The sequence below is a fragment of the Pedococcus sp. 2YAF34 genome (genome assembly GCF_052114585.1).
Lineage (GTDB): Bacteria > Actinomycetota > Actinomycetes > Actinomycetales > Dermatophilaceae > Pedococcus.
This window is the reverse complement of sequence record NZ_JBFRFA010000004.1, coordinates 1-56045: the sequence shown is the minus strand read 5'-3', so window position 1 is coordinate 56045 and position 56045 is coordinate 1. Positions and strand designations below refer to the sequence as shown.

Here is a 56045-nt window from a genome sequence, read left to right as displayed (position 1 = left end):
GCAGGCCGCCACCGCGTCGGGGCAGCTCGTCTCGACCCTCACCTCGGCCCAGGGCGACCTGGCGACCCGCCTGCGCGCGGCAGGGTTCACCGACGCCCAGGTGCAGCAGGTGCTCGACGCCGCCACCCAGCTGAGCGGCCCTCTCACCGACGCCAACACCCGGGTGCAGGCCGCCTCCGGGCAGCTCGACCAGCTGGCGACCGGCTCGCAGCAGGTGGCCGCCGGGGCGGACCGCCTGGCCGCCGCCGCGGGACCGCTGCACACCGGGATCCACCAGGCCGCGACCGGCAGCCAGGACCTCGCCTCCGGTGCGCACGACCTGGCCGACGGCAACCGGGCGCTGGCCGATGGTGCGAGCAGGCTGGCGGCCGGCCAGCAGGACGCCCTGGACGGCGCGAACCGCCTGCGCTCCGGCGCAGGTGACCTCGCCGACGGGCTCGACCGGCTCTCCGCCGGCGCCACCAAGCTGCACGACGGGCTCGCCAAGGGTCTCTCCTCCATCCCCGATCCCAGTGCGGCGCAGCGCAAGGCGGTGGCGCAGACGCTCGGCAACCCGGTCGGGGTGCAGGGCAGCTCACTCGCCTCGGCAGCGACGTACGGCGCCGGCCTCGCCCCGTTCTTCCTCAGCCTGTCGCTGTGGATCGGTGCCTACGTGCTCTTCCTGCTGGTCAAGCCGCTCTCGTCGAGGGCACTCGCCACCGGTCAGCCCAGCTGGCGCAGCGCGCTCGGCGGCTGGCTCGCCCCGGCTCTGCTCGGACTGGTCCAGGCCGTGCTGGTCTACGCCGTCGTCATGCGCGGTGTCGGCATCTCGGCAGCCCACCCCGTCGCGCTGGTGGCGTTCATGATGGCGGTGTCGGCCACGTTCGTCATGGTGCTGCACGCGCTCGCGGCCAGGCTCGGGGCGCCGGGCAAGTTCCTCGGCCTGGTCCTCATGGTCGTGCAGCTGGTCAGCGCCGGCGGCACCTTCCCGTGGCAGACCCTGCCGACGCCGCTGCACCCGCTCCACCACGTGCTGCCCATGTCCTACGCCGTCGACGGCATCCGCAGGCTCATGTACGGCGGGTCGCTCGGGCCGTTGGCGCTCGACCTCGCGGTCCTGGCGGCATACCTCGTCGGCGCGTTCCTTGTGTCCACGTGGGCGGCGCGCAATGCCGGCCGGTGGTCCGCGCTGCGCATCAAGCCCGAGCTCGCCCTGTAGCCCGTGACGACGGTCGGCCGGTCGGGCCCCGCGCCCTGCCGGCCTCACGCTCGAGGGTTCTCGCGCAGGTCCTGACTGGCTGTCGGGGCCCGGGAGGGCCATGCTCGACTCATGACCCGCGCCGGCGATGACAAGGTCCTCATCCTGGTCCGGCACGCCAAGGCGGAGCAGAACCTCGGCACCCCGGACCACGAGCGGCAGCTCACGATGAGGGGCCGCCGCGACGCACGTGCCATCGGGGCGTGGCTGCACGAGCACGAGCTGGGCCCCGAGCTCGTGCTCTGCTCCACGTCGACCCGGACCCGGCAGACCTGGGTCGAGGCCGAGATGGGCGGTGCGTGCGGGGAGAGCGTCGCCTACGAGGGGTCGCTGTACTCCGGCGGCGTCGAGACGGTGCTGCGTACGGTGCGGGAGAGCGCGGGGGAGGCCCAGGTGGTGCTCGTGGTGGGGCACAACCCGACCATGGCCGCGCTGGCGAGCGGCCTGGCCGACGGCAACGGCTCGACCGCAGCCCACGACTGCCTCGCCGCCGGCTTCCCCACGAGCACCGTCGCCGTACTCCGCTACGCCGGCTCGTGGGACGACCTCGCCCTCGGCGCGGCCGCCCTCGAGCGCTGCCACGTCGCGCGCGGCTGACGGCTCGCCACGTGAGACCGGCGTCCCACGTGCTGGACCGCGGTCCTAGGATGCAGCCATGACGACCACCGAGCCCCCCACCACCGGCGTCGACATCAAGCCGCGCAGCCGCGACGTCACCGACGGCCTCGAGAAGACCGCCGCCCGCGGCATGCTCCGCGCGGTTGGCATGGGTGATGACGACTGGGTCAAGCCCCAGGTCGGGGTGGCCAGCTCGTGGAACGAGATCACGCCGTGCAACCTGTCGCTCGACCGGCTCGCCAAGGCCGTCAAGGACGGGGTGCATGCCGCAGGCGGCTACCCGCTGGAGTTCGGCACCATCTCGGTCAGCGACGGCATCTCCATGGGCCACGAGGGGATGCACTTTTCCCTGGTCAGCCGCGAGGTCATCGCCGACTCGGTGGAGACCGTGATGAACGCCGAGCGGCTCGACGGCTCGGTCCTGCTCGCGGGCTGCGACAAGTCGCTGCCCGGCATGCTCATGGCAGCCGCGCGCCTGGACCTCAGCTCGGTCTTCCTCTACGCCGGCTCGATCCTGCCCGGCATCGCGAAGCTGTCGGACGGCAGCGAGAAGACCGTGACGATCATCGACGCGTTCGAGGCCGTCGGTGCCTGCGCCGCGGGCCTCATGTCCCGCGCCGACGTCGACGCCATCGAGCGCGCCATCTGCCCGGGCGAGGGCGCCTGTGGCGGCATGTACACCGCCAACACGATGGCCTCGGTCGCCGAGGCCATCGGCATGTCGCTGCCCGGCTCGGCCGCGCCGCCGGCCACCGACCGTCGGCGCGACGGCTTCGCCCGCAAGTCCGGCGAGGCGGTCGTCGAGCTGCTGCGCCGTGGCATCACGGCCCGGGACATCATGACCAAGGAGGCGTTCGAGAACGCCATCGCCGTCGTCATGGCGTTCGGCGGATCGACCAACGCCGTCCTGCACCTGCTCGCGATCGCCCACGAGGCCGAGGTGGACCTGACCCTCGACGACTTCGCGCGCATCGGCTCGAAGGTCCCGCACCTGGCCGACGTGAAGCCGTTCGGCCAGTTCGTGATGACCGACATCGACCGTGTCGGGGGAGTGCCTGTCGTCATGCGCGCCCTGCTCGACGCCGGCCTGCTGCACGGCGACTGCCTCACGGTGACGGGCAGGACGATGGCCGAGAACCTCGCCCACATCGCGCCCCCGGACGTCGACGGCAAGGTCGTGCGCGCCATGCAGGAACCGATCCACAAGACCGGCGGCATCACCATCCTCAAGGGCTCGCTCGCCCCCGAGGGCGCCGTCGTGAAGTCGGCCGGGTTCGACTCCGACGTCTTCGAGGGCACGGCTCGTGTCTTCGACGGCGAGCGTGCCGCCATGGACGCCGTCGCAGAGGGCTCGCTCAAGGCCGGCGACGTGGTCGTCATCCGCTACGAGGGCCCCAAGGGCGGACCGGGTATGCGGGAGATGCTCGCCGTCACCGGTGCCATCAAGGGCGCGGGGCTGGGCAAGGACGTCCTGCTGCTCACCGACGGGCGGTTCTCCGGTGGCACCACCGGCCTGTGCGTCGGCCACGTGGCGCCCGAGGCCGTCGACGGCGGCCCCATCGCGTTCGTCCGCGACGGGGACCGGATCACCCTCGACGTCGCCAACGGGCTGCTCGACGTCCACGTCGACGAGGCCGAGCTGGCGCGCCGCGCCGAGGGGTTCGAGCCGCCCGCGGCGCGGTACCCCCGGGGTGTGCTCGCGAAATACCGCAAGCTCGTGGGCAGTGCCAGCGGCGGCGCCGTCTGCGGCTGACCCCTGCGGTTGACCGGCTCGGCGGTCCTGACCTGTGACTGAGACGACAGGTCCGGATCGCGAGACCGGTCGTCTCGCGCGTTGACACTGCGAAGGGGCGGGTGGAGAGTGCTCGTGTGGCACGAATTCTCGTACTTCCCTAGCGCGCAGGCCCTGGCAGACAGGGCCAGCGCGCTGCCCTCCGTTGTCCCGTGCCGGGACTGGAGGGCTTTTTTGTGAGCGAAACCGGTGTGAGCGAAACCAGTGTGAGCGAAACCAGCAGGACCAGCACGCAGAGCCAGACCGAACCGAAAGCGGTGCAGACGTGAGCGACACGAGGACGACGGCCCCCAGCCCGTCCCAGGTGGCCCAGAAGGCCCAGCAGGCGAAGCAGCAGGCGCGGGCGAACGAGCCGGTCGAGGTGACCGGCGCGCAGAGCCTGGTCCTCGCGCTCGAGGCCATGGAGGTCGACACGGTCTTCGGCATCCCGGGTGGCGCGATCCTCCCCGCCTACGACCCGCTGCTCGACTCGGTCAAGGTGCGCCACATCCTCGTGCGCCACGAGCAGGGCGCCGGCCACGCGGCCGAGGGTTACGCCAGCGCGACGGGCAAGGTGGGCGTCTGCATGGCGACCTCCGGCCCGGGGGCGACCAACCTCGTCACGGCCATCGCCGACGCCTACATGGACTCGGTCCCGGTCGTCGCGATCACCGGCCAGGTGAGCTCGGCGGCCATCGGCACCGACGCCTTCCAGGAGGCCGACATCCGCGGCATCACGATGCCGATCACCAAGCACAACTACCTCGTCACCGACGCGTCGCAGATCCCCCGCGTCGTGGCCGAGGCGTTCCACATCGCCTCGACGGGCCGCCCCGGACCGGTGCTCGTCGACATCTCCAAGGACGCACTCCAGGCCCGCACCACCTTCAGCTGGCCCCCGAAGTTCGACCTGCCGGGCTACCGCCCGGTGGCGCGTCCGCACACCAAGCAGATCCGTGAGGCGGCCCGTCTCATCGCCGCAGCCGAGCGGCCGGTGCTCTACGTCGGGGGTGGCGTGATCCGCAGCGGCGCCTCCGACGCGTTGCGCGAGTTCGTCGAGCTGACGCAGATCCCGGTCGTCACCACGCTGATGGCTCGGGGCGCGGTCCCGGACAGCCACCCGCTGCACCTCGGGATGCCGGGCATGCACGGGTCCGTCGCCGCCGTGACGGCCCTGCAGAAGTCCGACCTGCTCATCACCCTGGGGGCGCGGTTCGACGACCGGGTCACCGGGCAGCTGTCGACGTTCGCCCCGCACGCCAAGGTGATCCACGCCGACATCGACCCGGCCGAGATCTCCAAGAACCGTGTCGCGGACGTGCCGATCGTCGGCGACGTCCTCGAGGTGGTCAAGGACCTCACCCAGATGGTGTCCGCCGACCATGCGGCCGGAACGATGGGCGACTACACCGCCTGGCGTGAGCAGACGGCGGCGTGGAAGGCCGACTTCCCGCTCGGCTACTCCACCCCCGAAGGTGGGGAAACCGTTGCGCCGCAACACGTCATCGAGCGCATCGGTGCGATCAGCGGCCCCGAGTCGATCTACGTCGCCGGCGTGGGGCAGCACCAGATGTGGGCGGCGCAGTTCGTGCAGTACGAGCGCCCCAACTCCTGGCTCAACTCCGGCGGCCTCGGCACGATGGGGTATGCCGTGCCGGCCGCCATGGGCGCCAAGGTCGCCCAGCCGGACCGCACCGTGTGGGCCATCGACGGGGACGGCTGCTTCCAGATGACCAACCAGGAGCTCGCGACCTGTGTCATCAACAACATCCCGATCAAGGTGGCGGTGATCAACAACAGCAGCCTGGGCATGGTGCGCCAGTGGCAGTCGCTGTTCTACAACGAGCGCTACTCCAACACCGACCTGCACACTTCCGTCGGCAGCCGCATCCCCGACTTCGTCAAGCTCGCAGACGCGTATGGCTGCGCGGGACTTCGTTGCGAGCGTCCCGAGGACGTCGACGCGACGATCAGGGCCGCCATGGAGATCAACGACCGACCGGTCGTCATCGACTTCGTGGTCCACCGCGACGCGATGGTCTGGCCGATGGTGCCGGCGGGCGTGAGCAACGACGCGATCCAGGTCGCCAAGGACACGGCCCCGCAGTGGGATCGCGAGGAGGACGAGGCCACCGCGCAGCCCGAGGGCAACGACGGCACCGAGCGCAGGGACGGGAAGTGACCACGATGAGCAAGCACACCCTCTCGGTCCTGGTGGAGAACAAGCCCGGAGTCCTGGCGCGGATCGCCGCCCTGTTCTCCCGACGTGGCTTCAACATCGACTCGCTCGCGGTCGGTCCCACCGAGCACCCCGAGATCTCGCGGATGACGGTGGTGGTCGACGTCGAGGCCCTCCCGCTCGAGCAGGTCACCAAGCAGCTCAACAAGCTCGTCGAGGTGCTCAAGGTCGTCGAGCTCGAGCCGACCGCGTCGGTCCAGCGCGAGATCCTCCTGGTCAAGGTGCGCACCGACCTGCACAGCCGCAGCCACGTCCTGGAGACCGTCCAGCTCTTCCGGGCCAAGGTCGTCGACGTCGCCAGCGACACCCTGACGATCGAGGTCACTGGCAACCGCGACAAGCTCGCGGCCTTCCTCGAGGTCCTCGAGCCCTTCGGGGTCAAGGAGCTCGTGCAGTCGGGCATGGTGGCCATCGGGCGCGGCTCGCGCTCGATCACCGACCGGGCCCTGCGCAGCGCCTGACCCCGCGCCGTGGGAGCACGCGGCATACCGTGAACCGACCGATCCCCAAGAACCACAACGAAACCCGCAACCGAAGGAGTTGGCCACCGTGGCCGAGATGTTCTACGACGACGACGCTGACCTGAGTGTGATCCAGGGCAAGAAGGTGGCCGTCATCGGCTACGGGAGCCAGGGGCACGCCCACGCGCTCAACCTGCGCGACTCGGGGGTCGACGTCCGCGTCGGCCTGGCCGAGGGCAGCAGGAGCCGGGCGAAGGCCGAGGCCGAGGGCCTGACGGTCAAGACCGTCGGCGAGGCGGTCAAGGAGGCCGACCTCGTCGTGATCCTGACCCCCGACCAGGTGCAGCGCACGGTCTACGCCAACGAGATCGAGCCCAACCTCAAGGAGGGCGCGGCTCTGCTCTTCGGGCACGGCTTCAACATCCGCTTCGACTACATCAAGCCGCGCGCCACCTCCGACGTGCTCATGGTCGCCCCCAAGGGGCCCGGCCACCTCGTGCGCCGCGAGTACGTCGACGGCCGCGGCGTGCCGGTGCTCCTGGCCGTCGAGCAGGACCCGTCCGGCACCGCGTGGGACCTCGCGAAGTCCTACGCCAAGGCGATCGGCGGCCTGCGTGCCGGCGGCATCAGGACGACCTTCACCGAGGAGACCGAGACGGACCTCTTCGGCGAGCAGGCGGTCCTCTGCGGTGGTGCGAGCCAGCTGGTCCAGTACGGCTTCGAGACCCTCACCGAGGCGGGTTACCAGCCGGAGATCGCCTACTTCGAGGTGCTCCACGAGCTCAAGCTCATCGTCGACCTCATGGTCGAGGGCGGCATCGCCAAGCAGCGCTGGTCGGTCTCCGACACGGCCGAGTACGGCGACTACGTCTCCGGCCCGCGCGTCATCGACCCGCGGGTGAAGGAGAACATGCAGGCGGTGCTCGCCGACATCAAGAACGGCGCGTTCGCCAAGCGCTTCATCGAGGACCAGGACGCCGGCGCCCCGGAGTTCACGTCCCTGCGCGAGAAGGGTGCCCAGCACCCGATCGAGGCCACGGGCAAGGACCTGCGCAAGCTCATGTCGTGGATCAAGGACACCGACAACGACTACGTCGAGGGCTCCGCGGCCCGCTGACCGGACGGTGTTCCACGGCGCCCTAGGGTGGGCGCCGTGGACCACCTCGTCGACGGCTGGCCGTATGCGGCCGTGTTCGCCCTGTTCTTCGCCAGCGGCGTGGCACGGTCCCACCTGACCTACTGGGCCGGTCGCGGGCTGCGCCACGGAGGTGGGCGCAGCCGCCTCGCGGGTCACCTCGACCGTCCCGTCGTGGCCCGGGCAGAGGGCGTGGTCCGCAGGCTGGGTGCGCCGGTCGTGACGCTGTCGTTCCTCACGGTCGGCCTGCAGACCGCCGTCAACGCCGCGGCCGGGTCGCTGCGGATGCCGATGTCGCGCTACCTGCCGGCGACGGTGGTGGGTTCGCTCGCCTGGGCCGCCCTCTACACGACCGTGGGGTTCGCGGTGGCCCGGGCGTGGGTGGACGGCCTCGCCTGGCCCTGGGCGGTCGGCGGTCTGGCCGCCGTGGCGCTGCTCGTCGCGACCTCTCTGGCTGTGGGTTCCCGGCTGCGCCGCAGGCCTGCCGCGGTGTGACGTGCGTTCCAGATGTCGAGCCACTGCATCCACATGGTGAGAGCGCGCCTATGCTGGCGACGGCACAGCGCGGTGCCGGAACACCTTCTGACCACGCCCTTCCCACCCCAGAGGACTGACCTGTGAGCAAGCCGATCGTCCTGATCGCCGAGGAACTCTCGCCCGCCACCATCGACGCCCTCGGGCCCGACTTCGAGGTGCGCAACGTCGACGGCGCGTCCCGCGAGGCCCTGCTGCCGGCGCTGGCCGACGTCGACGCCGTGCTGATCCGCTCCGCCACGAAGATGGACGCCGAGGCCATCGCCGCGGCGAAGAACCTCAAGGTCATCGCCCGCGCCGGCGTGGGCCTGGACAACGTCGACGTCCCGGCCGCGACGCAGGCCGGTGTGATGGTCGTCAACGCCCCGACCTCCAACATCACCTCCGCCGCAGAGCTCGCGGTCGGCCTCCTGCTCTCCACGGCCCGCAACATCGCCCCCGCCAACCAGGCGCTCAAGGGTGGCGCGTGGAAGCGCAGCAGGTACGGCGGCGTCGAGCTGCTCGACAAGAAGGTCGGCGTCGTCGGCTTCGGCCGGATCGGCCAGCTCGTCGCCGAGCGGCTCAAGGGCTTCGGCGTCGAGATCCTCGCCTACGACCCGTACGTCTCGGCGCAGCGCGCGGGGCAGCTCGGCGCCCAGCTCGTCACGCTCGACGAGCTCCTCGAGCAGAGCGACTTCATCACCGTCCACCTGCCCAAGAGTCCCGAGACCCTCGGCCTCATCGGCAAGGAGGCGCTCACCAAGGTCAAGCCCACCGTGCGCATCATCAACGCCGCCCGCGGCGGCATCGTCGACGAGGAGGCCCTGGCCGAGGCACTGCGCGAGGGCCGCGTCGCGGGCGCGGGCATCGACGTCTTCGCCAAGGAGCCCACGACGGAGAGCCCGCTCTTCGAATTCGAGTCCGTCGTCGTGACCCCGCACCTCGGTGCCTCCACCGACGAGGCGCAGGAAAAGGCCGGCGTGGCCGTGGCGAAGTCGGTGCGGCTCGCCCTCGGTGGCGACCTGGTGCCGGACGCCGTCAACGTGTCAGGTGGCGCCGTGCCCGAGGAGGTCCGCCCGGGCATCGCGCTCGTGGAGAAGCTCGGCCGCATCTTCACCTCGCTCGCGGGGTCGGTGCCGGTGCAGCTCGACGTCGACGTCAAGGGTGAGATCACCGCGCACGACGTCTCGATCTGGAAGCTGGCTGCCCTCAAGGGCCTGTTCACCGACGTGACCGAGGACCCGGTGACCTACGTCAACGCGCCGCTGCTCGCGGAGCAGCGCGGCTGCGAGGTGCGGCTGCTGACCGACCCGTCGACGCAGGACTTCCGCAACGTCACCACCCTGCACGGCACCCTGGCCGACGGCTCGTCGGTCAGCGTCTCGGGCACCCTCACCGGCCCGCGGCTGATCGAGAAGATCGTGGGCGTCAACGGGTTCGACATCGAGGTGCCGCTCACCGACCACCTCGCGTTCTTCACCTACGTCGACCGCCCCGGCGTCATCGGCACGGTGGGTCGCCTGCTCGGTGACGCGCAGGTCAACATCGCCGGAATGCAGGTCGCCCGCAACGAGAAGGGCGGCCAGGCGCTCGTCGCCCTGACCGTCGACAGCGCGATCCCGGCCGACGTCCTGCAGGCCATCGTCTCCGAGGTGGGGGCCGAGGTCAGCGTGGTCGACCTCGCCGGCTGACCTCTGACACACCCGGTGCCGTGAGGCATCCCGGTACGCCGCCCGCTCACCCGAGCGGGCGGCGTACCCGTGTGCGGGTCGCAGGCGGGACCCGGCTGGGTCAGCCGCGCGGGGGACCGTCGTGGAGGACGCGGTTGAACAGCAGGCTGTCGCGCCAGTCGCCGTCGAGGTAGAGGAACGCCGGGATCCGGCCCACCTCCTCGAAGCCGCACCGGCGCAGGACGCCCTGGGAGGCGACGTTGGCCACCATGGTGCTGCCACCGAGGCGGTGCAGCCCCAGGTCGTGGCCGCGCTGCACCAGGTGCTGCAGCAGGGCGACGGCCAGGCCGCGGCGCAGGTGGCCGTGGTCGACCCAGTAGCCCACGTCGGCGCCGCGCATCGCCCCCATGACGATGTTCTGGAGGTTGGCGGACCCGACGACGTCGTCCCCGTGCCACAGCAGCCAGCAGTCGAAGAGCCCGAGCTCGACCTGGCGCAGGCGCCCCGCGACCACCTCACGCTGGCCCGCCTCGGTGAAGAAGGACTCTGGGCGCGAGGGCTCCCAGGGGCGCAGGTGCTCGCGGTTGCGGGCTGCGGCGGCGGCCAGGGCGGGGGAGTCGTCCGCCGACAGGGGGCGCAGGACGTAGCCATCGGCGAGCACCGGCCCACCCTAGGACGCCGCGGCGGACGGGGAAGCCCCAGGACCGCCCTCCCGTCCAGAGGCGTCTCACTGCGTGGGAACCGGGTACCGAATAGTTGGACGTCCACCTAATCTCGAAGACATGGCGCAGCGGTTCGTAATTCTTATCCGCCGCGGCGAGCTCCGGTAGTCAGCCACCTCGCCGCGGAGATCCCGCGTGCACGGCTGACCGTGGCACCCCGTCATCCGGGAGTGGCCCCCGCAGAGCTCCACCCCATCCCCAGACATCCAATCCCTGTGTCGCACAGGGAGATCCGCGAAGGACTGATCCGCATGAGCGAAGAGGCACAGAAGGCACGTCAGGCACTGCAGGAGTCGATGGACCTGCGCGAGCAGGGCCACTCCGACGACTGACGCAGCCCCATCACCGCGGGTGCGACAGTGCACCCCACGACGAACGGCCCCAGGCAGCGCGCCGGGGCCGTTCGTCATGTGAGACGTCGATATCAGACTGCAAGACCCCTCCTAGGCTGCCTCCATGGCTCCGCACCCCACCGCCCCTGACACCGTCAACCTCGCCGTCATCGGCGGGGACGGCATCGGGCCCGAGGTCGTCGCCGAGGGCCTCAAGGTGCTCGACGCCGTGACCGGTGGCTCCGGTCCCAAGGTGCACACCACCGACTACGACCTGGGGGCGCGTCGCTGGCACGCCACGGGCGAGACCCTGCCGGACTCGGTCCTGGACGAGCTGCGCGGCCACGACGCGATCCTGCTCGGGGCGATCGGCGACCCGACGGTCCCGAGTGGTGTCCTCGAGCGCGGGGTGCTGCTGCCGCTGCGGTTCGCGTTGCAGCACTACGTCAACCTGCGGCCGGCCAAGCTCTACCCCGGCGTCCAGAGCCCGCTGGCGGTCGAGCGGGTCGCCCCCGACGGCATCGACTTCGTCGTCGTGCGTGAGGGCACGGAGGGGCCCTACGTCGGGAACGGTGGCTCGCTGCGTACCGGCACGCCGCAGGAGATCGCCACCGAGGTGAGCATCAACACCCGTTTCGGGGTGGAGCGCGTCGTCCGCGACGCCTTCGCCCGCGCCGCGGCGCGGCCGCGCAAGCACCTCACGCTGGTGCACAAGCACAACGTCCTGACCCACGCAGGGCACCTGTGGCGCCGGACCGTCGAGGAGGTCGGCGCGGAGTTCCCCGACGTCGAGACCGCCTACCAGCACGTCGACGCCGCGACGATCTTCCTGGCGACCGACCCGGGCCGGTTCGACGTCATCGTCACCGACAACCTGTTCGGCGACATCATCACCGACATCGCGGCGGCCATCGCCGGCGGCATCGGCCTCGCGGCGAGCGGCAACATCAACCCCGAGCGCACCACCCCGAGCATGTTCGAGCCGGTGCACGGGTCGGCTCCCGACATCGCGGGCCAGGGCAAGGCCGACCCCACTGCGACGATCCTGTCGGTCTCCATGCTGCTGGAGCACCTGGGGCTGCCCGAGGCGTCCGCCGCGGTCGAGCGCGCGGTCGCCGCGGACCTCGCAGAGCGCGGCGACCGGGTACGCAGCACCACCGAGGTCGGCGACGCGATCGCCTCCCGCCTCTGAGTCGCGGCTGCGCTGAGTCTCCTGCCGGGGGTGCCAGCCAGGCAGGTAACCTCGGCAGGAGATCCGCAACGACGCAGGAGGACTCCATGAGCCAGACCACCGCCCCGCTGACCTTCGAGGTCACCCGCCGCACCGACCCGCGGCCGGAAGCGGAGCGCGAGGCGGTACTGGCCAACCCCGGGTTCGGAACCACGTTCACCGACCACATGGTCACGGCGACGTGGACCAAGGGGCAGGGGTGGCACGACGGCAAGGTGACGGCATACGGGCCCATCTCCCTCATGCCGTCGGCGGCGGTCCTGCACTACGCCCAGGAGATCTTCGAGGGCATGAAGGCCTACCGGCACGAGGACGGGTCGATCTGGACCTTCCGCCCCGAGGCCAACGCCCAGCGCATGATCCGCAGCGCCCGCCGGATGACCCTCCCCGAGCTGCCGGAAGAGGACTTCATCGCCTCGCTCAAGGCGCTCGTCGAGGTCGACCAGGCGTGGGTGCCGTCCGGCACGACGGGGGAGGCGAGCCTCTACCTGCGCCCGTTCATGTACGCGTCGGAGGCCTTCCTCGGGGTCCGCCCTGCCGCCGAGGTGACGTACTCGGTCATCGCCTCCCCGGCAGGCGCGTACTTCAGCGGCGGCATCAAGCCGGTGACGCTGTGGCTCACCACCGACTACGCCCGCGCGGGGGACGGCGGCACCGGCGCCGCCAAGTGCGGCGGCAACTACGCCTCCAGCCTGGCCGGCCAGCTCGAGGGCATCGAGCACGGCTGCGACCAGGCGGTGTTCCTCGACGCCTCGACGCACACCTACGTCGAGGAGCTCGGCGGCATGAACCTGTTCTTCGTGACGCGCGACAACCGGCTCATCACCCCCGAGCTCACCGGTTCCATCCTCGAGGGCGTCACCCGGTCGTCGGTGCTGGCCCTCGCCAAGGAGATGGGCCTCGAGCCCGAGGAGCGGCGCATCCCCATCCAGGAGTGGAAGGACGGCGCCGCCAGCGGCGAGATCACCGAGATCTTCGCGTGCGGCACGGCAGCCGTGATCACGCCGGTCGGCGAGCTGCGGTGGGAGGGCGGGAGCTGCGACCACCGGGGCGGCGTCGACTACGGGCCGGTCACCCGCGCCATCCGCGAGAAGCTGCTCGACATCCAGTACGGCCGCGCCGAGGACACCTACCACTGGCTCACCCGCCTGGCCTGACGCAAGCTGCGGCTGCGCGCCGGTCCATGACGGGCCGGCGCGCTGTCGTGTCCGGCCCGTGGCCGGGAGGCCTCACACCATCGCGAGGACGCTGCGCAGCGCCCACCAGCTCGCGGCGGCCAGCACGACGACGTACCCGGCGTTCCAGGTCCACGCCGGGAGGTGGGTGAGGCGGGCGAGCACCCCCGGGTCGGAGCCGGGGGAGGGTTGGGCCACGACGGCGCCGAGGTGCCGCCAGGCCCCGACCAGCAGGAAGATGCCCACACCCAGGACCACCGCACCCTGGAGCCTGGCACCGCCCTGCCACGACAGCGCGCCGGTCACCACGGTCAGCGCGACCATGACGACAGCCGTGTAGAGCGACCGCACCCGGACGAGGCAGGCGATCAGCACCAGTCCGGTCGCGGCCAGGGCGGGTGGCGCCCATCCCGCGCCCGCGGCATGGACCGCGAACGCGCCCACCAGGGCCGGAGCCGGGTACCCCGCCCAGGTCGACAGGACCCGGCCGATGCCTCGCGCCGGGCCGACGGTGACGGCGTGGCCCGACATGTCGCCGCGCAGAACCAGTCCGGTGAACCTTCGCCCGAACAGCATCCCCACGAGGCCGTGCCCGAGCTCGTGGACGACGGTCACCACGACCCGCGACCGCAGCCACAGGGCCGGCACGCCGATGACCACGACCACGGTCACCAGCACCGTCCAGAGCCCGCTCGTGGTCGGGGTCGACAGCGGCTCGGGCTGCAGCCGGGCGCTCACCTGGTTCCAGAGGTCGCTGCCGGTGGTCGACGGGGCCAGGGAGGTCGGGTGCACCGGGACATCCTCCCGGTCGAGGCTGTGCAGCCCCCACCGGGCTGGGTGCGGACGGGGCATCGGGCGGGGTAGCACCCGAGGCGGCGGCGCTCATACCCCGAAGTCCCAGACCTCGGGGCATGAGCGGGCTTTTGACCCGAAGTCCCAGACCTCGGGGCATGGGGGCCGGTGTTGGCCCGAGGTCCCAGACCTCGGGGCATGGGGGCCGGTGTCGGCCCGAAGTCCCAGACTTCGGTGCAAGGTGCAAGGCGCGGGGGCGGGTATGGGGCCGGGGTGTCGGTCCCGGGTTCGGGGGCGGGGTATGGCCGCCGAGGGCGGGGTATGGCGCGGGGTGACCACGATCCGGACCGGGGGTTCAACCTGCGGACGTCGCGTGTCACAGTGCTCTCGTGACCTCCTGGCACATGGCGACCGCCATGGTGATTATCGACTAGCGCGACGAGACCTCCTCGTCGCGCAGACCTCCCGCACCCGGGGGGTCTTTTGCTTTGTCAGGACCTCCGCCGGTCGCCACCCCCGGCCACGGAGGCGCGGCGGCGGAGAATGAACCACCAGGACCCACGGCCTGTGAAGCCACCCAGCACCACCCGACTCCGATGACCCGACGGGAACCACCACGATGAGCGACCTGCACGTCTACGACACCACCCTGCGCGACGGTGCGCAGCAGGAGGGACTCAACCTCTCCGTGTCGGACAAGCTCGCCATCGCGGCGCACCTCGACGAGCTGGGGGTCGGCTTCATCGAGGGTGGCTGGCCGGGCGCCAACCCGAAGGACACCGAGTTCTTCGCCCGCGCCCAGCAGGAGCTGCGGCTGCGCAACGCCACGCTCGCGGCGTTCGGGGCGACCCGGCGGGTCGGCGGTCGCGCGGCCGACGACCCGCAGGTCCGCGCCCTCCTTGACTCCGGCGCGTCCGTCGTCACCCTCGTCGCCAAGTCGCACGTCCGGCACGTCGAGACGGCCCTGCGCACGACGGTGCAGGAGAACCTCGAGATGGTGCGCGACACCGTCTCGTTCCTGACCGCGGAGGGCCGGCGCGTCTTCCTCGATGCAGAGCACTTCTTCGACGGGTATGCCGCGGACCGCGGCTACGCCCTCGAGGTGGTCCGCGCGGCGATGGAGTCGGGCGCCGAGGTGGTGGCGCTGTGCGACACCAACGGCGGCATGCTCCCCGACCAGGTGGCCGCGGTCGTCGCCGACACCGTCGGCACCACGTCGGCCCGCGTCGGCATCCACTGCCACAACGACACCGGCTGCGCCGTGGCCAACTCGATGGCCGCGGTCGAGGCGGGCGCGACGCACGTGCAGGGGACGGTCAACGGGTACGGCGAGCGCACCGGCAACGCCGACATCCTCACCGTCGTGAGCAACCTGCAGATCAAGCGCGGGCTGCCGTTGCTGGAGACCGGGCGTCTCCGGGAGGCGACGCGAATCGCCCATGCCATCAGCGAGATCACCAACGTCCCGCCCTACAGCCGCCAGCCCTACGTCGGCGCGAGCGCGTTCGCCCACAAGGCCGGTCTGCACGCCAGCGCCATCCGGATCGACCCCGACCTCTACCAGCACACCGACCCCGTCCACGTCGGCAACGACATGCGCATGCTCGTCTCCGACATGGCCGGCCGTGCGAGCATCGAGCTCAAGGGCCGAGAGATGGGCTACGACCTGGCCGGCAACGACGAGCTGCTCTCGCGGGTCCTCGCGACGGTCAAGGACCTCGAGCTGCGCGGCTACACCTTCGACGCCGCGGACGCGTCCTTCGAGCTGCTCCTGCGTCGCGAGGTCGAGGGCCACGGCTACGAGTTCTTCGACGTCGAGTCGTGGCGCGTGATCACCGACGCCCGAGGCAACGAGGACGCACTGTCCGAGGCCACCGTCAAGGTGCGCGCAGGGGGTGAGCGCGTCGTGGCCACCGGCGAGGGCAACGGACCGGTGAACGCCCTCGACCACGCGCTGCGGCAGGCGCTCATGCCGGCCTACCCGGAGCTGGCCAAGCTCGAGCTCATCGACTTCCGCGTGCGCATCCTCGACGCTGCGCACGGCACGGATGCGGTGACCCGCGTCCTCATCGAGACCTCGGACGGGCAGACCTCGTGGGAGACCATCGGGGTGGCCGGCAACATCCTCGAGGCGTCCTGGCGGGCGCTCGTCGAGGGGGTCACCTACGGACTGGTCCGGGCCGGGGTGCCCGTCCGGTAGGGCGTGAGGCCGGCGGTCGTCCATCGCCGTGTCCCGAAAAGGGGACGAGCACCGATCGGCCCCGGTTGCAGGGGGGTAGGGCCGAACGGTGCTCGTCACGCGAGCTCCGGTGCGCATGACGCGAGGGGGACCACCCGAGCTCTTGGCACCAGTCTGGCCGGTGTCGCAGGGGGGTGAACCGATGCCTGCGTCGCATCTCCACTAGTACATCGACACCAGGAACGGTGTCGGGAGGTCGAGCGCCGGCCGGCCCTCAGGGGACGCAGGCCGACCGGCGTACCACCACGATGCGCCAGCGTTCACCTGCCGTCACGGTGCCCCCGCCCCAGCCCCTCTAGTGCGCACGCACCCTACGGTGCCCCACCCCGCGTGTCCCGCGCCGTGTGGTGCCTCAGCCACGGGCGGCGGTGGAGGTCGACGCGTCCGGAATGCCTTGGGCGAAGCCGAGACTCGTGCTCCGGCTCGCCGCGAGGGTGAGGCCGAGACCCGCCCCGAGGCCCGGAGCCGCCGCTGGTGCTGCCGTCGGGCCGGGGAGCCAGAGCGACACGAGCGTGCCACCCAGCGGGCTGTCCCCGACCGTGCAGTGGCCGCCTGCGAGCGTGGCGCGGTCGCGCATGCCGGAGACACCCCGGTGTCCGGGGGCCGAGGCGCCGAGGGCATCCCCGGGGCCGACGCCGTCGTCGTGGACCTCGACCTGCAGGCCACCGTCGACCGCGGCGAGCGCCACCTGCACCTGAGTGGCCCGGGCGTGCTTGAGGACGTTGACGAGGGCCTCTTTGGTGATGCGGTAGGCGACTGCCCGGGTCGCCTCCGGCATCACCGGCTCGGAGCTGCCGTCCACACGGGCCCGCACGCCGGTGCCCTCGTAGATCTCCTCGGTGGCCCGCTGGAGCGCTCCGGCGAGCCCGCTGACCGAGAGCTCGGGGGGCTCGAGGTCGAACAGCAGTGACCGCAGCCGGTCGGTCGCCGCTCCCAGGGTCTCCTGCAGCCCGTCGAGCTCGGACATCAGCGAGGGGGCCTGTTCACGAAGTCGCTTGCGCAGCAGGCCCATGCGCAGGTCGACGGCCGCGACGGCCTGCACCGGGTCGTCGTGCACGTCGGCTGCGATCCGCGCGCGCTCGGCGTCCTGGGCGTCCACGAGCCGGGTGAGGAGCGCGGTCCGCTGCTCGAGGAGGTCGGCCATGGCCCGGTCGGCGGCGACCCGATCGCTGATGTCGCGCTGCACGGTGGCGAGGGCGAACGGGGCGCCGGTGGCCACGTCGAACATGAGGAAGCTGGCGACGGCCACCGGGATCGCGTGCCCGTCCTGGTGCTTGAGCGTCGTCTCGCCCTCGAAGTGGCCGTCGCGGACGACCGCGGGCTGCTCGACCTCCACGGACAGCTCGAGCCCTTCCGGCGTGAGGTAGTCGGAGATCGTCGTCGCGGACACGTCGGCGTCCAGGGCCATGCCGATGAGCTTGCGCCCACCGGGGTTGACGTACTCCACGGCGCCGTCGAGGTCGGCGATGGCGATGAAGTCGGGGGAGGCCTCGACGAGCGCCTTGAAGCGGCTCAGGTCAGCGGCCAGCTCGAGGGTGCGACGAGCCTGTGCGCGCGCCTGGGCCTCGGCGCGACGTTGCTCCGTCACGTCGGTCGCGATGCCCACGGCCCCGGTCAGCACCCCGGCCTCGTCGTGGATCGGCTCGAAGTACAGCGCCAGCCGGCGCCCGAGGTACTCGCGCTCGCCGTGGTATCGCTCGCCGGACAGTGCCGCGTCGAGCGCCTCCGTGCCGAGCGGGTCGTCGCGGTAGACCTCGCGCAGGTTCTGGCCGACCAGCTCGCCCGGGGCGAACCCGAGGGCCGCCAGGCCGGGGCCGACCGAGGTCGTGCACGTCCCGTTCGCGTCCATCCCGAAGACGACCTGCGGGCCGACCTCGATCCCGCCCTCGGCCGACAGCCACGTGTCCTGTGTCATCCCGCGGTCCCCTCACGTCGTCCTGCACGAGCCACGCGGCCACCCACCCCGGCCACTCGTGGCCCATCGTAGGCATGACGCGGTGCAGGCACCACGGTGCGACGCAGGGCGTCAGCGGTCCAGCAGCAGCCTCAGGGCGCCGGCACCGGACCCGGTGGCGAGGACGACCTCGCCCGCGGCGCAGCGCGCCAGCACCTCGGGCAGGGTCTCCCCGATCCTGCCCTTGGCCAGGTAGCCGACAGCGCCCGCCCGCACCATGGCAGCCACCGTGCCGGCGGACGTCTCGGCCGACACCGCCACCACGGCTGGCGGGGAGGGCAGGGCGTGCAGGGCCCGGACCGCGGCCGGGCCGCCCCCGGGCATGCGCACGTCGAGCAGGGCGACGTCGACGTCCATCTCCCCGGCGAGGCGGATGGCGTCGTCCCCGGTCGTCACGGTGCCGACGACGGTGAAGCGGTCGTCGGAGTCGACGACGTGGGCCAGGGCCCCGAGCATCTGGGGGTGGTCGTCGGCGATGAGCACACGAACCGCTGACACGTGCCTGCCTGTCTGTCCTGGAGGGGGGCGCGGGGACGGCTGGGTCGACGACACCTGGAAGGTCAATGGTCGCGCTCGCGGGCCCCGGCCGGGCAGTGCGCGCGCGCCGGGGGGCCTAGTGCATGGATACTAGGCGCGGAGGAGGGGCCCATCCATGAGTGAAGCCGACGGTGCGCACCGCATGCACCGGACCGACCAGCCGATCAGGGTGCTGATCGTCGACGACCACGAGGTGATGGCGGCGAGCCTTGCCCGTGTGCTGGAGGACGAGCCCGACATCGTCTCCGTCGGCGTGGCCGCAACCCTGGCCCAGGCCCGCGCGCGGGTGCAGTCCAGCGCGCCCGACGTGCTCGTCCTCGACCGGCGGCTGCCCGACGGCGACGGTGTCGACGCCATCGCCGACCTGAAGGCCCTGCGCCCCAGCATGAACGTCCTGGTGCTCACGGGGTCGAGCTCGGACGACGTGCTCGTGCGGGCGCTGCAGGCCGGCGCGGCCGGCTTCCTCTCCAAGACCCGCAGCCTCGCCGAGGTGACGTCGGCGGTGCGGGCGGCGTCGCAGGGTGAGGCCTCGGTCTCGGCCGAGATGCTCGCGCGGCTGCTCCCACGGCTGACGAGGGTCAACGCGCCCGCCCCCACGCTCACGCGTCGGGAGGAGGAGGTGCTGGCGATGCTCGCCCAGGGCCTGTCCAACGCGGCGATCGCGGAGGAGCTGACGGTGAGCGTCAACACGGTCCGCAACCACGTCGCCAACCTGTCGGCGAAGCTCGGCGCCCACAGCAAGCTGGAGGCGATGTCGATCGCGATCCAGCGCGGCCTGCTCTCGCCGCCGCAGTAGCCGTCAGTCGGTGCCGAACTCGATCGCCGCGCGGTCGAGCGCCTCGTCATCGCCCTCGGACTTCACGAACGGGTTGGACGAGATCGCCTTGGCACCACCGGGCTCGAGGTCGCCCACGAGCGCCTGGTGCCGCGCGACCAGCTGGCCCTGCGCGGCATACAGCTCGAGCTTGGCCCGCGAGTCGGCGATGTCGAGGTTGCGCATCGTGAGCTGGCCGATCCTGTCGACGGGACCGAACGCTGCGTCCTCGGTGCGCTCCATCGACAGCTTCTCGGGGTGGTAGCTGAACGCCGGGCCGGTCGTGTCGACGATGGAGTAGTCGTCGCCGCGACGCAGCCGCACGGTGACCTCACCGGTGACCGCGGAGGCGACCCAGCGCTGCAGCGACTCGCGCAGCATGAGTGACTGCGGGTCGAGCCAGCGGCCTTCGTAGAGCAGTCGTCCGAGGCGGCGGCCCTCTGCGTGGTAGTTCGCGATCGTGTCCTCGTTGTGGATCGCGTTGAGGAGGCGCTCGTAGGTGAGGTGCAGCAGGGCCAGGCCGGGCGCCTCGTAGATGCCGCGGCTCTTGGCCTCGATGATGCGGTTCTCGATCTGGTCGGACATGCCGAGCCCGTGCCTGCCGCCGACGGTGTTGGCCTCGTGGACGAGCGCGACGGCGTCCCCGCCGAAGTCGTTGCCGTTGATGGCGACCGGGCGACCCTGCTCGAACCGCACGGTGACGTCCTCGGGGGCGATCGCCACCGACTCGTCCCAGAACCGCACACCCATGATCGGCTCGACGACCTCCATCGACTCCGAGAGGAACTCGAGCGTCTTGGCCTCGTGCGTCGCACCCCAGATGTTGGCGTCCGTCGAGTACGCCTTCTCGGCGCTGGCGCGGTAGGGAAGGTCGCGCGCGGTGAGCCACTCGGACATCTCGTGGCGTCCGCCGAGCTCGTTGACGAAGTCGGCGTCGAGCCACGGCTTGTAGATGCGCAGCGAGGGGTTGGCCAGCAGTCCGTAGCGGTAGAAGCGCTCGATGTCGTTGCCCTTGAAGGTGGAGCCGTCGCCCCAGATGTCGACACCGTCCTCCTTCATGGCGCGCACGAGCAGCGTGCCGGTCACGGCGCGGCCGAGCGGCGTGGTGTTGAAGTAGGTGCGGCCACCGCTGCGGATGTGGAACGCGCCGCAGGCCACCGCGGACAGACCCTCCTCGACCAGCGCGCTGCGGCAGTCGACGAGGCGCGCGAGCTCGGCGCCGTACTGGCCGGCGCGGCTGGGCACCGTGTCGATCTCGGGCTCGTCGTACTGCCCGAGGTCGGCGGTGTAGGTGCAGGGGACCGCACCCTTCTCACGCATCCAGGCAACAGCGACCGAGGTGTCCAGACCGCCGGAGAAGGCGATCCCGACACGCTCACCAACGGGCAGGGACGTCAGAACTTTGGACACGGCGCCCAGACTAGGGCCCCGGCCGTCGCGGCCACGAAACGGACCACCCTGCGGGCGCCGGCTCACGCGGGCGCGAGGGCGCGCACGGCGTCGATCGCGGCGACGAGCCGGTCGCGCAGCAGCTGGCCGCGCTCGGCGAACCCGCGCTGCGCCGCGGCGTACTCCGCCCTCCCGGCCGGTGTCTCCACCCGGACGGGCGCGTAGCCGAGGGTGGAGAGGTCGTACGGCGAGGCGCGCATGTCGAGCTCGCGGATCGCCCGGGCGTGGTCGAAGCAGTCGAGGACGAGGTCGCCGGGGACCGCGGGCGCGAGCTTCATGGCCCACTTGTAGAGGTCCATCCCGGCATGGAGGCAGCCGGGCTGCTCGAGGGCGACCTGCGTCTCGCGCGTCGGCTGCAGCAGGTTGAGCGAGCGCGCCGGCGGCGTGTAGAAGCGGAACGCGTCGAAGTGGGTGCACCGGATCTGCAGGCCGTCGACCACGGCGTCGGTCCCGTCGGCACCGAGGCGCAGGGGCCAGTCGCGGTGCCGCACCTCGTCGACGTCCTGGCGGTAGACCATGGCCCACTCGTGCAGACCGAAGCAGCCGAGCTGGGCAGGCCGGGCGGCGGTCGCTGTGAGCAGCTCGCGGACGAACTCCGCGGTCCCACCGCGGGCGGCCAGGTATCCCGCGACGTCCAGCTCCACGTCGCGCCCCACCTCGCGGTAGTGCTTCCACCCGGCGCGGGGGAGCCCGGCGGCGTCCTCGAGGACCACGCCCGGGCCCGGGTGCCAGCGACGCAGGAGCGCGGGCCGGAACGGGTAGTAGGTGAAGAGGAAGTCCTCGACGGGGTGGGCGACCCGGTCGCTGCGGCGGCCGCGGTGCGCCTCGGTGGCCCCGTCGGCCCGCTGCTCGTGGGAGAGCTCCAGGGCACGCCACAGCTCACGCGTCAGCACCAGGGACTCCATCGCCGGCAAGGGTAACCCGCACGGCCGGGCTCCCAGCAAGGCGTGGCACCGTGGCCCCCATGAGCAGACGGACCCTCGCCGCGGTGGTGACGGTGCTCGTGCTGCTCGTCGGCGCGGGGACCGTCGTCGGCTTCGCGTCCGGCCGCTTCAGTGACACTCCCCAGGCCGGCGGGACGTCCGCGCCGCCGACGACGTCGGCCGACGTGCCTCGGGCCGGGGAGGCCGTCACCACCCCGGGCCCGGCTCCGTCAGGGACGGGTTACCACCTCGCCCTGGGGGACTCGCTCGCCGCCGGTTTCCAGAACGGCAGCGACCACCGCACGCAGGGCTACGTCGGCGCCGTGCGCAAGGCGGTCGAGGTCCGCGACGGCCCGACCGAGCTGGTCAACCTCGCCTGCTCCGGTGAGACGACGACCTCGATGCTGCGGGGTGGCGGGTGCACCTACGACCGGGGCACGCAGCTGGCCGAGGCGGAGCAGTTCCTGCGGGCCCATGCGGCCGACGTGCGCCTGGTGACCCTCGACATCGGCGGCAACGACGTCGCCCGGTGCGGCTTCGGCGGGCTCGAGCCGTCGTGCACGGGGCCGGCGCTCGCGACTCTGAGGACCAACCTGCCCCAGATCACGAGCCGGCTGCGCGCTGCGGCCCCGCACGTGCAGGTCGTCGTCCTCAACTACTACGACCCGTTCCTGGTGCTCGACCTGTTGGGGAACTCGGGTGGGACGGGTCCGGGGCAGCGGTCGGTGGCCGAGCTCGCCAAGGTCAACGCCAGCATCGCCGGCAGCGCGCGGGCCAGCGGTGCGCGGGTGGCCGACGTCGCGAGCGCCTTCGACACCACCGTCACGACCCCGACGGTCGTCAAGGACATCGGCACCCTGCCGACCAACCTCGCCCGCATCGTCACGTGGACGTGGATGGCCCCGCCGCGCTTCGACTTCCATGCCAATGACGCGGGCTACGCGGTGATGGCGCGAGCTGTGGTGCGCCAGCTGCGCTGAGCTCGGGGGGAGGTTCAGGCGCGGTGGGCCTCGACGTCGTGCAGCACGCGGTCGACGTCGTGGTCGAGGTCGATGAAGGCGATCGTGGAGTCTGCGCCGTGCGGTGCGCGGGGCAGCGACCACGTACGGCGGTGGTGCCGCTCGAGGGCGGCGACGACGGTGGTGACGAAGGCCAGGAGCAGGAGAATGGTCATGTCAGTAATCATGCGCTCGGCAAGATCCAGCCACGAGTGGCAGAACTGACGCACAAGGCACTATTTCTGCCATGTGACGTGGCACCATGGACGGTATGGCGCTCACGACGGTCGCAGCCCTGGCCTCCAACCCCATGGCCATGTTCGAGATGTCGGTGGCGTGCGAGGTCTTCGGCCTCGACCGCACCGACGACGGGGTGCCGCCCTTCACCTTCCTCACCTGCGGCGAGCGCGCGGGCGCACCGGTGGACACGACCAGCGGCGGCCAGTTCGTCCCCAGCCACACGTGGGCCGACGCCGTCGACGCCGACCTGGTGGTCATCCCCGCCGGGGGCGTCCGCGACGAGTACCCCGAGGCGCTGCTCGAGACGATCCGCGAGGCGCACCGCCGGGGCGCCACCATCCTGTCCATCTGCACGGGCGCGTTCGTGCTGGGGGAGACGGGCCTGCTGGACGGACGCAGCGCCGTGACGCACTGGCGCTACGCCGACGAGTTCGCCCGGCGCTTCCCCCGCACACGGGTCTCGATGGACGTCCTGTATCTCGACGAGGGGTCGATCATCACCGGCGCCGGGACCGCCGCCGGCATCGACGCCTGCCTGCACCTCGTACGCCGCGAGCTCGGCTCCGCGGTCGCGACCCGGATCGCGCGCCGGATGGTGGTACCGCCCCAGCGCGACGGCGGCCAGCGCCAGTACGTCGAGTCGCCGCTGCCCGAGACCAGCTGCGAGAGCATCCAGCCGGTGCTCAACCACATCACCGAGAACCTCGACGAGCCGCACACCGTGCCCGACCTCGCGCGGCTGGCGATGATGTCCGAGCGCACCTTCGCCCGGCGGTTCGTCGCCGAGACCGGGACGACGCCGCACCGCTGGATCGTGCAGCAGCGCGTGCTGCGTGCCCGCGAGCTGCTGGAGCAGACGGACCTCCCGGTCGACTCGGTGGCCACCCACAGCGGCTTCGGCTCGGCGGCACTGCTGCGCACGCACTTCCAGTCCGTGGTCGGCACCTCGCCCCAGCGCTACCGCCGGGAGTTCTCCGCGCGGTAGGCGGTTAGTCTCGGGTGCATGCGCATCGCGAGATTCACGACGGGTGAGGACCCGGTCTTCGGGCTGGTCGACGGGGCAGGGGAGAAGATCGCTGAGATCACCGGCGACCCGCTCTACACGAAGATCGAGCTGACCGGGGTGACACACCTCGTCGAGGACGTGCGGCTGCTCGCGCCGGTCATCCCGCGCAGCAAGGTCATCGGCATCGGCAAGAACTACGCCGACCACGCCAAGGAGATGGGTGGCGAGGCGCCGGCCGAGCCGCTGATGTTCCTCATCCCCAACACCGCGGTCGTGGGCCCCGGCGAGCCCGTGGTCATCCCCGACCTGACCACCGAGGTCCACTACGAGGGCGAGCTCGCGGTGGTGATCGGCCGGCTGTGCAAGGACATCGAGCCGCAGGAGGTCCCCAAGGTCGTCTTCGGCTACACCTGCGCCGACGACGTGACCGCGCGCGACCTGCAGCGTGGCGACGGCCAGTGGGCGCGCGCCAAGGGCATGGACACCTTCTGCCCGATCGGGCCCTGGATCGAGACCGACCTCGACCCTGCCGACCTGAGGCTGCGCACGCGCCGCGACGGCGAGGTCGTCCAGGACGGCACGACGGCTGACATGGTCCACGACGTCGCTGCCCTGGTCTCCCACGCCTCGAAGGCGTTCACCCTGCTGCCCGGTGACGTGATCCTCACCGGCACGCCGGCCGGGGTCGGCCCGGTCGAGGAGGGCCAGCGGGTCGAGGTCGAGATCGAGGGCATCGGCACCCTGTCCAACCCGTTCGTCCGCCGCTGAGGCGAGGTGTGGCGTGGGGCCGGCCCCGCGCCGTACCCCTCACCTGACCGGCTCACCCGTCGAGGGCGGGGGTGCGGCGCAACCACCACTCGGCGAACGCCACGTGCATGGTCAGCCCCAGCCAGAACGCCACACCGAAGGTGGCCCGCAGCGGCATCGTGCGGTCCTGCATACCCAACAGGCCGAGCTCGATCCCGGTGAACACCCCCACCCAGATGCGGATCGTGGCCACGCCCACCCCGACGGCGAACGCACGCACCATCCACCGGCGGTGCTGCGCCACGTGTCCGCCCCGGATGGCCAGGAAGGCCAGCACCAGGCACGCGACGAACCACGACCCGAACACCAGGGTTGCCGTCGTCTCGGCGCCGCCGCCCCAGGCGAAGACGATGCCGAGGACGACGGACAGCGCGCCCGACAGCAGGGCGCACCCGAGCAGCACCCGACCCAGCCGCCGGTGCAGGGTGTAGTGCCGGCTCCTGAAGCGGTGCGACAGCTGGAGCGGCGCCCCGAGCAGGTACACGACGCCCGGCACCATGTGCCCGTAGGCCAGCCACGGGTGCGCGACGTACTTCTCGGCGAGGTCGTCGTCCGGCACGGTGCCGTCGAGGACGTGGGGCGCGTCCGTGACGAGGCGTCGGACGAAGAACACCAGCACGATCGTCACCAGGACGCCGATCACGACCGCCACCGGCCGCGGCCGTCCCGTGCGCCCCTGCTGCGCCACCCCCGCCACGCTGGCAGTCTGGGCCGGTCCGCCCCGGAAAGCCACCCCCTGCGGTTCGCTCCCTAGAATCGGGTCCACCATGAGTGAGCAGACCCCCACCGCCCCCCGCCTGCGCGTCGCCCCGTCCCCGACCGGCGACCCCCACGTCGGCACCGCCTACATGTCCCTGTTCAACCTGGCGTTCGCGCGCCAGCAGGGTGGCAGGTTCGTGCTGCGCATCGAGGACACCGACCGCGCACGGTTCCGGGAGGACAGCGAGCGGCAGGTCTTCGACACGCTGCACTGGCTGGGGCTGCAGTGGGACGAGGGGCCGGACGTCGGTGGCGCCTACGCGCCGTACCGCCAGTCCGAGCGCCTCGACACCTACCGCCCGTACGTCGAGCGGCTCCTCGCCGAGGGCAAGGCGTACCACTGCTGGTGCTCCACCGAGCGGCTCGCCACGATGCGCGAGATCCAGCAGAAGTCCAAGCAGCCCACCGGGTACGACCGCCTCTGCCACGGCAAGACGCGCGAGGAGCGGGCGCAGCTGCCGGGGTTCTCCGAGACCCCCGTCGTGCGGATGCTCGTGCCCGAGGACGTACAGCTGCACTTCGAGGACCTCATCCGCGGCCGGGTCTCCGCGCCCCGCCCCGACGACCAGGTGATCCTCAAGGCCGACGGGTTCCCGACCTACCACCTTGCCGTCGTCGTCGACGACCACGAGATGGGCATCACCCACGTCGTGCGCGGCGAGGAGTGGATCTCCAGCACTCCCAAGCACATCCTGCTCTACCGCTGGCTCGGGCTGGAGCCGCCGAAGTGGGCGCACATGCCCCTGCTGCGCAACACCGACAAGTCCAAGATCTCCAAGCGCAAGAACCCCGCGGCACGGCTGACGTGGTTCCGCGAGGAGGGCTACCTCCCTGAGGCGCTGGTCAACTTCCTCGCTCTGCTGGCCTACCCGCCGAAGGAGGGGGAGAGCGGCGAGGACGTCGAGGTCTTCACCTTCGAGGAGTTCTCGGCCGACTTCGACTGGCGCAAGGTCAACCCCGTCGGACCGATCTTCGACCTCAAGAAGCTCGAGTGGCTCAACGGGGTGCACATCCGCCAGCTGCCCGTCGAGGAGCTCGCCTCGCGCCTGCTGCCCTACCTCGAGCGCGCGGGCGTCCTGCCGGCGGACCCCAGCCTCGGGCAGCTCGCGCGGCTGGCCAAGGTCACCGAGCTGATCCAGACCCGCATGGCCCTGCTGACCGAGGCCGCCGCCCTGGTCGGGCCCTTCTACGTCGGTGACGACGAGGTCGTCGTGGCCGACGACGCGCGGGCGCAGCTGAAGGACGACGCCGGCGCGGTGCTGACCGCGGCCGTCGAGGCCCTCACCGCCGTCGACGACTCGCGTGGCGGCGTCCTCGGCGACGAGAGTGCGTGGAACGCGGCGGCGATCGAGGCGGCCCTGCGATCGGCCATCGTCGAGGGCATGGGCATCAAGCCGAAGTTCGCGTTCGGCCCGTTGCGCACGGCGGTGTCGGGCCAGCGCATCAGCCCGCCGCTGTTCGAGTCGATGGAGATCCTGGGCAAGGCCTCGACCCTGGCGCGCCTGACCCGCCTGCGCGACGAGCTCGCGGCATGAGCCGGGTCGTCTCGTCGTCCATCGACGTCGACGCCCCGGCCGCGACCGTGTTCGCGATCCTGGCCGACCCGCGCCAGCACGCCCGCATCGACGGTTCCGGCTCGGTGCGCGACACCGTGTCAGGGCCGCAGCGGCTGGAGCGCGGGGCGACGTTCGGTGTCGACATGAAGCTGGCCGGGGTGCCCTACCGCATCAGCAACCAGGTCGTGGAGTTCGAGGAGGGCCGGCTCATCGCCTGGCGGCACTTCGGCGGCCACCGCTGGCGCTACGAGCTCGAGCCGACCGCCGAGGGCGGCACCCGCGTGACGGAGTCGTTCGACTACTCCATGTATGCCGCGCCGCAGCGACTGCTCATCGAGGCGCTCGGCTTCCCTGCGCGCAACCGTCGCGGCATCGAGCAGACGCTGGTCACGCTGAAGTCCGTCGCCGAGGCCGACGCCCGCACCGCTCGAGAAGGAGATCGCCGATGAGCCTGCGCAAGGGAAGCTCCGTCTCCTGGTCCTGGGGCCAGGGGACGGCCGAGGGGACCATCGCCGAGGTCCACCACGATAAGGTCACGAGGACCGTCAAGGGGTCCGAGATCACCCGCGACGGCAGTGATGACGACCCTGCCTACGTCATCGAGCAGGAGGACGGCACGACCGTCCTCAAGCTGCGCAGCGAGCTCCGCGAGTCCTGACCGCAGTGGCCGGCGGGAGCCGATTTGGGCAGGGTCCGGCCGACCGGTAGTATCGCTTCTCGGTTCACCCCCTGAAGGCCTTCGGGCGCGCGGGGCGTGATACCCCTTGGGGTATGGTGTAATTGGCAACACTACGGTTTCTGGTACCGTCATTCTAGGTTCGAGTCCTGGTACCCCAGCTCAGGCGCAAGTCCCTTGGGACACACGCCGATTCGGAGAAATCCCCAACCTTTCGGTAAGGTTCTCTCCGCTGCCCGGAGCCGCAAGGCGCCGGGCGACCAGCTAGGGCCCCGTTGTGTAGCGGCCTAGCACGCCGCCCTCTCAAGGCGGTAGCGCGGGTTCGAATCCCGTCGGGGCTACCAGTTCGCGAAGGCCCCCGCCCAGTAGGGCGGGGGCCTTCTATGTCTGCCCCGGCTCATCCGCGTCGGGCGCTGACCGACTCCTGCGCGAGCCGCCGCAGCGCGACGAGCACGGGGTCCACCATCACGGTGCCGACCACGACGGTGTGCATCGCTGCGGCCGGGCTCTCGGCGGCCAGCGCCACGTCGAGGTCCACCGCGGCGACGTCGGCCATCGCCGCGGCGTAGCGGCGCAGCGACCCGGTGGACAGCTCCACGCCGGCGGCGCGCGCCGCGGCCACCGCTGCGCTCAGCGCCCGCAGGGCCGGCGCCTCGGGCCACACCGGCCAGCCGAGGTCGTCCACCAGCGCGGCGACCTCGTCGCTGACCGGCCCCTGGTCGCCCGGCGTCGGCAGCGCGCAGTGGGCGACCCCCAGCAGCTCGTGGCGCGAGGGCGGGGGAGCGGCGAGGGCCGCGAGGATCGAGTGCACGCCGGCGATGCCCACCCCGCCGTGCTCGACGAGCGCACGCACGAGCCGCACCCGCTCGACGTGCTCGGCGCCGTACTCCGCGCGGGTGCGGCTCGTCGCCTCGCCGGGCATGAGCAGCCCTTCGCGCAGGTAGTACTTGAGGGTGTGCACGGGCACGCCGGTCGTCTCGGCGAGCTCGGAGATGCGCATCGGTTCCGCTCCTGGTCTTGACATCGGATAGTGCTACTGCCCAATATGGCAGAAGAGTCAATGGACAGCGGCACTATCCAAGGAGAACGTCATGGTCGAGCGCGTCACCCACGCCTACGAGGGCCCCCTGGCGGTCTTCCTCATCGGCCTGCGGGTCCACAAGCCGTGGCGGGTGGGCGTCGTCGGCTCCGCGGTGCGGGCGATGCCCAGGATGATCGTCGAGCTCGAGCGCAACAAGGCCGCCGCTGCCCGCGGCGAGGCCGAGTCGCTGGGCTACCTCGGGAGCCGGTCGACCGTGCACGGCCTCGGCACGACGATGATCCAGTGGTGGCGCAGCGTCGACGACATCTACGCCTACGCCAACGCGACCCCGCTCGAGCACCGGCCGGCATGGCTGGCCTTCTACCGCGCCGCCGGCACCGATCCGTCGGCCGTGACGATCTGGCACGAGACGTATGCCGTGTCGTCGGCGGAGAGCATCTACGCCGGGCCCGCGCCGTTCGGGCTCGCAGCGATCGCGGGCACGGTCCCCGTGGGTCGCCGTGGCGAGACGGCCCGCGAGCGGATCGCAGCCCCCGGGCGGTAGGGGAGCCCTCAGGCGTGGTTCTGCTGCTGCTGCTGGGCGTGGTGGCGGGCGAGGACCTCGGTGAGCTTGTTGGCGCCGGCGATGACCGTGGCCGCGTGCAGGCGTCCCGGCTGGCGGGACAGGCGCTCGATGGGACCCGAGATGGAGACGGCAGCCACGACGCGGCCCGAGGGCCCCCGCACCGGCGCCGAGACCGAGGCGACCCCGGCCTCGCGCTCGCCGACGCTCTGGGCCCAGCCGCGGCGACGGACGCCCGAGAGGGTCGTGGCCGTGAACTTGGCCCCGTGGAGCCCGCGGTGCAGCCGGTCCGGCTCCTCCCAGGCGAGGAGCACCTGGGCGGCGGAGCCGGCGAGCATCGACAGCGTGGCGCCGATCGGGATGGAGTCGCGCAGGCCGACCGGGCGCTCGGCGGCGGAGACGCAGATGCGGTGGTCGCCCTGGCGGCGGAAGAGCTGGGCGCTCTCGTTGGTGTGGTCGCGCAGGGCCCCGAGGACGGGGCCTGCGGCGGCGAGCAGCCGGTCCTCGCCCGCGGCGGCAGCGAGCTCGGCGAGGCGCGGCCCCAGCACGAAGCGGCCCTGCAGGTCGCGGGTGACGAGCCGGTGGTGCTCGAGGGCGACGGCCAGCCGGTGGGCCGTCGGGCGGGCGAGACCGGTGGCGGTCACCAGCTGCGCAAGGGTCGACGGCCCGGCCTCGAGGGCGCCCAGGACGATGGCCGCCTTGTCGAGAACGCCGACTCCACTCGTGTTGTCCATGGGATGATATTGCCGTCTCATCGGATGAGACGCAAATCCGTGGGCGTGTCGTGCGTGCCAACCTCGGAGAACCGCGCGGCGTGGCGCCCCCAGGCGCACGCGCGCGTGCAGCACGCAGGACGCGACGGAGGAGTGGGAGACGTGTCAGGAACTTTGGCCGAGAAGGTGTGGGACGCCCACGTGGTGCGTCGGGCGGAGGGTGAGCCCGACCTGCTCTACATCGACCTCCACCTCGTCCACGAGGTCACCTCGCCCCAGGCCTTCGACGGCCTGCGGCTCGCGGGGCGCCCGGTGCGCCGGCCCGACCTGACCCTCGCCACTGAGGACCACAACGTCCCGACGACCCCCGGACCCATCACCGACCTGGTCAGCAGGACCCAGGTGGAGACCCTGCGCCGCAACTGCGAGGAGTTCGGGGTCCGCCTGTTCCCGATGGGTGACGCCGAGCAGGGGATCGTGCACGTGGTCGGGCCCCAGCGCGGCCTGACCCAGCCGGGCATGACCATCGTCTGCGGGGACAGCCACACCTCGACCCACGGGGCGTTCGGCGCGCTGGCGTTCGGCATCGGCACCTCCGAGGTCGAGCACGTCCTGGCCACGCAGACGCTGCCGCTCAAGCCCTTCCGCACCATGGCCATCAACGTCGAGGGCGAGCTCCAGCCGGGCGTGACCGCCAAGGACATCGTCCTCGCCGTGATCGCCAAGATCGGCACCGGCGGGGGACAGGGCTATGTCCTGGAGTTCCGAGGCAGCGCCATCCGCGCGCTGTCCATGGAGGCCCGCATGACGGTGTGCAACATGTCGATCGAGGCAGGTGCGCGCGCGGGCATGATCGCCCCCGACCAGACGACCTTCGACTACCTGCAGGGCCGCGACCACGCCCCGACCGGCGCCGACTGGGACGCCGCCGTCGCCGAGTGGTCGCAGCTGCGCAGCGACGACGACGCGGTGTTCGACGCCGAGGTCCACCTCGACGCCGACGCCCTGACGCCGTTCGTCACCTGGGGCACCAACCCCGGTCAGGGCCTGCCGCTGAGCGCCGCCGTCCCCGACCCCGAGACGATGGGCGACGACAACGAGAAGGCCGCCGCTCGCCACGCCCTCGAGTACATGGGACTCACGGCCGGCACGCCGCTGCGCGAGATCAAGGTCGACACGGTCTTCGTCGGCTCCTGCACCAACGGCCGCATCGAGGACCTGCGCGCCGCCGCCGAGGTGGTCAAGGGCCGGCGGGTGGCCGACGGCGTACGGATGCTCGTCGTCCCCGGCTCGGCCCGCGTGCGGGTCCAGGCCGAGCAGGAGGGGCTGGACCGGGTCTTCACCGCGGCCGGCGCCGAGTGGCGCCTGCCCGGGTGCTCCATGTGCCTCGGCATGAACCCCGACCAGCTCGCGCCTGGGGAGCGCAGCGCCTCCACCTCCAACCGCAACTTCGAGGGCCGGCAGGGCAAGGGCGGTCGGACCCACCTGGTCAGCCCGCTGGTCGCCGCCGCCACCGCCGTGCGCGGCACGCTGTCCAGCCCCGCCGACCTCGTCGAGGTCGGTGCCACCGCAGGTGCCCCGGGCGCCTCGAGCGAGGGGAGCAAGTGATGGAGGCCTTCACCACCCACACCGGGATCGGCGTGCCGCTGCGGCGCAGCAACGTCGACACCGACCAGATCATCCCCGCGGTCTACCTCAAGCGGGTCACTCGCACCGGTTTCGAGGACGGCCTCTTCGCTGCCTGGCGGCGCGACGAGACGTTCATCCTCAACAACCCTGCGTACTCCGCCGGGTCGGTGCTCGTGGCCGGCCCCGACTTCGGGACGGGCTCGTCGCGCGAGCACGCGGTCTGGGCCCTGATGAACTACGGCTTCCGGGTCGTGCTGTCATCCCGGTTCGCCGACATCTTCCGGGGGAACAGCGGCAAACAGGGCCTCCTGACCGCGCAGCTGGCCCAGGACGACATCGAGCTCATCTGGAAGTACCTCGAGAACGAGCCGGGCGCCTCGGTGACCGTCGACCTCGTGTCCCGGAGCGTCACAGCGGGCGACATCGTGGCCCCCTTCGAGGTTGACGACTACACCCGGTGGCGCCTCCTCGAGGGCCTCGACGACATCAGCCTGACGCTCCGTCACGAGCAGGACGTGACCGACTTCGAGGCTCGTCGACCCTCCTGGAAGCCGTCGACCAAGGCGGGCTGAGGTCCGGCGCGCCGACACGGCGACGAAAACCTTTGGCGGACCGGCTGGTTCGCCGTCGCAGGGCCCGGGCGGGGTGTGCCCGGGCCCTCTCGGCGTCGCGGTACGGTGTCGCCGACTCCACTTGGGTGGGCGAATTGCGTTGCCTCGCAACGCAACTGCATGGCCGTCTGGTCTGGCGCGAGGCACATCCCTCCAACGGTGCGCGACGCGCCTACTGAGCCTCGCGGAGTACTCCCGAGCGCCTGAATCCGTTGCGACACAATGGATCAGCTGGTCCGGATGGTGGACGGGGCCCCCGTTGCGCCCTAACGTCAGACTCAAGTCGGGCACAGGCTCGGCCGCCCACCGCGTCGGACCCAGGGGTCCGGCACCACCAACCCTGTGGAGGGGAAGCCGTGAACAAGGCAGAACTGATCAAGGAGCTCGAGTCGCGACTCGGCAGCCGCAAGGCTGCCAGCGAGGCGCTGACCGCCGTCGTCGACGTGGTCATCCGTGAGGTCGCCAAGGGCGGCAGCGTGGCCATCACCGGCTTCGGCACCTTCGAGCAGGCCGCTCGGGCCGCCCGCACGGGCCGCAACCCCCGCACCGGCGCCGCCGTGAAGATCAAGAAGACCGTCGTCCCCAAGTTCCGCGCGGGCTCGGCGTTCAAGGATGTCGTGAAGAACCCCCGCTCGCTGCCCAAGACGGCGGTGGCGGGTGCTCGTGCCGCAGCCGGCACGGCCAAGACGACGACGGCGAAGTCGGCCACCGCCGCGAAGAAGACGGCCACGAAGGCCGCCCCCGCGAAGAAGGCAGCCACCAAGGCAGCCACCACCAAGTCAGCCGCCGCGAAGTCGACGACCGCCAGGAAGACGACCGCCACCAAGGCGGCGCCGGCCAAGAAGGCCACCGCCACCAAGGCGACCACGACCAAGGCCGCCGCCCGGAAGACGACCGCGACCAAGGCGACCACCGCCAAGGCCACCACCGCCAAGGCCGCGACCACCCGGAAGTCGACCGCCACGAAGGCGGCCCCGGCCAAGAAGACCACGCCCGCCAAGAAGACGACGGCCACCAAGGCCGCCACGAAGGCCACAACCACCCGGAAGACGACCGCCACGAAGGCGGCGCCGGCCAAGAAGGCGGCCCCGGCCAAGAAGGCGACGGCCACGAAGGCGGCTCCCGCCAAGAAGGCCGCGACCAAGCGCACGGCCAAGCGCGCCTGACCCGGCGCACGCCCGTGGGGCCGGCACCCCCCTCGGGGTGTCGGCCTCTTCGGCTCTTTGGGATGCTTGCGCCATGGCAGACATCCTCACCGTGAACGGTGGCTCACCGCTGGTCGGAGACCTCGAGGTCCGCGGGGCCAAGAACCTGGTCTCGAAGGCCATGGTGGCGGCCCTGCTGGCCGAGGGACCCTGCCGACTGCGCAACGTCCCGGAGATCTCGGACGTCAAGATCGTCTCGGGTCTGCTCGAGCTCCACGGCGTCAAGATCGACTCCACCGACCGCGACGGCGAGCTGCTGCTCGACCCGACCAACGTCGAGCAGGCGCACGTCGCCGACATCGACGCCCACGCCGGCTCGTCCCGGGTCCCCGTGCTCCTGTGCGGCCCCCTCCTGCACCGCCTCGGTGAGGCCTTCATCCCCGACCTCGGCGGCTGCCGCATCGGTGAGCGACCGATCAACTACCACCTCGACGTGCTGCGCCAGTTCGGCGCCGACGTCCAGAAGCGTCCCGAGGGACTGCGCCTCACCGCGCCGGAGGGCCTCAAGGGCACCCGTATCCAGCTGCCCTACCCCAGCGTCGGCGCCACCGAGCAGGTCCTCCTGACGGCGGTCCGCGCCCAGGGCGTGACCGAGCTGCGCAACGCCGCCGTCGAGCCCGAGATCCTCGACCTCATCGCCGTCCTGCAGAAGATGGGGGCGATCATCAGCGTCGAGACCGACCGCGTCATCAAGATCGAGGGCGTGGACCGCCTCGGCGGCTACGACCACCGGGCCATCCCGGACCGCATCGAGGCCGGCTCCTGGGCCTGCGCCGCGCTCGCGACCCGGGGCGACGTCTACGTCCGCGGGGCCCAGCAGCTCGCGATGATGCCGTTCCTCAACGTGTTCCGGAAGATCGGCGGCGACTTCGACGTCGACGACGAGGGCATCCGGTTCTGGCACGCCGGGGGCACCCTCAACTCCCTGGTCCTCGAGACCGACGTCCACCCGGGCTTCATGACCGACTGGCAGCAGCCGCTCGTCGTCGCCCTGACCCAGACCACGGGCCTGTCGATCGTCCACGAGACGGTCTACGAGAACCGTCTGGGGTTCACCGAGGCGCTGGGGGAGATGGGCGCCGTCGTTCAGCTCTACCGTGAGTGCCTCGGCGGCTCGCCCTGCCGGTTCGGGCGGGCGAACTTCCGGCACAGCGCCGTCATCTCCGGCCCGACCCCGCTGCGGGGCGCCGAGATCACCGTGCCCGACCTGCGCGGTGGCTTCAGCTACCTCATCGCGGCCCTCGCCGCGGAGGGGCAGTCCAAGGTGCACGGCATCGAGCTCATCTACCGCGGCTACGAGCGGTTCTCCGAGAAGCTCGACGCGCTGGGCGCCGACTACCAGGTCGGCTGACCGGGGCGGCTGACCAGGGCGGACGACTCTCCGACGGGACAGGAGGCGGGCTTCCCGACCGGTCGGACGGCGTCAGCCGATGGGCTGGTCGTCGCCGATGCCGACGATCCACAACCGCTCGACGGCCGTGCCGCCGGCGTCGAGGTCGAGGCTGAGCCGCTGACCGGCGCGCAGGTGGCGCAGGGCGCTCGCGCCGAACACCTCGGCCGTGAAGGGCACCTCGCGACCGTCGTCCAGCAGCACCGAGCCCGCACCGGAGTGCTCGTCGAAGGTGTGCACGCTGCCCTGCATGCCCGGCAGCGTAGCCCGCAGCCGCAGGACCCGGTCGAGCCCCGGTGGGCTACCGAGCCGGGTCGCCCGCGAGCTCGAGCACCGCGGAGGTCAGGGGGCCCAGGCCCAGCCGCGCAGCTGCGGCGAGGTCCACGTCCTCGTCGACGTCGGTGCGCAGGCGCGGCAGGTCGACGTCGAGCCTGGTGTGACCGGCCTGCTCGTGCGCACGCGCCGAACCGGGCCCGAACCTCGGCACCAGTGCGCCGGCCTCGCGAGCCGTGAGCAGGACCGTCCCGTCGCCCGAGGCGTCGGGCACGACGGCGAACCGGTGGTCGGTCGCGGCGACGAGGGCTGCCACCAGGTCCTGCGGCTGCAGGGCAGGCAGGTCACCGAGCAGGGCCGCCACCGGTGCACCCGGCGACGTCGACACGACGTGGTCCCGGCCGGCCCCGACGGCGGCGTTCAGCCCGCGCCCCGGGTCGGCGACGAGCGCCGTGCCGAGCCGGGTCGCCACCGCGACCACGCGGGGGTCCGACGTGACGACCACGACCTGCGACGCCGGGAGCGCAAGACAGCAGGCGGTGAGGCAGTCGCCGGCCAGGGCCAGGGCGAGGTCCTCGCGGGCCACGCCCGCGGGCGGGTGCAGGCGTGACTTGGCCCCCGTGCCACCCTTGACGGGCACCACGAGGTGCCAGGGCAGACCGGCTGGTCCGGGGCTCGCAGAGGTCATCGACCCGATCGTCGCAGTGGTGGCGCGGTCGCTCGACACCGACCCCCTGAGCCGCGAGGATGCACACTCGACCCGTCGCCCCCGACCTGACCACGGAGACCCCACGTGACCGCCAGCGGCACACGCACCCTGCCCTTCGCCTACCGCCTCGCGGTGGCGATCGTGCGTCCCCTGATGCTGCTGCTGACCAAGCGGACCTGGCGTGGGACCGAGAACCTCCCGACGTCCGGTGGGTTCATCGTCTGTCCCAACCACCTGTCCTACGCCGACCCGTTCACGTTCGCGCACTTCCTCTACGACAGCGGGCACCCGCCCTACTTCCTGGGCAAGGAGGCGGTCTTCCGGATCCCCGTCGCGGGCGCGATCCTGCGCGGGGCGCAGCAGATCCCGGTCTACCGCAACACCGGTCGTGCGGCGGACGCCTTCCGCGCGGCGGTCGCGGCGGTCAACGAGGGCAAGTGCGTCGGGGTCTACCCCGAGGGCACACTCACGCGGGACCCCGAGCTGTGGCCGATGGTCGGCAAGACCGGCGCCGCGCGCATCGCCCTGACCACCCGCTGCCCCGTCATCCCGGTGGCGCAGTGGGGACCCCAGGAGATGCTCGCGCCGTACTCGAAGAAGCCGAAGCTGTTCCCCCGCACGCGGGTCGTCATGTCCGCCGGTCCGGCCGTCGACCTGAGCGACCTCTACGACCAGCCGGTCACCGGTGCCCTGCTTCGACAGGCGACCGACCGCATCGTCGACGCGATCACGGTGCAGCTGGAGGCGATCCGCGGTGAGAAGGCCCCGCTGGAGCGCTTCGACTCGCGCAAGCACGGGCTGCCGGAGACGGGCAACTTCCACCGGCGCAAGGGTGGCGGCCAGTGACCAGGGCTGCAGTCTTCGGGACCGGCAGCTGGGGCACCGCGTACGCCGCCGTGCTCGCCGACGGTGGCACGCCCGTGACGATGTGGGGCCGTCGCCAGGCGATGGTCGACCAGGTCAACGCCGGCTGCAACGAGGACTACCTGCCGGGTATCGCGCTGCCGCCCGGGATCAGGGCCACTGCCGACCCGGCCCAGGCGGCCGCAGGTGCCGACATCGTCGTCCTCGCGGTGCCCTCGCAGACCCTGCGCGCCAACCTTGCCGAGTGGGCGCACGTCCTGCCCCGTGAGGCCGCGGTCGTCTCCCTGATGAAGGGCGTCGAGCTCGGCACCACCAAGCGGATGAGCGAGGTCATCGCCGAGGCCGGGGGCGTGCAGCCGGGTCGCATCGTCGTGGTCTCGGGACCCAACCTGGCCAAGGAGATCGCGCAGAAGCAGCCCGCTGCCAGCGTCGTGGCGTGCGTCGACGAGCGCGTCGCCGAGATGGTCGCCGAGGCATCCAACCCGCCCTACTTCCGCCCCTACACCTCCAGCGACGTGATCGGCGTCGAGCTCGGTGGAGCGGTCAAGAACGTCATCGCCCTCGCGGTCGGCATGGCCGAGGGCCTGGGCATGGGCGACAACTCCAAGGCGTCGATCATCACCCGCGGCCTGGCCGAGACCTCGCGCCTCGGCATGAAGCTCGGGGCCGACCCCGTGACCTTCTCGGGGCTCGCGGGCGTCGGCGACCTGATCGCCACCTGCATGTCGCCCCTGTCACGCAACCGCACCTTCGGCGTCAACCTCGGCAAGGGGATGAGCGTCGAGGAGGTCGTTGCCGTGACCCGGCAGACGGCCGAGGGCGTGAAGTCGTGCGAGTCGATCCTGCAGCTCGCCCACGACCACGGGGTGTCGGTCCCGATCATCGAGCAGGTGGCAGCCGTGGTGCACGACGGCCGCAGCCCGCAGGAGGTCGTGGGCGCGCTCATGCTGCGCGCGCTGAAGAACGAGGCCGAGTAGCCCAGACCCGAGAGCCGTCGGCTCCGTTCCCTCGCTCGCGTTCTGTCAGCCGCGGAGGGCCTGGTCGAGGTCGCGCCAGAGGTCCTCGACGTCCTCGATGCCGACCGACAGCCGCAGCAGGTTCTCCGGCACGGTCCGCGGTTCCGCCGGGTGCCGGCGGCGCCGCTCGATCTGGGACTCCACCCCACCGAGGCTCGTCGCGTGGGTCCAGAGCTCCGTCGCGGCGGCGACGCGCTCCGCGCCCTCGGCTCCACCGGGTACCTCCACCGCGATGATCGCCCCGAACCCGGGGTAGCGGGCCGTCTCGACGCCGGGGTGGCTCTCGAGGCGGCCGGCGAGCTCGCGGGCGTTGGCCGTTGCGCGCTCGAGGCGCACGTGCAGCGTCCGCAGGCCGCGCAGGGCCAGCCACGTCTCCATCGGGCCGGCGATCGCGCCGCCCAGCAGGCGGGCCGTCGCCAGCCGGGCCCGGAGCTCGCGTCCGGCCTCGGTCGCGCCCGTGACCAGGGCGCCGAGGATGACGTCGCTGTGGCCGGAGAGGTACTTGGTCACCGAGTGGAGGACGACGTCGACGCCGTCCTCCAGGGGCCTCTGCACCAGGGGCGTCGCGAACGTGTTGTCGCACACCGTGACCGCGCCCGCCTCACGGGCCATGGCCGCCAGGGCGCGCAGGTCCGACACCTCGAGCATCGGGTTGGTCGGCGACTCCAGCCACAGCATGGCCGCGCCCTCGAGCGCGGTCCGCACCGCCGCCTGGTCGGTGGGGTCGACGCGCCGCACGACCGCGGCGCCGGCGCCGGCCAGCTGGTCGAGCAGGGCGGTGGTCCCGTTGTAGGCGTGGTGGGGGACCACGACCGCGCCACCGTGGGGGAGCAGCGACACCGCCGCCGAGACCGCGGCCATGCCCGAGGCGAAGACCAGCGCGTCACCACCCTCGAGGGACCCCAGCGCCTCCTCGAACGCGGTCCACGTCGGGTTGCCGCCGCGCGCGTAGTTGACCGGGCCGTCGGCGATGTAGGTCGACGACAGCTCGAGCGGCGCGTTGACGCCGGCACCGGGGGTGCGCGGCTGGCGGCCGAGGGCGACGACGCGGGAGGCGGGGGAGAGGTGCTCGTGGGTCACCCGGCCAGCGTAGGCGGCGTGCTCCGCGAGCCGTGTCCGTGCCCGGCCGGTGGGCCGGATACGCTCGTCCGCGATGACCACCGACCAGCCCGCAGCCCGTAAGCCCCGAGTTGCCGTCGTCTTCGGCGGACGTTCCTCCGAGCACGCGGTCTCCTGCGCCACCGCAGCTGGGGTGATGCGGGCCATCGATCGCGACGCCTACGACGTCGTGCCGATCGGCATCTCCCGCGACGGGCACTGGGTGCTCACCGACGGCGACCCCGACCGCCTCGAGCTGACCTCGACGCGCACCCCCGAGGTCGCGGCCGACGGAGCGGGCGTGGTCATCCCGCTGGCCACCACCGACCGCACCCTGGTGACCCTCGAGCCGCGTGAGGTGCCGAGGTCGCTGGGTGAGGTCGACGTCGTCTTCCCGCTGCTGCACGGGCCGTTCGGTGAGGACGGCACCATCCAGGGACTGTTCGAGATGGCCGACATCCGTTACGTCGGCTCAGGGGTGTTCGCCTCCGCGGCCGGCATGGACAAGCACCACATGAAGGTGATCTTCGCCGGCGCCGGCCTGCCCGTCGGGCCGTACGTCGTCATCACCGACGCACAGTGGCAGCGCGACAAGGCCGCGGCCATGGACGCCGTCGGGGCGCTGACCTTTCCCGTGTTCGTCAAGCCCGCCCGGGCAGGCTCCAGCATGGGCATCTCCAAGGTGTCGACCCCGGAGGCCCTCGAGGGGGCGATCGAGCTCGCGCGCACGCACGACCTCAAGGTCGTCGTCGAGCAGGGCATCGTCGGCCGGGAGATCGAGTGCGCAGTGCTCCAGGGCCGCGGCACCGACGAGCCGCGGGTGTCGCACGTCGGCGAGATCGAGGTGACGGCCGGCGGCGGCCACGAGTTCTACGACTTCGAGGCCAAGTACCTCGACGACGGGGCGGTGCTCTCGTGCCCTGCAGCGGTCCCGGACCACGTCGCGGCCGAGGTGCAGCGGCTCGCGCGCGCGGCGTTCGAGGCGCTCGGGTGCGAGGGACTCGCGCGGGTCGACTGCTTCTACACCGACAGCGGTGAGGTCGTCGTCAACGAGATCAACACGATGCCCGGGTTCACCCCGCACTCGATGTACCCGCAGATGTGGGAGGCGACCGGGCTCTCCTACCCCGACCTCATCGACGAGCTCCTCCAGCTCGCCCTCACGCGCCCCGTCGGTCTTCGATAGGTCCCGACCTCCGGGCCGCCGGGCTCCCGACACACCCCGACTTGTTGCCAGCTCGTCGTCACGGGCGGGCCGCGAAAGGCCCTTCGTGACCATCAGCTGGCAACAAGAGGGGGATGGGCGGCGGGGGGCGGGGACTGGGGTCGTCAGCTGCAGGTGCGGCCGGTGGCGGGGAGGGACTTGGCGGCGGGGCCGAGGGCGGGGAGCAGGAGGGGCGCGGGGTCGTAGGCGTGGGGGACCAGGACCTCGATCGCGGGGTCGCGGCCGAACGTCGTGAACCGGACGCCGTCGCTCAGGGGCTCGGCGACCCAGTCGACGCCGTCGACGTCGAGGCACTGGTCGGGAGTGGGGCCGAGGGGTGGCCAGCCGCAGGTGGCGATGATGGCGGGGTCGCCCCAGACGCGGATGTCGCGGGGGTCGCCGCGCTCGGCGACGAACGCGTCGGAAGCGGCCTGCCCACCGACGGTGGAGGGCATGAGCGGCATGGCGACCTCGCAGTCGGCGCGGTGCGGCGGGGCCGCGACCTCCACGCCGTGGTGCCGTACGGCATACAGCACTCCGCCGGCCACCCCGAGGAGGAGGAGGCCGGCGGCTGCGACGATCAGGCGACGCCGACGGGCGGCGCGGTGCACCTCAGACGTGGACGACGGTGCAGGTCAGGGTGCGGGTGATCCCCGGGACGTCCTGGATCTTGGCGATCACGAGCTTGCCCAGCTCGTCGACCGTGTTGGCCTCGACGCGGGCGATGACGTCGTAGGGGCCGGTGACGTCCTCGGCCAGCACCACCCCGGCAATGCCGGCGATGGCCTCCGCGACGGACGCCGCCTTGCCGACCTCGGTCTGGATCAGGATGTAGGCCTGGACCACCACTGAGCACCTCACGTCTGTCGAAGATGGAACATGTCTTGTCCGGTCGGCCGGGACTTCGGCCTGCCGGGAGAACCCGACCGCGGCGCAGCGCCACGGCCTTGCCAGACGCTACCGTGCCGGTGTCCCGGCCGTCTCCCCCGGGCCGTCACGAGGAGGTCAAGTCATGGTCACGGGCCCGCGCACGCTGGCACAGGTGTCGGAGGGGGCCCTGCTGGCCGAGATCTTCCCGTACTTCGCCGCCCACGACGGCCTGCTCATCGGGCCGGGCGACGACGCTGCCGTCATCGCGACGAGCGGCTCGGTGGTGGCCACCACCGACGCGATGGTGCGCGGCCGGGACTGGGTCGACGAGTGGTCCACGGCCGCCGACGTGGCCACCAAGGCGTTCACGCAGAACGTCGCGGACGTCGCCGCCATGGGGGCCGTCCCGACCTCGCTGCTCGTGACGCTCGTGGCCGACCCGCAGACGCCCGTGCAGTGGGCCGTCGACTTCGCCCGCACGCTGGGGCGGCTGGCGCAGCAGTCGTCGGTCGCGGTGGCCGGGGGAGACCTGTCGTCCGCACCCACCGGCACGCTGATGATCTCGATCGCTGCGCTGGGCGACCTGGGCGGCCGGGCGCCGGTGCTGCGCAGCGGAGCCCGGCCCGGCGACACGGTCGCGGTCTGTGGCACCCTCGGCCGCTCTGCCGCTGGTCTTGCCCTGCTACAGGCCGGTGCGGCAGCGCTCACCGAGGCTGACGGGGTGGGCGCCGAGTGCGTGGCCCACCACCTGCGGCCGACCGCTCCCGTGGAGGCGGGCCCGCGCGCCGCGGCCGCCGGAGCCACGGCGATGCTCGACCTGTCCGACGGGCTGCTGCGCGACGGCGACCGCATCGCCCGGGCCAGCGGGGTACGGCTCGCGCTGGACTCGGCGCTGCTGCGACCGGACACCGAGGTCCTCGAGCCGGTCGTCGGTGGCGCGGAGCCGGCGCTCGAGTGCGTGCTGGCGGGTGGGGAGGAGCACAGCCTGCTCGCGACGTTCGCCGGTGAGCTGCCTACCGGGTGGCGGCCGCTGGGCCGCGTCGAGGAGGGGGAGGGCGTCACCCTCGACGGCGTGCCCCAGGCACCGCGCGGCTGGGACCACTTCGCCGGCTGACGCGCAAAGCCCGCCCTCTGCCCCCCGCCCCCCTTCGCATTTGGGGGCAGCAGGGTGAACCACTGCTCACCCTCATGCCCCCAAATGTCAGGAGAGGGCGGGGAGGGGACGGGGAGAGGGCGGGGAGAGGGCGGGGAGGGGACTGGGTATGGCGCGGCGTCGGCGCCGTACCCGGGAACGACGAAGCCGACCGTCCCGCGAGGGGAGGTCGGCTTCGTTCAGTGCCGGTGGGGCAGGGTCAGCGCTTGACCTTGCCGGCCTTGAGGCACGAGGTGCAGACGTTGAGACGCTTCGGGGTCACACCTGCGTCGCCCACCAGCGCCTTGACGCGCTGGATGTTGGGGTTCCAACGACGCTTGGTGCGGCGGTGCGAGTGCGAGATGTTGTGACCGAAGCTCGGTCCCTTGCCGCAGACGTCGCAGTTGGCAGCCACGGGTGTTCTCCTGAATTCGATGTGACAAGACTTGGATCCCCGCAGTGGTCCGGGCGCGGGCACAGGCCAGCACCAACACGGTCCACGGGAACCGGTCAAGAGTAGCCGAGGAGGGGTGCTGCGACCAAAACGGGTCCGCTGACGTCGGTGGGCACTAGCCTGCCACCGTGCTCGAAGCCCTCTCCGCCGTGGATGCACGGCGGTGGGCCGTGCTCACCCGGGCGGCGTTCGCCGCGCGCAGGGCGGAGATCGATGCGCTCAACGTCTTCCCCGTGCCCGACGGCGACACCGGCACCAACCTCTACCTCACCCTCGACGCGGCGCTCGACTCCGTCCGGACCGAGCACGAGGCCGCCGGCATCCTCGGCACCGCGACGCTGGAGCAGGAGTGCACGGCGCTCTCGCGCGCGATGCTGCTGACGGCGCGGGGCAACTCGGGCGTCATCCTCAGCCAGCTCGTCCGGGGGTTCGCCGAGGCGATCGCCGACAGCGGCCTGCCGGAGGTGGGTGCCGAGGTCGTCGCCGACGGGCTTGCGCGGGCGAGCCGCCGTGCCTACGCGAGCGTCACCCGGCCCGAGGAGGGCACCATCCTGACGGTGGCGAAGGCTGCCGCCGGCGCCGGTGGGTCCGCCGTGTGCCGGGGCCTGGCCGCCGTGGTGGAGGCGGCCCTCGACGCCGCGACCGACGCGCTGCGTGCGACCACCGAGCAGCTGCCGGCCCTCACCCGGGCCGGTGTGGTCGACGCCGGCGCCGCCGGGTACCTCCTGCTGCTCGAGGCGCTCGCGCGGGTGGTGCACCAGGACGGGGCCCACGTGGGCGAGCGCATGGAGCCGTTCGCCGAGGACCCCTCCATGCGCCGCCGCGAGGGCTGGAGCAGCCACGGTGGGGTCGTCGAGCCCACCGGGCACCACGGCGGGCCACCCGCCAGCCTGGCCGACGGGACCGACGGCGGGCCCGGGTACGAGGTGATGTACCTGCTGCGCGACAGCGACGAGGAGCGCGCGGCCACGCTGCGTACGGTGCTCGACGGGCTGGGGGACTCGCTCCTGGTCGTGGGCGGCCCGGACCTGTGGAACGTCCACGTGCACGTGGACGACGTCGGCGCCGCCATCGAGGCGGGGCTCGACGCCGGCCGCCCCTACCGCGTCCGCGTGACCCACTTCGCCGACCAGGCGTCGCACCGCCAGCCCTCGAGCGGGGTCGGGGTCGTCGCCTGCGCCGCGGGCCCGGGCCTGGCCGCGGTGTTCGAGGAGGCCGGCGCGGTCGTGGTCACCAGCGGGCCGGGTCAGCGCGCCTCGGCCGGCCAGCTGCTCGACGCCATCCGCGCGTGTCACACGCTCTCGGTGATCCTGCTGCCCAACGACCGCGACACCGAGCTCGCGGCCCAGGCCGCGGCCAGCGCCGCCGAACAGGACGGGCTCGACGTCCACCTCGTGCGCTCGCGGACCGCGGTGCAGGGACTGGCCGCGTTCGCGGTGTTCGACGCCTCGGCAGGGGTCGCCCGCAACGCCGCGGAGATGAGCCACGCCGCGGCCGCCACGCGGCACGGGGCCGTCGCGGTCGCGAGCAAGCAGGCCCTCACCAGTGCCGGGCCCTGCGAGGCGGGGGACGTCCTCGGCGCCGTCGGGGGAGACGTGGTCGTCGTGGGCACCGACCTCGCCGAGGTGGCTCTCGAGGTGGTCGCGCGCCTGCTGTCCAGCGGTGGCGAGCTCGTCACCGTCATCGGCGGCGAGCAGGCGCCCGACGGGCTCGTCGCCGACCTCGGCCAGCGGGTCGAGCGCCACCACCGCGACGTGACCGTCACCCTCATCGACGGCGGCCAGCCGCACTATCCCCTCCTGCTGGGAGTCGAGTAGGCGTGGTCGACGAGGGCACCAAGCTCGACAAGCTCCTGGGGGCGCGCACCGCCGGCACCCTGGCCAAGCACCGCGACCTGCACACCGTGGGCGACCTGCTGGAGTTCTGGCCGCGGCGCTACCTCGAGCACACCTCCGACCTGTCCGACCTGCACGTCGGCAAGTACGTCGTCGCCGTGGCGGAGGTGAAGACGGCCGTCACCCGGCGCATGCAGAAGCGTCGCGGGGAGATGCTCAACGTCACCATCACCGACGGTCGCAACGACGTCGACCTCGCGTTCTTCAAGGCGTGGGGGCACAAGGACGCGCTCGTCCCCGGCGTGCGCGCGGTCTTCGCCGGTGAGGTCGGGATGTACCGCGGCCGCTGGCAGCTGACCCACCCCGCCTACCAGGTCGTCGAGGGCGGTCTCGGCGCTGCGGCGACCGAGCGCGGGCCGATCCCCGTCTACCTCCAGGTGAAGGGTTTGCAGAACTGGTCCGTCGCCGAGTGCGTCCGCATCGTCCTCGACCAGCTCGAGGACGTGCCCGAGCCGATCCCCGCCACCCTGCGCTCGCGACACGGGCTGCCGGGGCGGCTCCAGGCGCTGCGCGGGATCCACGTCCCTGCGGCATACCCCGAGGTGCAGCGGGCCAGGCACCGCCTGCGCTACGAGGAGGCCCTGGTCTTCCAGGTGCTGCTGGCCCGGCAGCGTGCCCGGCGCGCGGCCGACCGCACGACCGGTCGCACGCCGCGGGAGGGCGGGCTGCTCGCGGCGTTCGACGCCCGGCTGCCGTTCGAGCTCACGGCCGGGCAGCGCGAGGTCGGTGAGACGCTCGCCCGGGAGATGGCCCAGGACGTGCCCATGAACCGCCTGCTGCAGGGTGAGGTCGGCTCGGGCAAGACGGTCATCGCGCTGCGGGCCATGCTGGCCGCCGTCGACTCGGGTGGGCAGGCGGCGCTGCTCGCGCCCACCGAGGTCCTCGCGGCCCAGCACCACCGCTCGATCACCACGATGCTCGGCGACCTCGCGGAGGGCGGGATGCTCGGCGGCAGCGCCATCGGCACCCGCGTGGCCCTGCTCACCGGCAGCCAGTCCACCGCGGCCCGCCGCGAGAACCTCCTCGCTGCCGCGAGCGGCGACGCGGGAATCGTGATCGGCACCCATGCCCTCATCCAGGACAAGGTGCAGTTCCAGGACCTCGCCCTGGTCGTCGTCGACGAGCAGCACCGGTTCGGCGTCGAGCAGCGGGATGCCTTGCGCGAGAAGGGATCCCAGCCCCCGCACGTGCTGGTGATGACCGCCACGCCGATCCCGCGCACCGTCACCATGACCGTGTTCGGCGACATGGAGACGTCGACCCTCTCCGAGCTGCCACGGGGCCGCTCGCCGATCACCACCCACGTCGTGCCGGCCGAGCGCGCCGCCTGGGTGCAGCGCACCTGGGAGCGCGTCGCGGAGGAGGTGCGCGCCGGCCGCCAGGCGTACGTCGTGTGTCCCCGGATCGGCGACGACGGCACCGGCTCTGCGGGCAGCGCCGTGTCGGCCGACGACGAGGAGGTCGCCGCCGTGGTGGCCCCCTCCGACGACGACGAGACCGCCCCGACCGCCGCGCCCAAGGAGCTCGCGAGCGTGTATGCCGTGGAGGCCGTGCTGCGCGACAACCCGGCCCTCGCCGGCCTCACCATCGCCGTCCTGCACGGCCGGATGGCGCCGGAGGACAAGGACGCCGTGATGCTGGCGTTCACCCGTGGCGAGGTCGACGTCCTGGTGTCGACCACGGTCATCGAGGTCGGGGTCGACGTGCCCAACGCCACCGTCATGGTGGTGGTCGACGCCGACCGCTTCGGGGTGTCCCAGCTGCACCAGCTGCGTGGCCGTGTCGGGCGTGGGGAGCACGCAGGGCTCTGCCTGCTCATGACGTCGTCCGACGCCGAGTCGTCGGTCGAGCGGCTCGAGGCGGTCGCCGGCACGAGTGACGGGTTCGAGCTCGCGCGGCTCGACCTCGAGCTGCGGGGGACCGGTGACGTGCTCAGCGGCAGGCAGAGCGGTGGCGGCCGGTCGGGTCGCGCGATGGGCCGGGGCAGCTTCCGGTTCCTGTCGCTCGTGCGCGACGAGGAGGTCATCCTGCAGGCGCGTGACGACGCGGCCGCCCTGGTGGCCGCAGACCCCGAGCTCACCGAGCACCCGGTGCTCGCGGCCGCGGTGGACGAGCGCGTGGACGAGGAGCAGGCCGCCTTCCTCGAGCGCGGCTGACACCGTCACGTCGCCGAGGTTGCCGGCCGGCCTGCGCGGGCCGGAAAACGTGGCGACCGGCCGCCGCCGCGGTCCTAGGGTGGGCCGCATGCTGCTCGCCCATGACGACCAGGGGACGGGTCCCGCCGTCCTGCTGCTGCACTCCGGTGTCACCGACCGCCGCATGTGGGACGCGCTCGTGCCCGCCCTGAGCCACAGCTTCCGGGTGGTGCGGCCCGACTTCCGCGGCTACGGCGACTCGCCGCTGCCGTCGGGGGAGTACGCCGACGCCGACGACCTCGACGAGCTACTGGACCACCTCGGCATCGCCGACGCGGCCGTGGTCGGGTCGTCGTTCGGCGGCCGGGTGGCCCTCGAGCTCGCCACGCTCCACCCCGGTCGGGTGTCGTCGCTGGTCCTGCTGTGCTCCGCGCTGCGCGGAGTCGAGCCCACCCCGGACGCTGCGGCGTACGGCGAGGAGGAGGACCGCCTGCTCGAGGGCGGCGACGTCGACGGGGCGGTCGCGCTCAACGTCCGCACCTGGCTGGGCCCGGACGCCGACGACGCGACCCGCGACCGGGTGGCGCAGATGCAGCGGCACGCGTTCGAGGTGCAGCTCGAGGCCGACGCGCGTGAGCCGGGCCCGCAGCCGCGGCGGGTCGAGGTCGACCTGTCGGGCATCGCGGTGCCGACCCTGGTGGTCTCGGGGGCCAAGGACCTCGAGCTCTTCCGTCAGACCGCCGCCGTGATCGCGCAGGAGGTCGCGGGGGCCGAGGCGGTCGAGCTCGGCTGGGCCGGCCACCTCCCGTCGTTGGAGCGGCCGGACGCCGTGCTCGCGCTGCTGCTCGACGTCCTGCGCGACGACCCCGCCGTGCACCAGCCCTGACCCCACTCGCACGGGTGCCGGCCGCGCCCGGGACGCGCACCGTCCAGCCCCTCCGCGCTGCTACGTTGCCGCGGTGACGCGGATCATCAGTGGACGAGCCGGCGGGCTGCGGCTGGCGACACCGCCGGGTGCGGGCACGCGCCCGACCAGCGACCGCGTCCGCGAGGCCCTGTTCTCGCGGCTCGAGCACCTCGAGGTGCTTGCCGGCGTCCGGGTGCTCGACCTCTACGCCGGTTCCGGCGCCCTGGGGCTCGAGGCGCTCAGCCGTGGCGCCACAGACGTCCTGCTCGTCGAGGCCGACCAGGCAGCGGCGAAGGTGACCGAGGCGAACGTCCGCGCCCTCGACCTGCCCGGGGCCGTCGTCCGCCGTGCCCCGGTCGCCAAGGTGCTCGCCACGGCCCCGGCGGCGCCGTACGGGCTGGTGTTCAGCGACCCTCCCTACGCGCTGTCGGAGGACGACCTCGCCGGTGATCTCGCACTGCTCGCCGAGCACCGCTGGCTGACCCCGGACGCGCTCGTGGTCGTGGAGCGGTCGTCGCGCTCGCCGGAGCCGCGCTGGCCGGCGGCGTGGGAGTGCGAGGGGGAGCGGCGTTACGGCGAGACGCGCATCTGGTTCGCTGGGCCGCAGGTCCCGGAGGAGACGGCCTGACTGGCCGGCGRCCTTGACCGTTGCCGCAGGAGTCGCTCTGGACGTGCGAGGGCCCGGACCACCGTGGTGGTCCGGGCCCTCGCCGTGCGGTGCCCGCGGGCAGACCCTCGTCCGGGTCTCCACACGGGCCGCGGTCGTCAGGTCGTCGGCGCCGCCGACGGGATGATGCTGAACTGCACCGCCCCTGCCTGGTCCACGCTGGCGTCGAGCACCTGGTCGCTGAGGGCGACGGCGGCGGTCTCGTCGAGGAAGACCTTCGCGCCGTCGTGCTCGACGACGGCGTCTCCCGGCTGGGCCTCCCCGGCCGTGGCGACGGTGAGGGCACCCGCGGACGGGTCCTCCTGGCTGAAGCGCAGACCGGCGTCGTCACCGGGCTCGGTCTGGTCGACCAGGGTCTTGACGATCGTGCTGGCGTTCTCGGTGAGGGTGAGCATTGCTCTCTCTTCCCTAGAGGTCAGGACCCCTCCACCGTCACGCAGCTGCCGGGACGACGCAAACCGGGCGTCCGGTGGGTGGGACCTGGTCGCGCGCCGCCCCCGGAAGTGTGCAGACACCGCAGGTGAGAGAGGGTGTCGCCATGACGGACTACGAGATCCCCCGCCCCACCTCCGGTGACGTCGTCGAGCTCATCCTCGAGGACCACCGCCTGTTCGAGTCCCTCCTGCGCGACCTGCGCGACGCCACCGCCGACCGCGAGGCCGCCCGCGCAGCGCTGTCCGCCGTGCTCATCGCCCACGGCGAGGCCGAGGAGTCGAAGGTCTACCCGAACCTCGAGCGCAAGGACGCCATCACCGAGCACGAGGCCGAGCACGGCGAGGAGGAGCACGCCGAGGGCAACGAGGCCCTGCTCGCGCTGCTGGAGTGCAAGGGGACCGACACCCAGAAGTTCGACGACGCCGTCGAGGACCTGGCGACGGCGCTCAACCACCACATCGGCGAGGAGGAGCAGACCATCCTCAACCCCGCCCGCACCGACGTCCCGGACGAGGTCCGCGCCGACCTCGGCGAGAAGTGGGCGACCGAGCGCAACCGTCTCCTCGACGCGGACGCCGGCTCGATCGACAACGTCCGCTCCATCGTCGCCAAGGCCCACAAGGAGGGCCTTCTGCCGGCTGACGACGACGAGTGACCCCGGCCTGACCTCCCCGTGAGGTCGCGCGTGAGGTCAGGCCTGAGGTGAGGGAGCCGGGGCTGCGCCGCTGCTAGCGTGCCGCTGTGACCAGACGGTGTGTGTGCCCCGGCTCCTACGACCCGGTGACGCTCGGTCACGTCGACGCCATCCGGCGCGCGGCCTCGCTGTTCGACGAGGTGGTCGTCGCGGTGCTGCACAACCCCGCCAAGCAGGGCGTCTTCACCCCGGACGAGCGCAGGGACCTCATCGAGGACGCCCTCGGTGACCTGCCGGGCGTCCGGGTGCAGGTCTTCGGTGGCCAGCTCCTCGTCGACGTCTGCCGGCAGGTGGGCGCCGAGGTCGTCGTCAAGGGCCTGCGCAGCGGCACGGACTTCGCCTACGAGCTGCCCATGGCGCTGATGAACCGGCACCTCACCGGCGTCGAGACCGTGTTCCTCCCCGGGGAGCCCAGTCTCGGCCACGTGTCGAGCTCCCTGGTCAAGGAGGTCGCGCGCTACGGCGGCGACCTGAGCGGCCTGGTCACCGACCGGGTCCGCGACGAGCTGGCCGCCCGCCTCACCCCGCGCTGACCGGCACCGACGCCGTACCCCGCGCATTTGGGGAGTGCGCCGCGCTCCGGTAACCTCGTGCGTCGGTCTACGTCCTCGCCCGAGGTACGGACCGAACCACTCGACTGCGCTGGAGCCATGGAACACCTCAACCCCCGATCGCCGCTGGTCTTCGACACCACGGACCTCGGTCGGCGACCCGGTTCCATGGTGCGGGTCCAGCGCACGGTCGAGGCACCTGCCGACTTCGGCACGGAGGTCATCGCGGTGCCGCAGGGCGCCCCGATGGAGATCGAGCTGCGGCTCGAGTCCGTGGTCGAGGGCGTGCTGGTCACCGGTTCGGTCCACGCCACGGCAACCGGCGCCTGCGTGCGGTGCCTGGACCCGGTCACCCACGAGGTGGACGGGCACTTCCAGGAGCTGTTCGCCTACGCCGACCGTGCCGCCCACCACCGCGAGGTGGGGGCGGACGACGACGAGACCGAGGAGCACACCCTCGAGGGCGACCTGTTCGACCTCGAGCCCGTGCTCCTGGACACGGTGGTGCCAGCACTGCCGTTCCAGCCGGTGTGCCGGGAGGACTGTCCGGGTCTGTGCTCCGAGTGCGGAGCGCGCCTGGCCGACGATCCCGACCACCAGCACGACGTGATCGACCCCCGGTGGTCCGCGCTCTCCGCGCTGTCCGCCGACGCCAGCACCACCACCCCGAGCACCATCGAAGAGAAGAGGAACTGACGTGGCTGTCCCGAAGCGGAAGACGTCGCGCTCCAACACCCGTTCGCGTCGCGCGAACTGGAAGACGACGGCGACCACGCTCACCACGTGCCCCCAGTGCAAGGCCCCGACGCAGCCGCACCTCGCGTGCCCGTCGTGCGGCACCTACAAGGGCCGTCACTACACGACCGCCGAGCGCACCGAGCACCAGGGCTGACCGGTCTGACCACCGCGTGAGCTCCACTCCGACTCCTACCGGGGGCAGCGCGACGCAGCGGCCCGTCGACGAGTTCCTGCAGCACCTCACCGAGGTGGTGCAGGCGCCGATCGACGAGCCGCTGCTCCAGCGTGCCCTGACCCACCGCTCGTACGCGTACGAGAACGGTGGGCTGCCCAACAACGAGCGCCTCGAGTTCCTCGGCGACTCGGTGCTGGGCCTCGTCGTCACCGACACCCTCTACGCCACGCACCCCGACCTGCCCGAGGGCCAGCTGGCCAAGCTGCGGGCTGCGGTCGTCAACATGCGCGCGCTCGCCGAGGTGGCCCGCACCATCGGGCTGGGCGACCAGGTCATGCTCGGCCGGGGCGAGGAGAGCACCGGCGGCCGCGACAAGGCCTCGATCCTCGCCGACACGATGGAGGCGGTCATCGGCACCGTCTACCTCTCGGCCGGCATGGAGGCCGCGGCGACGTTCGTGCACCACCTGCTCGACCCGCTGATGGCCCAGAGCGCCACCCTCGGCGCCGGACTGGACTGGAAGACGAGCCTGCAGGAGCTGTCCGCGGCCACGTCCTCAGGCGTCCCCGAGTACCAGGTGGACGAGGAGGGCCCGGACCACGAGAAGACGTTCCACGCGCGTGCGGTCGTGGGCGACGAGGTCCTCGGCACCGGCACCGGCCGCTCCAAGAAGGAAGCAGAGCAGAAGGCAGCCGAGCTGGCCTGGCGTGCCCTCACGGCCCGCGCCGCCCGGCTGGCCCCCGCCCCCCAGGAGGGCGGGCCCGGTACGGCGAGTGCCTGAGCTGCCCGAGGTCGAGGTCGTCCGCCGCGGCCTCGCCGACCACGTCGTCGGGCGCACCATCGAGCGCGCCGAGTTCTTCGGCACCCGGGTCGCGCGACGCCACCTGCCCGGGCCGCAGGACCTCGCCGACCGCCTCGCCGGCAACCACGTCGAGGACGCCCGTCGCCGCGGCAAGTACCTCTGGCTGGTCCTGTCGGCGGCCGACGGCTCCCGCCAGGGGCTCGTGACCCACCTCGGCATGAGCGGGCAGCTCCTCGTCGAGCAGGCGGACGCCCCGCGGGAGAAGCACCTGCACGCGGTGGTGGACTTCGCCGACGACGGGCCGCAGCTGAGGTTCGTCGACCAGCGCACGTTCGGCGGCATGGCCCTGGCGGAGCTGACGCCCGACGACGTCCCCGAGCCGGTGGCCCACATCGCCCCGGACCCGCTCGAGGGCGGCTACGACCAGGCCGCCGTCGTCCGCCGGATGAAGGGCAAGGACGTCGCCGTCAAGCGGGCTCTGCTCGACCAGACGCTGGTCTCGGGCGTCGGCAACATCTACGCCGACGAGGCCCTGTGGCGGGCGCAGGTCCACGGCGGCCGGTTGTGCTCCGCCCTGACCCGGCCCACGCTGGCCCGGGTGCTGGACCACGCCCGGGAGGTGATGCTCGAGGCGCTGGGGCAGGGCGGCACGAGCTTCGACGCCCTCTACGTCAACGTCAACGGCGCCTCCGGCTACTTCGACCGCTCGCTGCACGCCTACGGGCAGGAGGGGCGTCCGTGCGACCGGTGCGGCACCCCCATCCGCCGCGAGGCGTTCATGAACCGGTCGTCGTACTCGTGCCCGCGCTGCCAGCCCCGCCCGCGGGCCCGTCGCGGCTGACAGCGGCCCCTCCGCGGTTGTACAACAGGAGGGAGAGGGTGGTGCAGATGGATCGAGAAGGACCAGCCAGGGCGGTCGTGTGGGTGCACGGCCGGGTCCAGGGCGTCGGTTTCCGCTGGTGGGTGCGCGCCCGGGCCCTTGAGCGCGGCCTCGTCGGCCACGCCCGCAACGCCACCGACGGCCGCGTGGAGATCGTGGCCCAGGGCGACCCCGACCAGCTGCGCGATTTCGTGGAGCTGCTGGAGGAGAAGCCGAGCCAGCACCTGCGGCCCGGCGACGTCGAGGTCTGCGTCACGGCCTGGGGTGCGCCGCGTGACGGCGTGACGGGGTTCGTGGAGAAGTAGGCGCCGGACCACAGCAGTGGCGAGGTGCGTCCATTGACCCGGCGTGGGCTGGATGTCACCCTGAGAGACGGCCCCCTACCGGCATCTCGACGACATCTCACGACCGAGAGTCGTCCCCGAGGAGACATCATGGCCAAGGCCCTCGTCGGCTACCGCGTCGCCTACGACCAGCGACTCATGCACGAAGCCCTGGAGCTGCGCCGCCGCGTCGCCGACCTGGAGCACCTGGTCGACCGCCTCCAACGGGACAACGACCAGCTGCGCGAGGACCTAAGGGAGGACCTGCCCGAGGAGCTCGCGGAGGATCTGAGACGGCCGGACGTCGTCGGCGCGGGCGCGCCTACGATTGCCGGGTGACCCAGCCCGCACAGCCCTTCGCCCAGGAGCCCGGTCCGACCCCACTCACCCGTCCCACCCCGTCGGCCACCCCGTCCGACACCGCGACGGCCGACCTGCAGCGCCTGCGCGCGAGCATCGACAACATCGACGCCGCCCTCATCCACCTGCTCGCCGAGCGCTTCAAGTGCACCCAGCGGGTGGGGGAGCTCAAGGCGCGGGAGGGTATGCCGCCTGCGGACCCGGCGCGCGAGGAGGTCCAGGTCGCGAGGCTGCGTGAGCTCGCCGACGCCGCGGGGCTCGACCCGACGTTCGCGGAGAAGTTCCTCAACTTCGTCATCGCGGAGGTCATCCACCACCACGAGGCCATCGCCCGCGACTGAGGCGGAGCCGACGGGGGGCTCGTCGGTGCTCCTCGATGGCGTTCACCGGCACTGCCGTCACACCAGCCACACCTGTCCCTGATCGCCGGGCCGACCCGGCGTGGCGGCCCGCGCGCACCCCGGGACGCCACGGGCGCGCCGGTACAGTGAGCGCGATCCGGACCACCCGACGAGAGACGACCTCCAAGGCATGTACGTCAAGAGCCTGACCCTGAAGGGCTTCAAGTCCTTCGCCTCGGCGACCACGATGCGCCTCGAGCCCGGCATCACCTGCATCGTCGGCCCCAACGGCTCCGGCAAGTCCAACGTCGTCGACGCGCTCGCCTGGGTCATGGGGGAGCAGGGCGCCAAGAGCCTGCGCGGCGGCAAGATGGAGGACGTCATCTTCGCCGGCACCGCCGGCCGCGCACCGCTCGGTCGCGCCGAGGTGGCCCTGACCATCGACAACTCCGACGGCGCGCTGCCGATCGACTACACCGAGGTCACGATCGCGCGGACCATGTTCCGCAACGGTGGCTCCGAGTACGCCATCAACGGCACCTCCTGCCGCCTGCTCGACGTGCAGGAGCTGCTCTCGGACTCCGGCATCGGCCGCGAGATGCACGTCATCGTCGGACAGGGCCAGCTCGACGCCGTGCTGCGCGCGACGCCCGAGGAGCGCCGGGGCTTCATCGAGGAGGCCGCCGGGGTCCTCAAGCACCGCAAGCGCAAGGAGAAGGCGCTGCGCAAGCTGGAGTCGATGGAGGCCAACCTCACCCGCGTCAACGACCTCACCGGCGAGATCCGCCGCCAGCTCGGCCCGCTCGGTCGCCAGGCCGAGGCAGCCCGGCGCGCCGCCGTCATCCAGGCCGACGCCCGCGACGCCCGTCTGCGCCTGCTGGCCGACGACCTCGTCCAGCTCACCTCCACCCTCGAGCAGGAGGTCGCCGACGAGTCGGCCCTCATCGCCAAGCGCACCGAGGTCGAGGAGGGGCTGGCCACCCTCCGCAGCCGCCTCGCCACCCTCGAGCAGCAGGCACAGGACGCCGCGCCCGAGCTCACCCGCGCGCAGGAGCGCTGGTTCAGCCTCCAGCAGCTGCGCGACAAGCTGTCCTCCACCGAGTCGCTCGCCGCCGAGCGCGTCCGGCTGCTGAGCCAGGACAGCCAGGACGAGCAGACCACCGGCCGCGACCCCGAGGAGCTCAAGGCGCAGGCCGCCGAGGCTCGACGCCAGGAGGAGTCGCTGCTCGCCGAGGTGCGCGAGGCCTCCGCCCGGCTGGAGGCCGCCGTCGCCGCCCGCACCGAGGCTGAGCAGGCGTATGCCGCGGAGCAGCAGCGCCTCCAGCGCCTCGTGCGCGCCGCGGCCGACCGCCGCGAGGGGCTGGCGAAGCTCGCCGGCCAGGTCGGTGCCCGCCGCAGCCGCATCGAGGCCGGCGAGGCCGAGATCGGCCGCCTGCGGGGCATCGTCGCCCAGTCGCTCGAGCGCGCCGCCGCGGCGGAGCAGGAGTTCACCAAGCTCGAGGCGTCCGTGGCCGTCGACGAGGAGGGCGAGGAGGGCCTCGACAGCGCCTACGAGAAGGCCGCGGCCGTCCTCGAGCAGGCCGAGGCCGAGGTCGAGAAGCACCGCGAGGCCGAGCGATCCGCCGAGCGCGACCGCACCGCCTCCGCCGCCCGGCTCGAGGCGCTCGAGCTCAGCCTGTCTCGCAAGGACGGAGCGGCGACGCTCCTCGCGGCCGCCGACACGCGGCACGGCATCGTCGGCTCGGTCGCCTCGCTGCTGCAGGTCCAGGGCGGTCACGAGGCCGCCATCGCCGCGGCCCTGGGCTGGGCCGGGGACGCGCTCGCGGTGGAGTCCGTCGACCACGCCGCCAGCGCCCTGGTGACGCTGCGCGAGGACGACGCCGGCCGAGCCGCGTTCCTCGTGGGCCAGACCGCGAGCTCGAGCGACCCCGCCGGCTGGCCGCAGCTCGAGGGCTCGGCGGTCTGGGCGCGCGAGGTCGTGCAGGCTCCGGCCACGGTGCGGCCTGCGGTCGAGCAGCTGCTCGACCGCGTCGCCCTGGTGTCCGACCCGGCGCTCGCCGCAGCCCTCGTCGCCCGCGGCGAGGGCATCACCGCCGTCACGGCCGACGGAGACGTCTTCGCCCCCGGGTTCGTGCGCGGTGGCAGCAGCCACGCCCCCAGCCTCATCGAGATCCAGTCCGCGGTCGACGAGACCCGCGACCGCGTCGCCGACGCCACCCGCCGGGGCGAGCAGGCGCGGTTCGCGCTCACCAGCGCGCAGGAGCGCCACCGGGCTGCGACCGAGGAGGTCGAGGCCGCGCTCGAGGCGCTGCACGACTCCGACGCGAAGATGGCAGCGGTCGCCGAGCGGCTCGGGCACCTCGGTGCCACGGTCCGGGCGGCCAAGGCCGAGTCCGAGCGCACGGAGCGCAGCATCGCCGACGCCACGACGGCGCTGGAGGCCGACCGGGCCGAGCTGGCCGCGCTGACCGAGCGCCTCGACGAGGCGAGCGCCGAGCCCACCGAGGCCCAGGACC

General features: G+C 72.4%; 58 protein-coding genes and 2 tRNA genes (1 of these 60 running past the window's edge). 43 read left to right on the top strand and 17 right to left on the bottom strand.

Annotated elements, in window-relative coordinates:
* From AB4Z02_RS03670 to serA, 8 genes are all read left to right on the top strand, one after another.
* A protein-coding gene (locus tag AB4Z02_RS03670) for a YhgE/Pip family protein (RefSeq protein ID WP_441969371.1) crosses the window boundary here: on the top strand, positions 1-1198 show its 3' portion. The gene continues 866 nt to the left of window position 1, outside the view; 1198 of the gene's 2064 nt are visible here — the last part of the coding sequence; the start codon falls outside the window, past its left edge; the stop codon is at positions 1196-1198.
* Between the two features lie 111 nt (positions 1199-1309).
* Entirely contained in the window at positions 1310-1834 is a 525-nt protein-coding gene (locus AB4Z02_RS03665) for a SixA phosphatase family protein (protein ID WP_441969369.1), read from the top strand.
* 58 nt (positions 1835-1892) lie between these two features.
* Positions 1893-3608, top strand: coding sequence for a dihydroxy-acid dehydratase (gene ilvD, locus AB4Z02_RS03660; RefSeq protein WP_441969367.1), 1716 nt, complete (start codon positions 1893-1895; stop codon positions 3606-3608).
* A 343-nt stretch (positions 3609-3951) separates the two neighbouring features.
* Complete coding sequence (locus AB4Z02_RS03655) at positions 3952-5808, top strand: acetolactate synthase large subunit (RefSeq protein WP_441969537.1); 1857 nt, start codon at positions 3952-3954, stop codon at positions 5806-5808.
* Between the two features lie 5 nt (positions 5809-5813).
* Positions 5814-6326: an acetolactate synthase small subunit gene (gene ilvN / locus AB4Z02_RS03650; RefSeq protein WP_056884111.1), complete on the top strand. Its 513-nt coding sequence runs from the start codon at positions 5814-5816 to the stop codon at positions 6324-6326.
* Positions 6327-6414: 88 nt separating this feature from the next.
* Entirely contained in the window at positions 6415-7443 is a 1029-nt protein-coding gene (gene ilvC / locus AB4Z02_RS03645; RefSeq protein WP_056883580.1) for a ketol-acid reductoisomerase, read from the top strand.
* Positions 7444-7479: 36 nt separating this feature from the next.
* The gene (locus AB4Z02_RS03640) at positions 7480-7956 is read left to right on the top strand and encodes a DedA family protein (RefSeq protein WP_441969364.1); all 477 of its coding nucleotides are present in this window, start codon (positions 7480-7482) and stop codon (positions 7954-7956) included.
* Between the two features lie 122 nt (positions 7957-8078).
* Positions 8079-9665 (top strand): phosphoglycerate dehydrogenase, encoded by a 1587-nt coding sequence (serA, locus tag AB4Z02_RS03635; RefSeq protein WP_441969362.1) that lies wholly within the window; start codon positions 8079-8081, stop codon positions 9663-9665.
* Positions 9666-9765: 100 nt separating this feature from the next.
* Here the strand turns inward: serA and AB4Z02_RS03630 are convergent, their stop codons facing one another.
* Positions 9766-10305: a GNAT family N-acetyltransferase gene (locus tag AB4Z02_RS03630; RefSeq protein WP_441969360.1), complete on the bottom strand. Its 540-nt coding sequence runs from the start codon at positions 10303-10305 to the stop codon at positions 9766-9768.
* Between the two features lie 517 nt (positions 10306-10822).
* Here AB4Z02_RS03630 and AB4Z02_RS03625 point away from each other — a divergent pair.
* Positions 10823-11890 (top strand): 3-isopropylmalate dehydrogenase, encoded by a 1068-nt coding sequence (locus tag AB4Z02_RS03625; RefSeq protein ID WP_056883585.1) that lies wholly within the window; start codon positions 10823-10825, stop codon positions 11888-11890.
* 86 nt (positions 11891-11976) lie between these two features.
* Positions 11977-13086: a branched-chain amino acid aminotransferase gene (locus tag AB4Z02_RS03620; RefSeq protein ID WP_441969358.1), complete on the top strand. Its 1110-nt coding sequence runs from the start codon at positions 11977-11979 to the stop codon at positions 13084-13086.
* Positions 13087-13158: 72 nt separating this feature from the next.
* On the opposite strand, the gene AB4Z02_RS03615 is transcribed toward AB4Z02_RS03620, so the two are convergent.
* Positions 13159-13896: a M50 family metallopeptidase gene (locus AB4Z02_RS03615; RefSeq protein WP_441969356.1), complete on the bottom strand. Its 738-nt coding sequence runs from the start codon at positions 13894-13896 to the stop codon at positions 13159-13161.
* Between the two features lie 619 nt (positions 13897-14515).
* On the opposite strand from AB4Z02_RS03615, the gene cimA reads away from it, so the two are divergent.
* Positions 14516-16096, top strand: a complete 1581-nt coding sequence (gene cimA / locus AB4Z02_RS03610) for a citramalate synthase (RefSeq protein WP_441969354.1) — start codon at positions 14516-14518, stop codon at positions 16094-16096.
* A gap of 391 nt (positions 16097-16487) precedes the next feature.
* On the opposite strand, the gene AB4Z02_RS03605 is transcribed toward cimA, so the two are convergent.
* Complete coding sequence (locus AB4Z02_RS03605; RefSeq protein ID WP_441969352.1) at positions 16488-18050, bottom strand: PAS domain-containing sensor histidine kinase; 1563 nt, start codon at positions 18048-18050, stop codon at positions 16488-16490.
* A 111-nt stretch (positions 18051-18161) separates the two neighbouring features.
* Positions 18162-18587, bottom strand: coding sequence for a response regulator (locus AB4Z02_RS03600; RefSeq protein ID WP_156399915.1), 426 nt, complete (start codon positions 18585-18587; stop codon positions 18162-18164).
* A 154-nt stretch (positions 18588-18741) separates the two neighbouring features.
* Here AB4Z02_RS03600 and AB4Z02_RS03595 point away from each other — a divergent pair, with 154 nt between their 5' ends.
* Positions 18742-19422: a response regulator transcription factor gene (locus tag AB4Z02_RS03595; protein WP_056883590.1), complete on the top strand. Its 681-nt coding sequence runs from the start codon at positions 18742-18744 to the stop codon at positions 19420-19422.
* A gap of 3 nt (positions 19423-19425) precedes the next feature.
* Here AB4Z02_RS03595 and argG read toward each other — a convergent pair whose 3' ends face one another.
* Both argG and AB4Z02_RS03585 read right to left on the bottom strand, forming a co-directional pair.
* Positions 19426-20850, bottom strand: a complete 1425-nt coding sequence (gene argG, locus AB4Z02_RS03590) for an argininosuccinate synthase (protein ID WP_441969349.1) — start codon at positions 20848-20850, stop codon at positions 19426-19428.
* Between the two features lie 62 nt (positions 20851-20912).
* Positions 20913-21794 carry a 3-methyladenine DNA glycosylase gene (locus tag AB4Z02_RS03585; protein ID WP_441969347.1) on the bottom strand — a complete coding sequence of 294 codons (882 nt, stop codon included), beginning with the start codon at positions 21792-21794 and terminating at the stop codon, positions 20913-20915.
* A gap of 59 nt (positions 21795-21853) precedes the next feature.
* On the opposite strand from AB4Z02_RS03585, the gene AB4Z02_RS03580 reads away from it, so the two are divergent.
* Positions 21854-22792, top strand: a complete 939-nt coding sequence (locus AB4Z02_RS03580; protein WP_441969345.1) for an SGNH/GDSL hydrolase family protein — start codon at positions 21854-21856, stop codon at positions 22790-22792.
* Positions 22793-22806: 14 nt separating this feature from the next.
* On the opposite strand, the gene AB4Z02_RS03575 is transcribed toward AB4Z02_RS03580, so the two are convergent.
* The gene (locus tag AB4Z02_RS03575; RefSeq protein WP_056883594.1) at positions 22807-22986 is read right to left on the bottom strand and encodes a hypothetical protein; all 180 of its coding nucleotides are present in this window, start codon (positions 22984-22986) and stop codon (positions 22807-22809) included.
* A 95-nt stretch (positions 22987-23081) separates the two neighbouring features.
* Here AB4Z02_RS03575 and AB4Z02_RS03570 point away from each other — a divergent pair, with 95 nt between their 5' ends.
* A complete protein-coding gene (locus tag AB4Z02_RS03570; RefSeq protein ID WP_441969343.1) occupies positions 23082-24035 on the top strand; it encodes a GlxA family transcriptional regulator in 954 nt (317 codons plus the stop codon).
* An 18-nt stretch (positions 24036-24053) separates the two neighbouring features.
* Positions 24054-24824, top strand: coding sequence for a fumarylacetoacetate hydrolase family protein (locus AB4Z02_RS03565; RefSeq protein ID WP_056883596.1), 771 nt, complete (start codon positions 24054-24056; stop codon positions 24822-24824).
* 52 nt (positions 24825-24876) lie between these two features.
* On the opposite strand, the gene AB4Z02_RS03560 is transcribed toward AB4Z02_RS03565, so the two are convergent.
* Positions 24877-25560: a DUF2306 domain-containing protein gene (locus AB4Z02_RS03560; protein ID WP_441969341.1), complete on the bottom strand. Its 684-nt coding sequence runs from the start codon at positions 25558-25560 to the stop codon at positions 24877-24879.
* Between the two features lie 70 nt (positions 25561-25630).
* On the opposite strand from AB4Z02_RS03560, the gene gltX reads away from it, so the two are divergent.
* The 5 genes from gltX to AB4Z02_RS03535 all read left to right on the top strand — a co-directional run bounded on the left by gltX (position 25631) and on the right by AB4Z02_RS03535 (position 28198).
* Positions 25631-27157: a glutamate--tRNA ligase gene (gene gltX, locus AB4Z02_RS03555; RefSeq protein ID WP_441969339.1), complete on the top strand. Its 1527-nt coding sequence runs from the start codon at positions 25631-25633 to the stop codon at positions 27155-27157.
* Positions 27154-27627, top strand: a complete 474-nt coding sequence (locus tag AB4Z02_RS03550) for an SRPBCC family protein (RefSeq protein WP_441969337.1) — start codon at positions 27154-27156, stop codon at positions 27625-27627. Before gltX ends, AB4Z02_RS03550 begins: the two co-directional genes overlap by 4 nt.
* Positions 27624-27836, top strand: coding sequence for a DUF2945 domain-containing protein (locus tag AB4Z02_RS03545; protein WP_056883599.1), 213 nt, complete (start codon positions 27624-27626; stop codon positions 27834-27836). Before AB4Z02_RS03550 ends, AB4Z02_RS03545 begins: the two co-directional genes overlap by 4 nt.
* Before the next feature lie 107 nt (positions 27837-27943).
* Positions 27944-28015, top strand: a tRNA-Gln gene (locus tag AB4Z02_RS03540).
* Positions 28016-28122: 107 nt separating this feature from the next.
* Positions 28123-28198 (top strand) — tRNA-Glu (locus AB4Z02_RS03535).
* 53 nt (positions 28199-28251) lie between these two features.
* Here AB4Z02_RS03535 and AB4Z02_RS03530 read toward each other — a convergent pair.
* Positions 28252-28854, bottom strand: coding sequence for a MerR family transcriptional regulator (locus AB4Z02_RS03530; RefSeq protein WP_441969334.1), 603 nt, complete (start codon positions 28852-28854; stop codon positions 28252-28254).
* Positions 28855-28945: 91 nt separating this feature from the next.
* Between AB4Z02_RS03530 and AB4Z02_RS03525 the strand changes: the two genes are divergently transcribed.
* Positions 28946-29440, top strand: a complete 495-nt coding sequence (locus AB4Z02_RS03525; protein ID WP_441969332.1) for a monooxygenase family protein — start codon at positions 28946-28948, stop codon at positions 29438-29440.
* 8 nt (positions 29441-29448) lie between these two features.
* Here AB4Z02_RS03525 and AB4Z02_RS03520 read toward each other — a convergent pair whose 3' ends face one another.
* Positions 29449-30192 carry an IclR family transcriptional regulator gene (locus AB4Z02_RS03520; protein WP_056883602.1) on the bottom strand — a complete coding sequence of 248 codons (744 nt, stop codon included), beginning with the start codon at positions 30190-30192 and terminating at the stop codon, positions 29449-29451.
* Between the two features lie 141 nt (positions 30193-30333).
* On the opposite strand from AB4Z02_RS03520, the gene leuC reads away from it, so the two are divergent.
* The 4 genes from leuC (at position 30334) to murA (ending at position 34967) form a co-directional block, all read left to right on the top strand.
* Positions 30334-31779, top strand: a complete 1446-nt coding sequence (gene leuC / locus AB4Z02_RS03515; RefSeq protein ID WP_056883603.1) for a 3-isopropylmalate dehydratase large subunit — start codon at positions 30334-30336, stop codon at positions 31777-31779.
* Positions 31779-32372 carry a 3-isopropylmalate dehydratase small subunit gene (gene leuD / locus AB4Z02_RS03510; protein ID WP_056883604.1) on the top strand — a complete coding sequence of 198 codons (594 nt, stop codon included), beginning with the start codon at positions 31779-31781 and terminating at the stop codon, positions 32370-32372. Before leuC ends, leuD begins: the two co-directional genes overlap by 1 nt.
* A 395-nt stretch (positions 32373-32767) precedes the next feature.
* Complete coding sequence (locus AB4Z02_RS03505; protein ID WP_441969329.1) at positions 32768-33577, top strand: HU family DNA-binding protein; 810 nt, start codon at positions 32768-32770, stop codon at positions 33575-33577.
* Between the two features lie 73 nt (positions 33578-33650).
* Complete coding sequence (gene murA / locus AB4Z02_RS03500; protein ID WP_056883606.1) at positions 33651-34967, top strand: UDP-N-acetylglucosamine 1-carboxyvinyltransferase; 1317 nt, start codon at positions 33651-33653, stop codon at positions 34965-34967.
* Between the two features lie 72 nt (positions 34968-35039).
* Here the strand turns inward: murA and AB4Z02_RS03495 are convergent, their stop codons facing one another.
* Both AB4Z02_RS03495 and cofC read right to left on the bottom strand, forming a co-directional pair.
* Entirely contained in the window at positions 35040-35258 is a 219-nt protein-coding gene (locus AB4Z02_RS03495) for a hypothetical protein (protein ID WP_441969327.1), read from the bottom strand.
* A 49-nt stretch (positions 35259-35307) separates the two neighbouring features.
* On the bottom strand, positions 35308-35967 hold the full coding sequence (gene cofC, locus AB4Z02_RS03490) for a 2-phospho-L-lactate guanylyltransferase (RefSeq protein WP_441969325.1): 660 nt from the start codon (positions 35965-35967) through the stop codon (positions 35308-35310).
* A gap of 105 nt (positions 35968-36072) precedes the next feature.
* Here cofC and AB4Z02_RS03485 point away from each other — a divergent pair, with 105 nt between their 5' ends.
* Together AB4Z02_RS03485 and AB4Z02_RS03480 are read left to right on the top strand one after the other, a co-directional pair.
* Positions 36073-36834 carry a lysophospholipid acyltransferase family protein gene (locus AB4Z02_RS03485; RefSeq protein WP_235531427.1) on the top strand — a complete coding sequence of 254 codons (762 nt, stop codon included), beginning with the start codon at positions 36073-36075 and terminating at the stop codon, positions 36832-36834.
* Complete coding sequence (locus AB4Z02_RS03480; RefSeq protein ID WP_441969322.1) at positions 36831-37829, top strand: NAD(P)H-dependent glycerol-3-phosphate dehydrogenase; 999 nt, start codon at positions 36831-36833, stop codon at positions 37827-37829. The genes AB4Z02_RS03485 and AB4Z02_RS03480 overlap by 4 nt, the downstream gene beginning before the upstream one ends.
* A gap of 45 nt (positions 37830-37874) precedes the next feature.
* Here AB4Z02_RS03480 and AB4Z02_RS03475 read toward each other — a convergent pair whose 3' ends face one another.
* Positions 37875-38948, bottom strand: a complete 1074-nt coding sequence (locus tag AB4Z02_RS03475; RefSeq protein ID WP_056883609.1) for a trans-sulfuration enzyme family protein — start codon at positions 38946-38948, stop codon at positions 37875-37877.
* Between the two features lie 58 nt (positions 38949-39006).
* Here AB4Z02_RS03475 and AB4Z02_RS03470 point away from each other — a divergent pair, with 58 nt between their 5' ends.
* The gene (locus AB4Z02_RS03470; protein ID WP_369818907.1) at positions 39007-40152 is read left to right on the top strand and encodes a D-alanine--D-alanine ligase family protein; all 1146 of its coding nucleotides are present in this window, start codon (positions 39007-39009) and stop codon (positions 40150-40152) included.
* Between the two features lie 143 nt (positions 40153-40295).
* Here AB4Z02_RS03470 and AB4Z02_RS03465 read toward each other — a convergent pair whose 3' ends face one another.
* On the bottom strand, positions 40296-40781 hold the full coding sequence (locus AB4Z02_RS03465; protein ID WP_441969320.1) for a hypothetical protein: 486 nt from the start codon (positions 40779-40781) through the stop codon (positions 40296-40298).
* Between the two features lies 1 nt (position 40782).
* Positions 40783-41016: an Lrp/AsnC family transcriptional regulator gene (locus AB4Z02_RS03460; RefSeq protein WP_056884115.1), complete on the bottom strand. Its 234-nt coding sequence runs from the start codon at positions 41014-41016 to the stop codon at positions 40783-40785.
* 166 nt (positions 41017-41182) lie between these two features.
* Here AB4Z02_RS03460 and thiL point away from each other — a divergent pair, with 166 nt between their 5' ends.
* Positions 41183-42154: a thiamine-phosphate kinase gene (gene thiL, locus AB4Z02_RS03455; protein ID WP_441969318.1), complete on the top strand. Its 972-nt coding sequence runs from the start codon at positions 41183-41185 to the stop codon at positions 42152-42154.
* A 238-nt stretch (positions 42155-42392) separates the two neighbouring features.
* Here the strand turns inward: thiL and rpmB are convergent, their stop codons facing one another.
* On the bottom strand, positions 42393-42587 hold the full coding sequence (gene rpmB / locus AB4Z02_RS03450; protein WP_055814433.1) for a 50S ribosomal protein L28: 195 nt from the start codon (positions 42585-42587) through the stop codon (positions 42393-42395).
* Positions 42588-42754: 167 nt separating this feature from the next.
* Here rpmB and AB4Z02_RS03445 point away from each other — a divergent pair, with 167 nt between their 5' ends.
* From AB4Z02_RS03445 to rsmD, 4 genes are all read left to right on the top strand, one after another.
* Entirely contained in the window at positions 42755-44443 is a 1689-nt protein-coding gene (locus tag AB4Z02_RS03445) for a DAK2 domain-containing protein (protein WP_441969315.1), read from the top strand.
* Between the two features lie 2 nt (positions 44444-44445).
* On the top strand, positions 44446-46677 hold the full coding sequence (locus AB4Z02_RS03440) for an ATP-dependent DNA helicase RecG (RefSeq protein ID WP_441969313.1): 2232 nt from the start codon (positions 44446-44448) through the stop codon (positions 46675-46677).
* Between the two features lie 88 nt (positions 46678-46765).
* On the top strand, positions 46766-47542 hold the full coding sequence (locus AB4Z02_RS03435; protein WP_056883615.1) for an alpha/beta fold hydrolase: 777 nt from the start codon (positions 46766-46768) through the stop codon (positions 47540-47542).
* Positions 47543-47615: 73 nt separating this feature from the next.
* Positions 47616-48191 (top strand): 16S rRNA (guanine(966)-N(2))-methyltransferase RsmD, encoded by a 576-nt coding sequence (gene rsmD / locus AB4Z02_RS03430; protein ID WP_056883616.1) that lies wholly within the window; start codon positions 47616-47618, stop codon positions 48189-48191.
* A gap of 137 nt (positions 48192-48328) precedes the next feature.
* Here rsmD and AB4Z02_RS03425 read toward each other — a convergent pair whose 3' ends face one another.
* The gene (locus tag AB4Z02_RS03425) at positions 48329-48625 is read right to left on the bottom strand and encodes a hypothetical protein (protein ID WP_056883617.1); all 297 of its coding nucleotides are present in this window, start codon (positions 48623-48625) and stop codon (positions 48329-48331) included.
* 143 nt (positions 48626-48768) lie between these two features.
* On the opposite strand from AB4Z02_RS03425, the gene AB4Z02_RS03420 reads away from it, so the two are divergent.
* From AB4Z02_RS03420 to smc, 10 genes are all read left to right on the top strand, one after another.
* Complete coding sequence (locus tag AB4Z02_RS03420) at positions 48769-49320, top strand: hemerythrin domain-containing protein (protein WP_441969310.1); 552 nt, start codon at positions 48769-48771, stop codon at positions 49318-49320.
* Positions 49321-49406: 86 nt separating this feature from the next.
* Positions 49407-49892: a pantetheine-phosphate adenylyltransferase gene (gene coaD, locus AB4Z02_RS03415; protein ID WP_441969308.1), complete on the top strand. Its 486-nt coding sequence runs from the start codon at positions 49407-49409 to the stop codon at positions 49890-49892.
* 117 nt (positions 49893-50009) lie between these two features.
* Positions 50010-50606, top strand: coding sequence for a YceD family protein (locus AB4Z02_RS03410; protein WP_056883620.1), 597 nt, complete (start codon positions 50010-50012; stop codon positions 50604-50606).
* Between the two features lies 1 nt (position 50607).
* On the top strand, positions 50608-50802 hold the full coding sequence (gene rpmF, locus AB4Z02_RS03405; RefSeq protein WP_056883621.1) for a 50S ribosomal protein L32: 195 nt from the start codon (positions 50608-50610) through the stop codon (positions 50800-50802).
* Positions 50803-50818: 16 nt separating this feature from the next.
* Positions 50819-51604 carry a ribonuclease III gene (rnc, locus tag AB4Z02_RS03400; RefSeq protein ID WP_441969305.1) on the top strand — a complete coding sequence of 262 codons (786 nt, stop codon included), beginning with the start codon at positions 50819-50821 and terminating at the stop codon, positions 51602-51604.
* Positions 51597-52466 (top strand): bifunctional DNA-formamidopyrimidine glycosylase/DNA-(apurinic or apyrimidinic site) lyase, encoded by an 870-nt coding sequence (mutM, locus tag AB4Z02_RS03395; protein WP_441969303.1) that lies wholly within the window; start codon positions 51597-51599, stop codon positions 52464-52466. Before rnc ends, mutM begins: the two co-directional genes overlap by 8 nt.
* Before the next feature lie 47 nt (positions 52467-52513).
* Entirely contained in the window at positions 52514-52810 is a 297-nt protein-coding gene (locus AB4Z02_RS03390; protein WP_056884116.1) for an acylphosphatase, read from the top strand.
* A 129-nt stretch (positions 52811-52939) separates the two neighbouring features.
* Positions 52940-53167, top strand: coding sequence for a hypothetical protein (locus tag AB4Z02_RS03385; protein WP_056883624.1), 228 nt, complete (start codon positions 52940-52942; stop codon positions 53165-53167).
* Positions 53164-53529: a chorismate mutase gene (locus tag AB4Z02_RS03380; RefSeq protein WP_082590426.1), complete on the top strand. Its 366-nt coding sequence runs from the start codon at positions 53164-53166 to the stop codon at positions 53527-53529. The genes AB4Z02_RS03385 and AB4Z02_RS03380 overlap by 4 nt, the downstream gene beginning before the upstream one ends.
* A 190-nt stretch (positions 53530-53719) precedes the next feature.
* Positions 53720-56045, top strand: a 2326-nt coding sequence (smc, locus tag AB4Z02_RS03375; protein WP_441969300.1) for a chromosome segregation protein SMC, incomplete at its 3' end; no start/stop codon positions are given.

Coding starts and splice junctions, on each gene's coding strand:
- AB4Z02_RS03665 (WP_441969369.1), top strand. CDS start 1,310: ATGACCCGCGCCGGCGATGACAAGGTCCTCATCCTGGTCCGGCACGCC.
- ilvD (WP_441969367.1), top strand. CDS start 1,893: ATGACGACCACCGAGCCCCCCACCACCGGCGTCGACATCAAGCCGCGC.
- ilvN (WP_056884111.1), top strand. CDS start 5,814: ATGAGCAAGCACACCCTCTCGGTCCTGGTGGAGAACAAGCCCGGAGTC.
- AB4Z02_RS03625 (WP_056883585.1), top strand. CDS start 10,823: ATGGCTCCGCACCCCACCGCCCCTGACACCGTCAACCTCGCCGTCATC.
- AB4Z02_RS03620 (WP_441969358.1), top strand. CDS start 11,977: ATGAGCCAGACCACCGCCCCGCTGACCTTCGAGGTCACCCGCCGCACC.
- cimA (WP_441969354.1), top strand. CDS start 14,516: ATGAGCGACCTGCACGTCTACGACACCACCCTGCGCGACGGTGCGCAG.
- AB4Z02_RS03605 (WP_441969352.1), bottom strand. CDS start 18,050: ATGACACAGGACACGTGGCTGTCGGCCGAGGGCGGGATCGAGGTCGGC.
- AB4Z02_RS03595 (WP_056883590.1), top strand. CDS start 18,742: ATGAGTGAAGCCGACGGTGCGCACCGCATGCACCGGACCGACCAGCCG.
- AB4Z02_RS03585 (WP_441969347.1), bottom strand. CDS start 21,794: ATGGAGTCCCTGGTGCTGACGCGTGAGCTGTGGCGTGCCCTGGAGCTC.
- AB4Z02_RS03580 (WP_441969345.1), top strand. CDS start 21,854: ATGAGCAGACGGACCCTCGCCGCGGTGGTGACGGTGCTCGTGCTGCTC.
- AB4Z02_RS03575 (WP_056883594.1), bottom strand. CDS start 22,986: ATGACCATTCTCCTGCTCCTGGCCTTCGTCACCACCGTCGTCGCCGCC.
- AB4Z02_RS03570 (WP_441969343.1), top strand. CDS start 23,082: ATGGCGCTCACGACGGTCGCAGCCCTGGCCTCCAACCCCATGGCCATG.
- AB4Z02_RS03565 (WP_056883596.1), top strand. CDS start 24,054: ATGCGCATCGCGAGATTCACGACGGGTGAGGACCCGGTCTTCGGGCTG.
- gltX (WP_441969339.1), top strand. CDS start 25,631: ATGAGTGAGCAGACCCCCACCGCCCCCCGCCTGCGCGTCGCCCCGTCC.
- AB4Z02_RS03550 (WP_441969337.1), top strand. CDS start 27,154: ATGAGCCGGGTCGTCTCGTCGTCCATCGACGTCGACGCCCCGGCCGCG.
- AB4Z02_RS03545 (WP_056883599.1), top strand. CDS start 27,624: ATGAGCCTGCGCAAGGGAAGCTCCGTCTCCTGGTCCTGGGGCCAGGGG.
- AB4Z02_RS03530 (WP_441969334.1), bottom strand. CDS start 28,854: ATGCGCATCTCCGAGCTCGCCGAGACGACCGGCGTGCCCGTGCACACC.
- AB4Z02_RS03525 (WP_441969332.1), top strand. CDS start 28,946: ATGGTCGAGCGCGTCACCCACGCCTACGAGGGCCCCCTGGCGGTCTTC.
- AB4Z02_RS03520 (WP_056883602.1), bottom strand. CDS start 30,192: ATGGACAACACGAGTGGAGTCGGCGTTCTCGACAAGGCGGCCATCGTC.
- leuD (WP_056883604.1), top strand. CDS start 31,779: ATGGAGGCCTTCACCACCCACACCGGGATCGGCGTGCCGCTGCGGCGC.
- murA (WP_056883606.1), top strand. CDS start 33,651: ATGGCAGACATCCTCACCGTGAACGGTGGCTCACCGCTGGTCGGAGAC.
- AB4Z02_RS03495 (WP_441969327.1), bottom strand. CDS start 35,258: ATGCAGGGCAGCGTGCACACCTTCGACGAGCACTCCGGTGCGGGCTCG.
- cofC (WP_441969325.1), bottom strand. CDS start 35,967: ATGACCTCTGCGAGCCCCGGACCAGCCGGTCTGCCCTGGCACCTCGTG.
- thiL (WP_441969318.1), top strand. CDS start 41,183: ATGGTCACGGGCCCGCGCACGCTGGCACAGGTGTCGGAGGGGGCCCTG.
- AB4Z02_RS03435 (WP_056883615.1), top strand. CDS start 46,766: ATGCTGCTCGCCCATGACGACCAGGGGACGGGTCCCGCCGTCCTGCTG.
- AB4Z02_RS03425 (WP_056883617.1), bottom strand. CDS start 48,625: ATGCTCACCCTCACCGAGAACGCCAGCACGATCGTCAAGACCCTGGTC.
- AB4Z02_RS03420 (WP_441969310.1), top strand. CDS start 48,769: ATGACGGACTACGAGATCCCCCGCCCCACCTCCGGTGACGTCGTCGAG.
- AB4Z02_RS03410 (WP_056883620.1), top strand. CDS start 50,010: ATGGAACACCTCAACCCCCGATCGCCGCTGGTCTTCGACACCACGGAC.
- AB4Z02_RS03390 (WP_056884116.1), top strand. CDS start 52,514: ATGGATCGAGAAGGACCAGCCAGGGCGGTCGTGTGGGTGCACGGCCGG.
- AB4Z02_RS03385 (WP_056883624.1), top strand. CDS start 52,940: ATGGCCAAGGCCCTCGTCGGCTACCGCGTCGCCTACGACCAGCGACTC.